We start from the raw sequence: 57,671 nt of genomic DNA on the forward strand, positions 1-57,671 counted from the left end.
GCGCTGACACCCGCGGACGTCTGGGCGCACCCGTCACCGGCGGAACTGGCCGGGTACATCGACGCGTCCCTGGTGACGCCGGTCGGCAACGGGTGAACGGCCGATGACCGCGTGGACGACGCTGGTGCGGAAGGTGGGCACGGTCACCACGTTCTCGGGTGAGCGGACGACGTGGCGTGCCGCGTTGGTGAAGGCGGTCGTGTTCGACCTCTCCCAGCACGCGCGCAACCGGCTCGCGCTGGCCCTGGTGGTGTTCTTCATCCCGGCGTGGATCGGCCTGGTCAAGGCCGTGCTGCCGGACCGGCAGGTCCGGTACCACTCGCAGGTGGCCGGGCGGGCGTTGCCGGTGGCGGCCGACGAACTGATCACCGTCTCGGGCGCGCTCAACGCCGTGACGCTGATCGTCGGCTTCATGATGTTCTCCGCCACCCGCCGATCGCGCGAGTTCGACCAGCGGCTCGTGCTCGCCGGCTACCCGCGTTCCGCGCTGCTGCTCGCGAAGCTGGCGGGGTTGCTGGTGATGTCGAGCTTGATCGCCGCGTACGCCGCCGTCGTCATGACGCTGCACTGGGAGCCCAGGCAGGTGTGGCTGGTCGGCTTCAGCCTGTTCGTCAGCGGCCTGACCTACGGCGGCATGGGTGTCGTGCTCGGGCTCGTGCTGTCGACCGAGCTGGCGGGCATGTTCGTGATCATCATGGTGAGCCTGGTCGAGGTGATGTTCCAGAACCCGGTCACCAACCCGTCGTCGGACCAGAGCGTCGTGCGCTTCCTGCCGACCTACGGCGCGATGCAGACCGGCACGGCCGCCGGTTTCACCGACCAGGCGTCGTGGGGCTACGCCCTGCTGGGGATGGTGTGGCTGGCGGCGTTCGGCTCCATCGCCACCACGGCCTTCCGCCGCCACACCAGGGACCACGCCCGACGTGACGACACCGCCACGACCACCCCGGCCGTCGTCACGGTGACCACCCGCGCCGACGGATCCCTCGAAGTGCGCTCGACCACCGGCCCGGTCCTGCTCTGCTCCCACCTCCAGCACGGCCCGGCCGAGTGCGGGACCGAAGTCGAGGTGCCGCCACAACCCCGGCGCGGATCGACCGGCCGGACCGGCACCCCGAAACCCCGTGCCAAACCCCGCACAACGGTCCTCGACGGCGTCAAGGCCGCACCACGCGACCCGTGACGACTCCGGACGACCGATCAGGCAAGCGGTCGCCCGACCCAGAGCCAAGCGTCACGGTGGGCACGCCGATGATGAAGAAGGTGGAGCCCTGGTCGTCCGCGGCCTTCACCATGCGGCCGTACGGTGTGTCGACCGGCTCGTCCGCGATCGTGCCGCCCAAGGCCTCGACCTTCTCGGCGGCCGCGTCGGCGTCGGCGACCTGGAAGTAGGTCTGCCAGCCGCCCGCGCCCGCGCCGATGCCGCCGACCGGCTGCTCGGCGCCGCGGACCTCGATGGCGAAGTAGTCGTCAGCGCCCTCGACCTCGCTGTACGTGCAGCCGAACACCTTGGCGTAGAAGTCCTTCGCGGTGGTGACGTCGCCGCTCAGGTGCTCGTTCCAGACCAGGCTGCCGGGCTCGTCGGCCAGGTCCACGCCGGTGTTGGTGCCGGACTGCCACAGGCCGAACAGCACGCCGACCGGGTCGACGGCGATGGCCATCGTGCCCTTGTCGCCGACGACCATCGGGCCGAAGGCGACCTGGCCACCCGCGTCGGTGACCGCCTGGACGGACGCCGCGACATCCTCGGTGGCGAGGTAGGTCGTCCACTCCGACGGCTGGTCCGGGTCCTGCTTGGGCCCGATGCCGGCCACCGGGTGGTCGTTCTTCAGCGCCACGCCGTAGCCGCCGTACTCGGGACCGGCGATGTCGAACACCCAGCCGAACAGCCCGCCGTAGAAGGCGACGGCGCGGTCGACGTCGGTGCTGATGTCGACCCAGCAGGGCGTGCCAACGGGCCACGAACTCGTGCGAACCACCATGATCGAACCCTTCGCGTGCGGGATTGTCGGCAACCGGGCCCACGCTCAACCCGGCCATCGACAACCGCGCGTCGTGAAACGATCTTCGGTTTCCGCACGAAGCTGCCGGTGAAAGAGCGTCATGTAACCCATCTAGGGGGTGATTTACTCACCGAGATCGCGATACTGGTGGTCCTGAAACCTCTTCCCTGCGGAGGCGTCATGACCGTTCGAACCCGAGCCGCGGCGACCATCGCCGCGGTGCTGTCCACCGCGATCGCCGGGACACCCGCGACCGCCGCACCCGCACCCGCACCAGACCTCACCTCCGCGGTGGTGGCCGAGGTCCGCCACCGCGCCGCCGCGATGGTCACGGCGGACCGCTCCACCGTGGTGACACCGGCACGGCAGCACGGTGACTGGGCGTTCGGCACCGCCGTGCTCACCACCCCCGCCGGCTCGCCGCGGTTGCCCGACGGCTGGCTGTTCGTCGCCCACCGCGCCGACGGCGCGTGGACGGTGGCGCTGGAGGGCGAACCGAGGTTCGCCGAGCTGACCGGACGCGCGCCGGTCGTCGGTGCGGCGGAACGCCCCCTGCTCGTCGACCAGGACGGCGGGCTCGGCACGGCCGCGGGCGGCGACCTGCGCACCGGCATGGCCCTGCCGTTCGCGGTGGGGCAGACCTGGGCGATGCCGGGCGGGCCGCACGGGTGGTCCGGTGCCGCCGCGCCGTGGAGTTCCCTCGACCTCGCGGGCGGCGACCAGCGCGTGCTCGCCACCCGCGCCGGCACCGCCTACACGATGTGCACCGGGTGGGTCCGCGTCATCCACGACCGCGGCTACGCCACCGACTACTACCACCTGTGGAACAACATCAACGTCAACGGTGCCGCCGTCAGCCAGGGCACGTTCCTCGGCCACACCGGCACGGACGTCACGTGCGGCGGTGCCGCGTCCGGCAGGCACGTGCACTTCGGGTTGCGGCAGAACAGCGCCTACGTCGGCATCGCCGACCACAACCTCGGCAAGTGGGTGCCGCAGAACGGCGCGTCGGCCTACCAGGGCTCGGCACTGCACGGCAGCACCCGCGTGTACGCCGGTGGTTCCGTCTACAACTACGGCGCGCTCGGCTTCACGCAGGGCGTGATCGACGCCAACGGCGGCGGCACCGTCAACAAGCGCACCGGCCCCGGCACCGGTCACGCCCTCGCCGGCAGCGTCAACGACGGCGCCACGGTCAGCGTCTCCTGTTCCGCCAACGGCACCACGCACACCGGGCGGTGGGGCACCACCAGCCTCTGGAACAGGCTGTCGGACGGTACCTGGGTCACCGACGCGTTCATGTGGACCGGCGTCAACGGCCCGGTCAACGGCTACTGCTGACCCGGTGCCCGCAACCCTCCGCGGCCGGACCCCACCGGCCGCGGAGGTGCGGGCGCTACTCGAAGAACTTCAGGCTCCAGCCGGTGTCCGCGGTCGGGCCCGGGACGTTGGCGCGGCGGTAGGTCGTGTTGCCCCACCAGACGAACGTGCCGGTGTACCAGTAGCGGTTGTCCCAGTGGTACGGCGTGCCCTTGGCCACCGCGTGGTACATCATCGGGAACTTGGGGCCCGCCGGGGGACTGGTGGCGATGTCGCCGTCGAGCAGCACGAACGTGTGGTGGCCCGGACCGTTGACGTACAGCGTGGGGTCCCACCCGGTCATCATGGTCGCCCGGTTCGAGCCGAACAGGCAGCCGTTGGACTTGTACCAGTCCCACACGTAGGTGGGATCGCCACCGGCGCGCAGCCGGAGGTCCGCGATGCAGTACTGCTCGCTCCAACTGCCGTTGGCCGAGTAGGTGACGTGCAACTGGCCGTTGGGGTCTTTGATGACCTCGGGCGCCTCGTTGATGTACGGGTTGCCGACCACCCGTTCCCACGGCTCGCGGGGCTGCGAGATGACGTAGCGGTTGCCGACCGGCGTGAGGGGGTCGGACATGCGGGCGATGTAGAGGTTCTGCTCGACGTTGGTGGTGCACTCCCAGCCGGACCAGATGAAGTAGCGCTGGCCGTTGAACGTCACCGGAACGCCGTCGATGGCCCACCGGTCACCGGGCAGGGCCAGTTCGACCTCGCGGGTGTAGCCGGTGTCCGGGAAGCTGGAGCTGATCGCGTACATGCGGTGCGCCGCGTCGTTGCCCGCCGTGAAGTAGATGTAGTAGCGGCCGTTGTCGCGGACGATTTCCGGCGCCCACACCGAGCCGAGCTTGGCGGTGTTCGGCCAGGCCAGGCGTGGGGTGGCGGCGGCCAGGCCGTCCGGGGACGACGCCTGGCGCACCTGGATGCCGCCACCGCCGACCTGCGCCGAGATGTAGGTGCCGCCGACGCGGATCACGCTCGGGTCGGCGGCGCGCAGGCCGGTTCGACCCAGTGCCGAGAACTCGCAGGCGTCGGTCGCGGTCGGCTCGTCGCCGAAGGCCGGTGGTGCGGGGAGGGCGAGCGCGGCGACGGCCGCGATCGCGGTGAGGCGTTTGATCGTTCGGGCGATGCCGGAGGGGAAGCTCATGGGACTCCTCAGCGGTGCAGGGGACCACTCGCGTGACCGCACGCCCTCCGGCGGCTGTGGATCGTGGACGGCTCACGCCCAGCGAACGTAACACGGCTCGACCGGCGCCCGAGTGGGCCGACCGGTGGTGTGCCGCGCGGGGTCGGTCGCCCTGACCCGCCGGCGACGAGCCCGCCGGCGACGAGCCCGCCGGGGTGGACGCACGCCGGGTGGCCGCGGCCGCCACCCGACGTGGCCACCCCCCCAGAGGCCGCCACGCCCCTGTGCCATCGGGCGGCCGCGCTGGTCGTGGGTGGTCAGCCGGCGGCCAGGCCGGTCAGCGCGACGCCCACGTTGAAGTTCTGGCGGGTGGGGAACGACGTCCTGATCTCGCGCAGGTCGTGGTACGGGTCCGGTGGCGGCGGCGGTGGCAGGGGGAACGGGCGGCGCAGCCACCACCAGATCAGCCAGAACCAGCGGTCGAGGCCGCACCAGCCGACGTAGAGGTAGTCGTTGCCGCCGTAGACCAGGGCCAGCGGGTTGCCGGGGGCGTGCACCGCCGGACCGGTGATGGTCCACGGGTCCGGCACGCCGCCGTACGCGTCGGTGGCCGCCCTGATCGCACCGTCCGCCCCGGCGTAGGTGACGACGAACTGACCGGTCGGGGCCATGGTCGCGGCCAGGTGCGCACCGATCGGCACGGCGCCGGTTCCGGACAGCGCCACCCTTGGCTGCGGCGTCAAGCCCGCGAACGGTATCCGCCACAGCCGTCCGTCGGTGCCGGTGAAGAAGGTCGTGACGCCGTTCGCGCCCGAGGCGGCCGCCACGGGTGAACCCTGCGCGGCCACGTTCGCCGGGGTGGCCGCGGTGGTGGTCCAGACGGCGATCGGGCCGGCGGACCCCGTGCCCATCCGGCCCACCGAGGTGTGCACGCCCCCGTTGCCGCCGACGTAAGCGACCCCGAATCGGTCAGCCACCCCGAACGCGGCCAGCGGAGTGGACGGCGACACGGTGCCGGGCTGGACCAAGGGCGCCGGCCCGACGGTGACGTTTCCCGACCGCGAGTACAGGGCGTGGTGGATCGCACCGTTGGCGCCGGTGAAGTGGACGTGGGTGCCCGCCTGCCCCTCGACCGCCGCGATCCGGCCGCCCGGCGCGGCCAAGCCGCCCTGGGGATGCCGGACGAAGCTCATGCCGGAGCCGGTGGCGCTGGTGAACCCGGCGACCAGGCCGCCGTGGTGGCCGATGGTGAACACGGCGACGCCGCCGTCCGCCCGCCGGACCGCGCTGAGGTGGCCGCCGGGCGGGCCGATCACGGTGGAGCTGACGGCGGTGGTGGAGTCGGCGCCGGTCGTGTGGAGCCGGCCGTCGGCACCGATGTGGAAGCCGGCGAGCGAGGGGTCGGCGGCCGCCGCGTCGGCCACCGCCGGTGCGGCCAAGCCGACCGGCAGAGCGGTGATCGCGCCGCACGCGACCAGCGCCCGGAGCAGGTCGCGCCGGGAGGTGCCGGCCGGCGCGCTGTTCGTGGGGATCATGGGGCCAACGCTAGGAAAGCCGCCAACTGTCCGGCGCCTTCCGGAACGCGGACGGCTACCGTGAGGCAGGACCGCGTGACGGTCGGCTACCCGGGTGGGGGATCATGGCGCACGGTTCCAGACAGGTGTTGGACGCGTTCGTCGGCGAGCTCGACCGGTTGCGGCAGTGCGCGGGTGCGCCGTCGTTGACCCAGATCGCGTCCTCGGCGACCGCGATCGGCCACCCCCTCGCCCGGTCGACGGTGAGCGACAAGCTGAACGCGAAGTCGTTGCCCGAGTGGGACTTCGTCGTCGCCTTCGTCCGCGCCTGCCTGGCCCACGCCGAGCGGACCGGCCTGCGGGTGCCGGACGACCTCGCCGACCTCGCGCGGTGGGACGCCGCCCACTGGGAGCTGCTCCGCGCGATCGACGGTGACCGCGCCACCGATCGGCTCGCCGTCGCCGCGCAGGGCGAGGTGCGTCGTCGCCAGGCGCGCACCCGGTCACCGGAACACGACGCGTGGGTGGTGCCGCGACAGCTGCCCGCGCCGGTACCCCACTTCGCCGGTCGGGACGAGCCGCTGGCCCGGTTGGCGGACCTGCTCGACGACCCCGAACCCGCGTCCACGATGGTGATCACGGCGATCGGCGGAACCGCGGGGGTGGGCAAGACAACGCTTGCGGTGTTCTGGGCCAACCGGGTGGCCGATCGCTTCCCCGACGGCCAGCTGTACGTGAACCTGCGCGGTTTCGACGCGGTGCCGTCGCAGGTCGACCCCGCCGTCGTGCTCAGGGGTTTCCTGGCGGCGCTGGGCGCACCCGTCGAGCGCGTCCCCGCCGACCTCGACGCCCAGACCGGGTTGTACCGGAGCCTGCTGATCGGCCGACGGGTGCTGGTCCTGCTGGACAACGCCCGTGACGCCGAGCAGGTGCGCCCGCTGCTACCGGGATCGCCCGGCTGCCTCGTGCTGATCACCAGCCGGCGGCAGCTGACGGGGCTGGTCGCGGCGGAGGGCGCGCACCCGGTCACGTTGGACCTGCTGTCCGACGCCGAGGCGTGGGACGTGCTCGCCCTGCGCCTCGGCGCGCGACGGGTGGAGGCGGAGCCGGAGGCGGTGCGGCGCATCGTCACCGCCTCCGCCGGGCTGCCGCTCGCGCTGGCGGTCGTGGCGGCCCGCGCCCGCACGTTCCCCGACTTCGCCCTGTCCCGGCTGGCCGATGAGCTGGAGGAAGCCAGGTTGGACGGGTTCGCGGGTGCCGAGCCCGCGCTGGACCTGCGGTTCGTGTTCTCCTGGTCGTGCCGGCAACTGGAGGCGCCGACCGCCCGGTTGTTCCGCCTGCTCGGGCTGCACCCGGGCGGCGGGTTCGGCCCGCACGCGGCGGCGAGCCTGGCCGGGCAGCCCGTCGCGGAGACCCGTCGCCGGCTGGCCGCCCTCACCCACGCCAACCTGGTGTCCGAGCCGTCGCCGGGGCGGTACGGCATGCACGACCTGCTGCGGGCGTACGCCGCCGAACAGGCCGAGGCGGTCGAGGAGGGACACGGCGCCCTCGGTCGGCTGCTCGACCACTACCTGCACACCGCCCACGCCGCGGACGTGCTGCTGTACCCCCACCGTGACGCGATCACGTTGCCGCACCTGCCGGACGGGGTGGTCCTGCCGACGTTCGCGGGGCGCGAGCAGGCGTGGGCGTGGCTCACCGCCGAGCACCAGGTGCTGCTCAACGCGATCGCGCTCGCCGCCGTCGACGGCTTCGACACCCACGCGTGGCAGCTCGCGTGGTCGATGAGCACCTACCTCGACCGGATCGGGGCGTGGGCCGAGCAGAGCCGGGTCCAGGAGATCGCGGTGGCCGCGGGTGCCCGGCTGGGTGACCTCGACGCGCAGGCACGGGCGCGGCGCAACTGGGCGGTGGCGTGCCTGCGCGGCAAGCGGTACGCCGAGGCCGGCGAGCACCTGCGCCTGGCCCTGGACCTCTACGACGAGCTCGGCGATCACGTCGGCGCCGCCAGGACGGTGCTGAACCTGGGCATCCTCGCCGAGGAGCAGACCGACTTCCCGGCCGCGTTGGGGCACGCGCGGCGGGCGTTCGAGCGCTTCGCACTGGCCGGGCACGTGCACGGGCAGGCCAACGCGCTCAACAACATCGGCTGGTACCAGGTGCGGCTCGGCGACTACCAGAGCGCCCTCGACCACTGTCGGCGGGCACTGGCCCTGCAGCAGGAGACCGGCAACACCTACTGGCAGGCACACACCTGGGACAGCCTCGGCTCCGCACACCACCACCTCGGCGAGCACCACGAGGCGATCCGCTGCTTCGGCGAGGCGCTGACGTTGTGGCGCGACGCCGGTGAGCGCTTCTTCGAGGCGACCACGTTGACGCACCTCGGTGACTCGCAGCACGCCGTCGGCGATACCGGCGGCGCCCGGTCGACGTGGCTGCGCGCCGCCGCCATCCTGGACGACCTGGCGCACCCGGACGCGGGGCCGGTGCGCGCCAGGCTGCACGCGGCAATCCCGTGACGGCCAGGTGGCCGCGATGTCCGACTTCCCGGTCCCCTCGTGGTGAGCGGGCCCGACCGGACGGCACCGGATCGGTGACGACGACCCGGGATGGCGGCACTCGAAGCGGGCGCTCGGCCGACCGCGTGGTGCGGCGGGGCAACGATGCGGGGTGTTCGGGCGAGGCGCGGTTCCCACCGGTGCGGTGAGCGGAGATCCACGTCGATAGTGCAAGCGTCAGCGCTGGCCACTGTCCATCGTGGAGGAACTCCATGGTCCCGAATCCCGGCGGCACGACGGATGCGCACGACGGCGAGGCGTCCACCGGGCGGACGTTCCCGCTCGAACCCGTCGCGCTCGTGGGCATCGGGTGCCGGTTCCCCGGCGGTGTGGAGGACCCGCGGGGTTTCTGGGACCTGATCGCCTCCGGCACCGACGCCGTCGGGGACATCCCGCCGGACCGGTGGCGCGCCGACGCCTTCCACGACGCCGATCCCTCCACCCCCGGCCGGATGACCGTCCGCCAAGGCGGTTTCCTGCGCCACCCCGTCGACCGCTTCGACGCGGGTTTCTTCGGCCTGCCGCCGCGGGAGGCCGCCGCGCTCGACCCGCAGCAGCGGCTGCTGCTGGAGGTCGCCTGGGAGGCGTTCGAGGACGCCGGGATCCCGCTCGCCACGACCGCGGGGCGCGCGGTGGGCGCCTACATCGGCGGGTTCACCTTCGACGCGGCGACCCACCAGCTCTCCGACGCCAACCGGCACCTCGTCGGCACGGCCACGCCGACCGGCGTGAGCATGACCATGCTGGCCGCCCGGTTGTCCTACACGTTCGACTGGCACGGGCCGAGCCTGACCCTCGACACGGCGTGCTCGTCATCCCTGGTGGCGTTCCACCACGCCTGCGCGGCCCTGTCCCGGGGCGAGTGCGACGTCGCGGTGGCGGGCGGGGTGAACGTGATGGTCAACCCGGTCACCACGATCCTGATGTCGAAGGGCCAGTTCCTGTCGCCCGACGGGCGCTGCAAGTCGTTCGACCACCGCGCCAACGGGTACGCGCGGGCCGAGGGCGCGGCGGTCGTCGTGCTCAAGTCGCTCGCCGCCGCCGAGCGCGACGGAGACCGGGTGTACGCGGTGGTGCGCGGTACCGCGGTGAACCAGGACGGCCGCACCCCCGGCATCACCGTGCCCAGCGCACGGGCGCAGCGCGAGGTCATCCGGCAGGCGTGCCGGTCCGGCGGCGTCGAACCCGCCTCCGTCGGCTACTACGAGGCGCACGGCACGGGCACCGCGGTCGGTGACCCCATCGAGGCCACCGCCATCGGCGAGGTGCTGGGCGGGTCGGACCGGACGCACTGGATCGGCTCGGTGAAGTCGAACATCGGCCACAGCGAGGCCGCGGCGGGCGTCGCCGGTGTGATCAAGGCGGCCCTGTGCCTGGAGCGCGGTCTCATCCCGCCGAACCTCCACTTCGAGCGGCCCAACCCGCGCATCCCGTTCGACCGGCTGCCGCTGCGGGTGCCCACCGAGGTCGTCCCGTTCCCCGTGTTCCCGGGGCCGCGCCGGGCGGGCGTGAACTCGTTCGGCTTCGGCGGCACCAACGCGCACGCCATCCTGGAGCAGGCGCCACCGGCCCCGGCCGCCACCGACGAGGAGGGTGACGACGGCCGACCGCACGTGCTGCCGCTGTCCGCCCGCAGCCCGGAGGCCCTGCGCGCGCTCGCCGCGCGGTACGCGGAACTGCTGGCGCGACCGGACGCACCGGCGCTGCGGAGGATCAGCCGGGCCGCGTCACGGCAGCGGGACCACCACCCCGTGCGGGCCTCCGTCGTGGCGGTCGACGCGGCGGGCGCGGTGGAGCGACTGCGGGAGCTGGAACCCGCCCCGCGCCGGGCGCCGCGCGGTGGCGTGGCCTTCGTCTACACCGGCATGGGCCCGCAGTGGTGGGGCATGGGGCGTGAGCTGCTGACCACCGAGCCGCGGTTCGCCGAGGTGGTCGCCGAGTGCGACGCGGTGCTGGCCCGCTTCGGCCTGTCGATCGGCGAGGAGCTGTTGCGCGACGAAGAAGACTCCCGGTTGGCCGAGACCCTGTACGCGCAGGTGGCCAACTTCGTGGTGCAGGCGGGTCTCACCGCGCTCTGGCGCGCCTGGGGCATCGAGCCGTCGGTGGTCGTTGGCCACAGCGTCGGGGAAGTGGCGGCGGCGTACGCGGCGGGCGTGTACTCGCTCCAGGACGCGTTGACGGTCGCCTTCCACCGGGCGCACCTGCAGTCCGGCCTGGCGGGTCGCGGCGCGATGGTGGCGGTCGACCTCACCGCGGACGACGTGCGGCCGCACCTGGTCGACGGGGTGGAGGTGGCCGCCGTCAACAGCGCGACCGCGACGACCCTGGCCGGTGACCAGGACGCGGTCGAGGAGGTCACGCGGCGGCTGCGCGCGGCCGGGGCGTCGGTCAAGCCGCTGCGGGTCGAGGTGGCCTACCACAGCCGGCACATGGACGTGGTCCGCGAGCCGTTGCTCGCGGCGCTGCACGGCATCGAGCCGCGCGAGGCACGCGTGCCGCTCGTGTCGACCGTGACGGGCGACCGGGTGACCGGTGCTGAGCTGGACGCCGTGTACTGGTGGGAGAACGTGCGCAGGCCGGTCGAGTTCGCCGCGGCCCTGCGTCGGGTGCTGTCGTCCGCGCCGGGCGCCGTCGTCGAGATCGGACCGCACCCGGTGCTGGCCGCGGCGATCGACGAAGGGCTGTCCGGGCACGGTGACGACGTGGTGCGGTTGGCGTCGCTGCGCCGGGACCGCCCCCAGCGGCAGCAGGTGCTGGAGGCGCTGGGAGCCCTCTACGCGGCGGGGGTCGACCCGGACTGGGAGGGCGTGCACTCCGGACCGCGCGAGCACTTGGACCTGCCGCGGTACCCGTGGCAGCGGGAACGGCACTGGGTCGAGTCGTCGGCGGCGCGGGAGGCCAGGCTCGGTGGCGACGGCCCGCGGCTGGCCGGGCGCGCCGTGTCCGCCGCCACGCCCACCCGGGACGTGGAGCTGTCCGAGAGCGAGTTCCCCTACCTCGCCGACCACCGGATCGGCGACACCGTCATCTTCCCCGGCTCCGGCTACCTGGAGGCGGCGCTGGCGCTGTTCCCCGACGACGAGTTCTGCTTCTTCGAGGACGTCGTCTTCCAACGCCCCCTCGCGCTCGGAGCGCGTTCCGTCACCACGCTGCGCGTCTCCCACGACCCCGTGCACCACCTGGTGACGCTGCACAGCCGCGCGCAGGGCGACGACGCCGGGTGGACACCGCACGCGCGGATGCGCCGACCGGACGTCGTCCGCCCGAGGGCTCCGCGGCGCTGGTCCGAGACGCTGGAGCAGTCGACGCGATCACTGCCGGAGGTCGGCCGGGACGAGGTGTACGCGCTGCTGGACCGCAGCGACCTCACCTACGGCCCGGCGTTCCGCGGTGTCGAGCGGCTGTGGTGGCGGGAGGCGACCGGCGAGGTGTTCGCCGAGATCCGGGTCGACGCGGTCGACGCGACGGGTCACCGCCTGCACCCGGCGCTGCTCGACGCGGCCCTGCAAGCGGTGATCGCCGGGTCGTTGCGGCTGTCCGGCGAGGAGGGCACCACCTACGTGCCCGCGCGCATCGCCGAGTTCCGCTTCCACCGCTCGCCCGGCCGGACGCTGTGGCTGCACGGCCGCGACCGCGGTGCCACCGCACCCGGCCGGCTGGAGTGCGACCTGACCCTGATCACCGACGACGGCGAGGTGGTCGCCGAGGTGATCGGGCTGCGCGCCCAGCGGCTCGTCCAGGACGGTGGGCCGACCCGCCCCGAGGGCCTGCACTACGAGCACACGTGGCGAGCGGAACCGCTGGAGCGCACCGGCGGGGCGGAGGGCCGCTGGGTCGTCATCGGCTCCTCACCGGTGTGCGCCGAGCTGGCGGCCGAGCTGACCGCGCGGGGAGGCGACGTCGTGCGCACCTCGCCGGAGGACGAGACCTGGCTCGACGTGGTCCGGGACGCCACCGGCGGGCCGTGCCGGGGCGTGGTCCACGTCAACGGCCCCGACCGCGACGACCCGGCCGCGTGCGCTTCGGTCGCCGCACCGCTGCGCCTGGTGCAGACCTTGGCGGACGCCGTGCCGCTGTTCCTGGTGACCTCCGGCGCGCAGAGCGCCACCGCGGACGACCACACCGTCGACCCCTTCGCGGCGGCCCTGTGGGGTTTCGGCCGGGTGGTCGGCGCGGAGCGGCCGGACCTGCGCTGCCGGCTGGTCGACGTCACCCCGGAGACGGGCGCCGGTGCGCTGGTGGACGAGCTGACCCACGCCGGGCTGGACGAGGTGGTGCTGCGCGGTGCCGCCCGCTACGTCCGCCGGCTCGAACGGGCGGGTGACCGGTCGCCGCTGCACCACGTGACCACCCGCGCCGGCGCGACCCCGGTGCGGCTGCGCGCGAACGGCTCGGGCGTGGACGGCCTGGGGTTCGCCGCCACCGGACGCCGTGCACCCGGACCCACCGAGGTCGAGGTCGAGGTGTCGTTCGTGGGCCTCAACTTCAAGGACGTGCTGAAGGTGACGGGCCTGCTGACCCCGGAGGCGGTGGAGGGCAGCCTGTCCCGCGACGCGCTCGGGCTGGAGTGCTCGGGCACCGTCGTGCGGGTCGGCGAGGCCGTGGCGGACCTGCGTCCCGGCGACGAGGTCTTCGTCCACGGCGCCGACCTGTTCGCCTCGCACGTGACGGTCGACGCGGTGCGCGCGGTGCGCAAGCCCTCGACCCTGTCCCTGGCCCGAGCCGCTTCGCTGCTGCCCGTCGTCACCGCCCACCAGGCGCTGGTGCGCCTGGCCCGGGTGCGGCCGGGTGAGCGGGTGCTGGTCCACTCCGCCGCCGGTGGCGTCGGCCTGGCCGCGGTCCGCATCGCGTCCCGGCTCGGCGCCGAGGTGTACGCGACGGCGAGCAGCGACGAGCGGCGGGAGTTCCTGCGTGGCGAGGGCGTGGCGGGCGTGTCCGACTCGCGGTCCACGGCCTTCGCGGACGACGTGCTGCGCTGGACCGGCGGTGAGGGCGTCGACGTCGTGGTCAACTCGCTGTCCGGGGAACTGCTGCGCAAGAGCCTCGGCCTGTTGCGGCCCTTCGGCCGGTTCGTGGAGCTGGGCAAGGTCGACATCGCGGCCGACCACGCCCTCGGCCTGGCGCCGTTCCACCGCGCGCTGTCGTTCCACGCGTTCGACTACGACCGGATGATGCTGCTGGACCCGGAACTGGTCCGCGCGTCGATGCTCGACGTGGTGGCGCTGCACGAGGACGGCGCGATCGACCCGCTGCCCGTCACCGAGGTGCCCGCCGGGCGGGTCGACGCGGCGTTCCGCGCGATGACGCGCGCGGACCACGTCGGCAAGGTCGTGGTGCGCGTCGCGGGTGAGCCGGTGGCCGTGCCGGCGGCCTCCGTGCCCGGTTCGCCGATCCGGTCCGACGGCACCTACCTGGTGACCGGCGGCCTGGGCGGGCTCGGGCTCGCGGTGGCCGGGTGGCTGGCCGACCAGGGCGCCCGCCACCTGGTGCTGGTCGGCAGGCGCGGCATCGTCACGGCCGACGCCGAACGGTCGGTGGCCGAGCTGACCGGCCGGGGCGTCGAGGTCCGCGTCGAACGGGTCGACGTGGCCGACCGGGCGGCGGTCGAGCGGACCTTCGCGCTGCTGCGCGAACAACTGCCGCCGGTCCGCGGTGTCGTCCACGCCGCGGCCGACTTCGACGACGTGGTGCTGGCCGACACCGACGCGGACCGCCTGATCACCGCCACCCGGCCGAAGGCGGACGGCGCCTGGCACCTGCACCTGGCGACGCAGGCGGACGAGCTGGACTTCTTCGTGCTCTTCTCGTCGGTCGCCGCCCAGCTCGGCGCCGCCGCGGCGGGCGCGTACGCCACCGCCAACGAGTTCCTCAACGCCCTGGCCCGGCACCGGCGGCTCAAGGGCCTGCCCGCCACCGCCGTGGGCTGGGGCATGGTCGACTCGGTCGGCGTCGCGGTCCGCCGTGACGGCGCGGTCGGTGACGCGCTGCGCCGCAACGGCCACGTCGGCATGTCGCCCGCCCGGCTGGTGGCCGAGCTGGAAGCGCTGCTGCGCACCCGGCCCGTCGAGCTGTCGGTGGCCGACGTCGACTGGACGCGCTGGGCGCGGGCCAACCCCCAACTGGCCCGGTTGCCGCGCTACGAGTCGCTGGTCCCCGCTGAGGCGGCGGACGGCACCGGACACGCGTCGGTGACGCAGCGCCTGCGCGACGCGTCCCCCGCGGAACGCCTCACCCTGCTGTCCGAGCTCGTCACCCCGCTCCTCCAACGCACCACCGGCCTCACCGAGGAACAGTTGGCGGACGGGCAGGCGGTCGACATCGACTCCCTGGTGGCGGTCGAGCTGCGGGTCGGGCTGCAGAACGCGCTCGGCGTGTCGGTGCCCGCGGTGAAGCTCCAGCGGAACCTGACCGTGAGCGGCCTGGCCGGTCTGCTGGCCGAGGAGCTGGACCGGGCGCCGGGCACACCGTCCCGGCCCGCCGAGGCGATCACCGCCCACGAGTTCACCTCCGCGGACGGCCTGGTCGTCCACGGCCACCTCAGCGTGCCGGACGGTCCCGGCCCGCATCCGGCGGTGGTCGTGTGCACGGCGGGCGAGGGCGGTGCTCTGGACGACCAGGGCCGTTACGCCCGGATCAGCGAACACGCACCGCTGCTCGCGGCGGGGTTCGCGGTGTTCACCGTCGACCAGCGCGGCGCGCCCGGCCACGGCGCGGAGTACCGCGCGTCGGCCGACATGGGCGGCCGGGACATCGACGACGTGGTGGCCGCCGCCCGCCACCTGGCCGGGCTGCCCGGGATCGACCCGGCGCGGGTGAGCGTCCTCGGGACGAGCCGAGGGGCGTACTCCGCACTGCTGGCGCTGGCCGACGAGCCGTCGCTGTGGCACCGGGCCGTGCTGCTCATGGGCCTCTACGACCCGACCGCGCTGGTCGACGCGGAACGCTCCCGGCCCGGCACCCTGTTGCCGCGGCGCGTCGGCGCGGACGAGGTGGCGGCGTACTTCGCCGACCCCGCGAGGCAGCCGCCGGCCAGGCTCGGCGACGTCGGGACACCGCTCCTGCTGGTGCACGGCGACGCCGACGACGTGGTGCCCGTGACGCAGGCCGTCGACCTGGTGGAACGGGCGCGGCGACTGGACCTGCCCGCGCGCCTGGTCACCGTGCCCGGCCTGGGCCACGACCACGACCACGCCGACGAGGCGTGGACCACCCTCTGGCCGCGGGTCGCGGACTTCCTCGGCGAGGCGTCCCGATGACCGCCACCGAGGTGCTCGTCGTGGGTGCCGGCCTGTCCGGGCTGCGCCAGGCCGCCGACCTGGCCGCGGCCGGGATCGACTTCCTCGTCCTGGAGAAGGCGGCCGACCTCGGCGGCACGTGGCGGGACAACACCTATCCCGATGCCGCGTGCGACGTGGAATCCGACCTCTACTCCTACGCCCGCGACCGCAACCCGGGGTGGAGCTCCGCCTACGCCACCCAGCCCGAGATCCTCGCCTACCTGCGGGACGTGGCCCGGCGACGCGGCCTGCTGCCCTCGATCCGCTTCGGCACCGAGGTCACCGGGGCGCGGTGGCAGGTCGAGACCGGGACGTGGGTGGTCTCGACATCGACGGGTGTCACCTACACCAGCCGGTTCCTCGTCCTCGGCGTCGGTGGCCTGCACACGCCGCGAGTGCCGGACCTGCCGGGCTCCTTCTCCGGGCATTCCTGGCACTCCGCGCGCTGGAACCACGACGTGGAGCTCACCGGCAAGCGGGTCGCCCTCGTCGGCGTGGGCGCCTCCGGCGTCCAGCTCGTGCCGCACCTGGCCGAACGCGCCGCGAAGCTGACCGTCTTCCAGCGCACACCGGCGTGGGTCCTGCCGAAGGCCGACGCGCCGGTGCCCGCGTGGCGCAAGCGGCTGTACCGCCTGCTGCCGTGGACGCAGTCGTTGCACCGGCTGAGGATCTACCTGCGCCGCGAGAAGCGGGGCCTCGGCTTCCACCACCGCCCGGACGCGCTCGCCGCCGCGGAACCGGTGGTGCTCGGCCGGATCGCCGCGCAGGTCGACTCACCGCGACTGCGGGACGAGCTCACGCCCGACTACCGGCTCGGCTGCAAGCGGGTGCTGTTCTCCAACGACTACTACCCGGCGCTCAACCGGGCCAACGTCCACGTCGTCACCGGCGAACCGACGGCACTGCGCCCGCGTGCCGTCGTCGACGAGGAGGGGCAGGAGCACGAGGCCGACGTGGTCGTGTACGCGACCGGGTTCGACGTCACCGGGTCGTTCCACCACATCGCGATCGAGGGCGCGGACGGGCGTCGGCTGGCGGATGTCTGGCGCACGGGTGCGTCCACGTACAACGGTGTGGCGGTGTCCGGCTTCCCCAACATGTTCCTGCTGCTCGGTCCCCACAGCGCGGTGCCGTACACGGGGGCGGTGGTCACCATCGAGGCCCAGTCCCGGTACGTCGTCCGCGCGATCCGGGCGGTGCGCGCGGCCGGTGCCACGGCGTTGGTCGTCCGGCCGGAGGCGGAGCGGCGCTTCCAGGAACGGCTGCGGCGCAGGTTCACCCGCACGATCTGGCACGTGGGCGGCTGCCGGACCTGGTACCACGACGACTCCACGGCCGGGACGGTGCTCTACCCGGGTTCCACCTTGGAGTACCGCATGCTGCTGCGCTCGGTGCGTCTGCGCGACTACGCGCTGATCCGGTGAGGCCGGCCGGTCACTTGCCGCGCGGATAGGTCTTCTGCACCTCGCCCTTCAGGTTCGCCTGCAGGTAGGCACCGCCGTAGTCGTCGGCCAGGTACACCCGCACCGACGGCACGTCGCTGATGATGTCGGGGCTCACGATCACGTACCGCATGGTCGGCTGCGGCAGGCCCAGCTCCTGGTTCGCCCGCTCGAACAGCGCGGGCAGCGCGTCCCAGTTGACCTCGTTCAGGTCGAGCACGGCGCGGTCGGCGTCCACCCCGTCCGCGCCCTGCCTGGTCGCCTTGCCGCCCCGGTACTCGAAGTCGTCGAAGCCGTGCGCCACCGTCGCGGTCGGGGCGACCGCCGACGCGCGCTCCGACCACAGCACCAGTTCGGACACCTTGGTGCCGCCCATCGCCTCGCTGAGCACGCCGACCGCCTTGCGCGCCCCGGCGGGCGTGAGCAGGTCCTCCTGCTCTGGGGCGGCGACCGTGTTCGTCGGACCGGCGGTCAGGCCGACGTCCGGCTGGGTGATCGTCGGGGTGGCCGTCGAGCCGCCGCTGCCGGAGTTCGCCGAGACGTTCGCGTCGGTCAGGTGCACGACCAGCAGGGTGACCGCGACGACGAGCGCCACCCCGACCAGCGAGAGCACCACGGCACCTGTCCGGTTGCGCGTCCTCGGCAGCGGGGTCGGGTAGGACGGCGGATAACCGCGGGCGGGCGGCCCGCCGACCGGTGCGGGCGTCGGACCGGACGGCCACTGGGGGTACCGCGGCTGCGGACCGCTCGGCGGCCCCACCACCGGGAACCCCGCCGGGGTGGGAGGTCCCAGCGGCGGCGCCTGGTCACCGCGCTCGGCCGCGGCGAACATCCGGTCCAGCACCTCGCCGGTCGGTCTTTCGGCCGGGTCGTTGCGCAGCGCGGCGTTCAGCGCCGGTGCCAGGGCGCCCGCGCGCCGCGGCGGCGGCACCGGCTCGGTCATCACCGCGGCGAGCGTCGCCATCGTCGTCGCGCGGCGCATCGGGTGGTGGCCCTCGACGGCCACGTACAGCAGCATCGCCAGCGACCAGAAGTCCGACGCGGCGTGCGTCTCGTCGCCGCGCAGCCGTTCCGGGGCGATGTACTCGGGGGAGCCGATGACGTCGCCGGTCGCGGTGAGCTGGGTCGAGCCCTGCAGGGCGGCGATGCCGAAGTCGGTGAGCACGGCGCTGCCGTCCGTTCGGAGCAGCACGTTGCCCGGCTTGACGTCGCGGTGCATCACGCCCGCGGAGTGCGCCGAGCGCAGTGCCGCGAGCACGTCACGCCCCACTCGCGCCGCCTCGGCCGGGGCGAGCACGCCGTCGTTCAGCCGCGCGTCCAGCGACGTGCCGCGGACCAGTTCCATGACGATCCACGGGTACGGCGAGTCCGGCGAGTCGATGATCTGGTAGATCGACACGACGTTCGGGTGCTGCAACCGGGCGAGCGCGCGGGACTCGCGCAACACGCGTTCCCGGAGCTGGGCGGCCATCGCCGGGTTGCCCTCGAGCTGGTCGGCGTCGGCGGGTCGGACCTCCTTGATGGCCACCTCGCGGTGCAGCCCCAGGTCCAGGGCACGCCAGACCGTGCCCATCCCACCGCTGCCCAACCTCTCCAGCAGCTCGAACCGGCCGTCGATGATCCGGCCGCTGTGCTCTCGCTCAGACACCGCGTCACGCTAGCAACCGCCCTGGGACCGGAGAACCGGCGGCACTTCCGCACGGTCGAAGGGCGCTGCCCTGGGAGTAGGCAGCGCCCTTCGGGTCGGTGGGCCGGGCGTCAGCAGTTCGGCGCGCTCCAGGTGCGGGTGGAGTCGTTCGCGACGTGCGTGTGGTCGTTGTGCCCCGGGTAGCCCGGGCCGAGAATCTCCTCGAAACCGGACGTCTTGGCCGCGTGGTACATCTGGCACAGCGTCGGGCCGCTGCGGGTGCTGAAGTCGGTGGCCTGGCCGTACATGTGCCTGCTGTTCGACGCGCCGCCGACCGAGGCGTTGCACGACACGCTGCGGAACGAGATGCTGACGACCATCGGGCGGTCGCCCAGCTTGCGCCGCATCGCCTCCAGCTGCCACATCATCCGCAGCGTGTTCCGCTTCGCGGTGGTGGCGTCGACCTTGCCGCCGCTGAAGTTGTTCGCGCCGCAGTTGTCGTCCATCTCGGCGTACGAGAAGTGGATCGGCGTGCAGTCGGCGTCCTGGAGGGCGTAGATCTTGCTGTACACCCCGTTGCCCGCGATGCCGTCGGCGGCCAGGCCGTACGCGGACTGGAACCGCTTGAGCGCGCGGGCCGTGGCGGGGCCGAAGGAGCCGTCGATGGCCAGGTTCTCACCCGAGGCGACCCAGCCCGCGAGCCGGACCTGCAGTTCGGCGACGTCGCTGCCGCTCGTGCCCTCCCGGAGGGTGCGGTTCCACGTGTAGCAGGCGTCCGCGGCGGCCGGGCTCGGCGCAACCATGTCCGCCGTGACCGCGCCCGTGACGGCGATCCCCAGGGCGGCTAACAGGTGCAACAGTCTTTTGCGCATACGCGTGCCCTCCACGTTTACCGGTCGTTGACCGAACGGAGACCTGGTGGAAAGGTGAACCGAGGTCGTGATCCGTATAGTTCGCGCTCGCGACGAAGATCGCCATGCGCGCAACCGTCGGTTCACCGTCAACTCGTCCGCAGGTGACTGGATGCATGACGACGACCAGGTGCCGCCACCGCCGGCGGGACCCGGGGAGCTGTCGAGCCTGCTCCGCTCGTTCCGCACCCGCGCCCTGCTCACGCAGGAGGAACTGGCCGAACGCGCCGGGCTGGGCGTGACCAGCATCCGCGGTGCGGAGTCCGGCCGGGTCCGCCGCCCGCGCGCCGCCTCCGTCCGGCAGCTCGCGGACGCGCTGAACCTGCCCGCGTCGGACCGTGACCGCCTGATCCAGGCCGCCCTCGGTGCACCGCCACCCGGGCCGACCGGATCCGCACCGCCCGGACCCGCGTCGCCCGGAGCCGTGCCACCCGAATCTGCGTCGCCCGAACCCGTGTCGCCCGAACCCGCACCGACCGGACCCGCGACGGCGGAACGCCCGGACAGGGCCGACAACTACCCCGCCGTCCCGGCGCAGTTGCCGCCGACCGCACCGGGGTTCGCGGGCCGCGCCACCGCGCTCGGTGCCCTGGACGCGTTGCTGGCCGCCTGCGACGAACCGGGCGGCACGATCGCGGCGATCTCCGGCATGGCCGGTGTGGGCAAGACCGCCTTGGCCCTGTACTGGGCACATCGGGTCGCCGACCGCTTCCCGGACGGGCAGCTCTACGTCAACCTGCGCGCGTTCGACCCGACCGGGGAGCCGGTCCCGCCCGCCGAGGCCCTCCGCGACCTGCTCGACGCGCTCCAAGTGCCGCCGCACCGCGTCCCGTCCACCCTGAGCGCCCAGACCGGCCTCTACCGCAGCCTGCTCGGCGACCGCCGCATGCTCGTCCTGCTCGACAACGCTCGCGACACCGAGCAGGTCCGCCCGCTGCTGCCCGGAGCCGACGGCTGCCTGGTGATCGTGACCAGCCGGGACCGCCTGACGAGCCTGGTCGCCATCGAGGGCGCTCAACCGCTGCCGCTGGACGTGCTCGGCGTCGGCGAAGCCCGTGACCTGCTGGCGCTGCGCATCGGGACCGCCCGTGCCGAGGCGGAACCGGAGGCGGTCGACGAGATCATCGACCGCTGCGGTCGGCTGCCGCTGGCCCTCGCCGTCGTCGCCGCCCGTGCCGGCACCCAGCCGAAGGTGCCGCTCACCGTTCTCGCCCAAGGCATGCGGCGGGCCGGCGACGTCCTCGACTCGCTGGACGAGCCCGGTGACCCGGCGGACCTGCGGACGTTGTTCTCCTGGTCCTACCGGGACCTGGACGCCGACGCCGCGCGGTTGTTCCGGCTGCTGGGCCTGCACCCCGGCCCCGAGGTGTCGACCGCCGCCGCCGGGCTGCCGCTGCACACCTGGCGGCTCGCCTGGGGACTGCGGGACTTCCTGCACCGGCAGGGCCACTGGCACCACATGGTGGCGATCCACCGGTCGGCCCTGAACGCCGCCCGCGAGCTGGGTGACCGAGCGCTGGCGGCGTACGCGCTGCGCAACCTCGGCACGGCGTCGACCCGGTTGGGTCGGTTCGAGGAAGCCGCGGAGCATCACGCGGAGGCGCTCGACCTGTCGACCGCGCTCGGGGACCACGTCGGGATGGCCAACGCCGAGCTGTGCCTGATCGAACTGGCCGAGGCGCGGCGCCAGTACGACATCGCGCTCGTGCACGCCCGCCGCGCCTTGGACCACTACCGGGCCGCGGGGGACCGGCCGGGGGAGGCCCACGCGCTCAACGGGCTCGCCTGGGCCTGCCTGCACCTCGGTGAGCACGACGCCGCGATCCGCTACGGCCGCCAGGCGTTGACGTTCTGGGAGACGACCGAGAACCCGCTCGGCGCCGCCCACGTCATCGCCAACCTCGGTCACGCGCACCGCGGGCTCGGCAAGCTCCCGGAAGCCACCGCCCTCCTCCAACGGGCCCTCCCGCTCTCGGTGGAGGTCGGTGATCGCTACCTGGAAGCCGAGGTCCTCACCGCGATCGGGGACGTCCACCACGCCGCGGGCGCTGCCGACCTGGCCAGGCAGGCGTGGGGCCGGGCCCAGGCAATCCTCCGCAACCTCGGCCACGCCAAGGCGAACGAGCTCCGAACCAGGTTGAACGACGACCGCTAACCGTTGCGGGACACGACGTTTCGCGGAACGGGCGATGCCGGTGGAACCGAAGTGCCTCGACGGGCGGCTGTCGCCGCGCTCTGCCTGCCCGCCGCACTCGGCGTCGTGAAGGGAATCCCGGCGGGGCGGGTGGGGGAACGGGCGACCGGCGGACCGACCTTGCGAGCGGAACTCGCCCAGCTCACGCGTCCCCGGTTGGTGCTGGTCATGGCGGTCGGCGCGCTGGTGAACTCGGCGACGTTCGCGAGCTTCACCTTCCTCGCCCCGGTCGTGACCGGCACCGCCGGGCTGGGGGAGCTGTGGGTCCCGGTCGCCCTGGTGCTCTTCGGTGCCGGTTCGTTCGTCGGCGTCACCGTCGCCGGACGGCTGTCGGACCGGCGTCCCACCCTGGTCCTGGCGGTCGGTGGTCCGCTGCTGCTCCTCGGCTGGCCGGTCCTGGCCGTGCCCGCCAGGCTTGCACCTTGATCGGGAACAACCGCCCCCGGGAGCATCGATGCCCAACCCGACGCTGGTGTTCGTCCACGGCTTCTGGCACGGCTCGTGGTGCTGGAGCGAAGTCATCCCGCACGTGGTGGCCGCCGGTCGCCCGGCTGTCGCGGTGGACCTGGCGGGGCACGGGCTGTACGCCCGCCGCCCCCGGTGGTCCACCGCGCAGCCGTACGAGCCCGTGGCGGTCGACACGGAGGTCTCGCCCCTGGCGGACCTGGTCCTGGACGACGCGGCCGGGTCGCTCACCTCGCAGCTCAAGCGGATCGGGCGGGGGGAGCCGGTCGTCACGACCCTCGGCTGACCCGGTGCCGGTCGGCCCGCACGCCACCTCGTCCAGTGGCGCGCGGGCAGTGCGCCCGCGTCAGCGCCAGCCGAGCGCGGGTGCGACGTGGGTGAGGATGCTGTCGAGCACGTGGGCGTTGTAGTCGACGCCGAGCTGGTTGGGCACGGTCAGCAGCAGCGTGTCCGCCTCGGCGATGGCCTCGTCCCCGGCCAGCTGCTCGACCAGCACGTCGGGTTCGGCGGCGTAGGTGCGGCCGAAGATGGCCTTGGTGTCGGCGTCGATGTAGCCGATCTTGTCCGTGCTCTCGCCGTCGGCACCGAAGTAGGCGCGGTCGAGGTCGGAGGTGAGCGCGAAGATGCTGCGCGAGACCGAGACGCGCGGCTCGCGCTGCCACCCGGCTTCCGACCACGCCTTGCGGAACGCCGGATCTGCTCGGCCTGCTGGACGTGGAACGGCGCACCGCCCTCGTCGTTCTTCAGCGTCGAGCTCATCAGGTTCATGCCGTGCTCGGCCGCCCAGACGGCGGTGGCGTTGGAGCCCGCACCCCACCAGATCCGCTCCCGCAGCCCCGGCGAGTGTGGTTCGACGCGCAGCAGCCCCGGCGGGTTGGGGAACATCGGACGCGGGTTGGGCTGGGCGAAGCCCTTGCCCTCCAACACCGTCAGCAGCACCTCGGCGTGCGTGCGGGCCATCTCGGCGTCCGTCTCGCCCTCGCCGGGCTGGTAGCCGAAGTACCGCCAGCCGTCGATCACCTGCTCCGGCGATCCCCGGGAGATGCCGAGCTGCAGCCTGCCGCCCGCGATGAGGTCGGCGGCACCGGCGTCCTCGGCCATGTACATCGGGTTCTCGTACCGCATGTCGATCACGCCGGTGCCGATCTCGATGCGCTCGGTCTTGGCGCCGATCGCGGCCAGCAGCGGGAACGGCGCGGTCAGCTGCCGGGCGAAGTGGTGCACCCGGAAGTAGGCACCGTCCGCACCCAGCTCCTCCGCGGCCACGGCCAGGTCGACGGCCTGCAACACCGCGTCCGAGGCGGTCCTCGTCTCGGAGTGCGGGCTGTCGGACCAGTGCCCGAAGGACAGGAATCCGATTTTCTTCACGCCGGTGGAACGCATCGCCTCATCGATTGATTCCTCAACTACCCTGCCCGCGCCACCGCCTGTCACCTCGCTCACCGACCCGGCCGTACGAATCCTCGCGGCGCCGCACGACGCATATCCGGGCGGTGCCGGGGCCGTGCGGCGGTCAGGCGCCGAAGTGGTTGTGCTGGACGTTGTGGTTGCCGACCTGCACGCCCTTGTTGTCCCGCAACTCCATCCGGAACTTGGTCAGCGCCGGGTCCTCCGGGTTGACCAGGTCCAGCAGCCTGCGGGCGGCGGCGAGCAGTTCCGCCCGTTCGTCGGGGTCGGCCTCGGTCAAGGCGGCTTCGAGTTCGTCGCGATGGGTCCGCGGGTCGGCGAGCCGCTCCTCGACCACGGCCTCCACCTCGGTCCCCTCCGCCGTCACCTTGCGGCGCAGCACCCGGCCGGTCGCGGTCTTGAGGCCCCGGTAGGCGTCCTGGACCGCGCTCGAAGCGGTCTCACCCGCACCCACCGCCGCGCCCGCGGCCAACGCCAACAACACCGGCTCCACGAATTCCATCACCACTGCGCCACCCCTTCGTCCTCACCGCACCTCCCCGTCAGTATCTCCAGTCCGCGCCCAGGATCAGGTGTTCTCGACGCGGGTCGTGTCGTCGAGCAGCGCGGACGGCAGGTAGTCGGAGACCACGGTGATCGTGATGCCCGCGTCCTGCGCGATCCGGGACAGCGCCAGCGGGCCCAGGGCGAGGTAGCCGAGGGGCGATGCGCGGCGTTCCTCGGTGCGCGACCAGTACGTCCCGTGTGCTTGCAATGCCTCGGCCAGCGCGTTGTCGAACTCGGCCCCGGCATCCGGCTTGAGCACGTAGTGGAACAGGGTGAGCTGGGGGAAGCGGAGCAGGTCCGCGGTCTCGCGTTCTTCGCCGCCCGTCAGCGCTTCCGGCTTGCTGTTGGTCAGGGCCGCGCCCAGCGACTGGCCCACGCCGTCCTCGCGGCGGAAGAACCGTTGGAACACCTCGACCATGTCGAACAGGTACTCCGGCTGTGGACCGGACGCGCGCAGCACGTCGAGCGGGAACGCGGTCAGCCGGTCCAGCACGTCCTGCTCCCTCGCCACGATCGCGAGCCAGAGCGTGGTCAGCCAGTTCTCCGCCGTGGAGTAGTAGACCGGCCCGGTCCCGGAGGTGTTGACCACCTCGTCACCCAGGCGGACAGGGACCAGCGCGCCCTTCTCCGCCGCCGCGACGGTGAACACGGCCGCGCCGGTGTCCAGGGCGGCACGCAGCGCCAGCCACGTTTCCCGCTCCGCGCCGGCCGGGTCGAGCACCGTCCGGTGGCCCAGCAGCGACAGGGCAGCGAGGAGTTGCAGGTTGAGCGCGTCGGGATAGCGCTGGATCTTCTCCACGCCCTCCGCGACATCCTCGGCGAGCTGCCGGACGGCCCGCTTCGAGGCGTTCGGATAGGTCTTGTGCCGCTCGACTTCGACCATGATGCGGTGCTGCGCCTTTCCGGATCAGGAGGCGGGGGTGATGTCGCGCTGCCAGCCCATCAGGAATTGCTGGGCGACATATCCGTCGTACACTTCCCGACCGTTCTCCATTTTCACCTTCGCGGTCACCAGGGTGTACTCGACCATACCATGCGTGCGGGTGCGCTCCAGTTGCTCGGCAAGGTCGCGGTCGGCTTTGTTGTCGCTCTTCGCGAGTTCGTCGATGTGATTCTTGAAGAACTCGTTGTAGCCTTCCGTGCGCTTGAAATTCTGGAATTCCTCGGGCGACATGCCCGCCACGTCGTCACCGTGCCGGTTGCGCAGGAAGTCGTCGATGTCGTGCTCCGACACCCCGGCCCGCCCGCGCAGGTGGTCGGCGAGCACCTGCGGGTCACGGGCGCGTTCGAGGATCTTGGCCAGTTCGCGGTCGCTGTCCAGTTTTACGAGGTGGTCGTCCACGGCCCGGTCGATGTCGTCGGGTGACATGCCCTGGTCCGCGAGCCGTTGGCGCATCTTCTCCTCGGCCTCGCCGGACAGCGTGGCCGTCTTCATGTCGTGGATCTTCTTGTCCCAGTACTTGTCGTGGCCCTGTTCGACGTACGTGCCGTCGAGCGCCTTGGCTTCGCTGACGGACGCGGACGGACCCTTGGCCTCGACGACCGCGTGCCGCTCGTCCGGCAACTCCGCCACGATGTCGAACCGGCCGTTGCCGGCCAGTTGGGCGTCCACCCGGTCGACGTCGCCGTACACGTCGTCCAGGTAGTGCCGACCGGAGGTCTCGCCCAGCTCCTCGCCGAGCTTGGTCGCCTGGTGCTGGGCGGGCGCGTACTCGGGGGTGCCTTCAGTGGCCTTGGCCTCGTCGATCGCGCGACGGCGGTCGTCGATCAGGTCCTGGTGGCTGTCGATCGTGTCCTGGTCGAGCGTGCCGCGGACGTCCCGGACGGTGTCGTGGTACGTGGCGGCCTCGGCCGGTGGGCGGTCGTCCTTGAACTTGATCTCGACCTCGTCGAGGTCCAACTGGGAGAGGTCGCGGTCCTTGGGCGGGGTCCAGCCTTCCGGCACTTCGATGTCGAGCGCTTTGACGTTGGTGGGCGGGTCCCACTTGTCGGTGCCGGGGGAGCGGGTGACCAGCTCCCAGTCACCGTCCCGCTTCCGCAGGTAGTAGTGCTCTTTGAGGTAGTCGTTGCTGGCGATCTTGTCGAGCGGCGTCTTCTTGCTCTCCTTGCCCGGCTCGGTCTTCCAGCTGTCGTCCTTGCCCCGGTCCCGCGCGCCGTCGGCGTCGGTGTGGTCGGTGCGGTGGCTGTCGGGGGTGTTGGGTGCGTAGCCGTCGTCGCCGGTGCGGGTGGTGGTGCCGTCGGGGCGGTGGGTGTGCCATTCGCCGTTGGGTGGGATTTTGGGTTGGCGGTTGCCGTCGGGGCCGATTTCGGCGTCGCTGGTGTAGACGCGGCCGTTGGTGTCGGTCCAGGCGGGTTTGGTGGGGGCGAGGACGTCGGCTCCGGTGTGGCGGGAGAGTCGGTTGGCGAAGTCGTTGCTGCCGGCGTCGCAGCCGATCAGCCGGACCGGGGTCTTGCCGTCCCAGCCGTTGCGGCGCAACAGGTCGCCGTATTCCTCGGGGCTGTAGGTGTGGTTGCCGATGCGGGCACGCCCGTCGGGGGTGACGTGCACGTCGGCGGTGAAGTAGCGGGGGTCGGGCGGCACCCGGTGCGGCAGGTCACCCATGTCCGGGTCGCCCCGGTGGTGCGAGATGCCGGCGGGGGTGGTCTCGCCGTGCCGGGCGTGGGCCTCGTCGATGTCCGGCCGGTCACCGTCGGGGTTGGTGGGGTTGTCCTGGTCGGACCGGTCGGTGTCGTGGCGGTCGGGGTGCGGGGCGTCCGAGTCGGGCGCGTCGTTGGCCGGCCGGTCCGGGTCGGGCCGGTGGGTGTCGGGGTCCGGGTCGCGGTGGGGTGGGGTCCAGGCGTCGGGGTCGCGGCGTTGCGCGGGGACGCTGTCGGGGTCGCGGCGCGGGGGGAGTTGTGTGTCGGGATCGCGGCGGGGTGTGGGGGTGTGGGTGTCGGGGTGTCGTTGGGGTGGTGGGCCGTCGAAGGGCCGGTTGGGGGTGTGCGGGGTGGGGCCGGCGCCGCCGCGGGGGCGGGTGAAGTCGGGGCTGCCGTCGCGCTGGTGCGGTGCGCCCGCGGGGCCCCGGTTCGGAGGGCTGTTGTGCGGGGTGTGCTGGGACGGGCTCGTGTGTGACGGCCCGTTCGGCGAGTGCGGCGCGTTCGGGGAGTGCGGCGCGTGCGGGGAGTGCGGGCTGTTCGGGGAGTGTGGCGTGTAGGGGTGTGCCGGCCCGTTCTGCGGCGGACCTTGAGGGGACGGCGACGGGCCGCCTTGGGGACGGATGTGGGCCGGGCCGGAATTGCCGGGACCGCCGTGGGACGGGTTCGGGCCCGCGTGCGGTGGGCCGCTGTGCGGGGTGGCCGGCCCGTGATGGGGCATGCCGGGACCGTTGTGAGGCGTGCCGGGGCCCGGGTGGGATGGGCCGGCGTGGGGCGGCGCCGCGTGGGACGGACCGGTGTGCGTCGGAGCGGTGTGGGGCGGGGCGGTGTGGGGCGGGGTGGTGTGCGTCGGACCGGCGTGGGGTGGACCGGCGTGCGCCGGACCGGTGTGGGGCGGACCGGCGTGGGCGGGGCTGGTGCTCGATGGCCGGTGTGAGGAGGGGCCGAAGTTTTCGGGGCCGCGGGTGGCCGGGATGCCGGAGCCGAGGTCACCCCGGCTACCGGGGGTTCCGGTCCAACCTCCGCCGGCGCCGGGGCGTGCGCCGCCACCGGGGGCGCCACCGCCTCCCGGCGTGCCGCCTCCCGGCGTGCCGCCTCCCGGTGCGCCCGCCGGCGGGGTACCGGGGCCGGGCTGGTTGGTGTGCGGGCCGGTGGTGGGATTGCCCGTGGTGGGGCCGCCGGTGTGGGGCTGGTCCGGGCGTGCGGGGGCCTCGGGAGTGGCGGCGGTCGAGACGGAAGTCTGGTCGAACCGGTGCGGCGGGGCAGTCGGGTTCGGTGCGCCGCCGGTATTGGGTGAACCGCCGCCCGGTGAACCGCCGCCGCCGGGACCGCCACTGCTGCCGCCCGCGCTCGGGCTGCCGCCGCTGTAACCACCGCCACCGGAGCTGCCCGCGCCGGGACCCCCGCTGCTGGTGCTGTAACCACTGCCGCCGGGGCTGCCGCTGCCGGGGCCACCGCTGCCGCCGCCGTATGAACCGCCGCCGCCGGGGTTGCCGCTGCCGGGGCCGCCGCCACTGCCGCCACTGCCGCCACTGCCGGGTGCGGGTTGTCCGCTGGGGCCGCCGCGGTGTTCGCCGATGGGGGAGTTGCCGGTGGGGCGGTGTTGGCCGGGTGTGGGGTTGGTGCCGGGGGTGGGGTTGCCCGGGGTGGGGGTGTTGCCGAGTGTCGGGGTGTTGTCGGGGTCGCCGCGGCCGGGGCGGTTGGTGGGTGGGGGGATGTCGGTGGGGTCGCCGCCGCGCGGTCGTGAGGTCGGGTCGGCGGTGGTGGTGCTCGAGGTGGAGGTGGTGTCGGCCGGGCGGTTGGACGGTGTGCCGGTGCCGGTGCCGGTGCTGGTGCTGGTGCTGGTGTCGGGTGAGCCGTCCGGGCTGCTGCTGGGGGTGTTGCCGGTGCCGGAGGGGGTGTCGAGGTCGGCGCGGCCGGTCTGCAGGAAGCCGCCCGGCTTGATGTTGCTCGGGCTGAGCACGTCCAGGCCGGTGACCTTGCCGGCGAGTTTGCCGACCACCTTCATGATCTTCTCGAAGACCTCGACCAGACGCTTGAGCATCGGCGAGACCTTTTTGATCGTGTTCAGCAGGTCCTGGATGATCTTGGCGATCTTCGCGGCCCACTTCGAGATCGCGGTCACCGCCTGCGCCACGATCACCGGCGTGCCGAACCCCAGCGAGAACACCGCTTCCAGCACCCAGGCGATGAGCTTGCCGACCAGGTCGGCGATCAGGTCGCGCACCATCTCGCGCACGAACCCCACCACCATGCCCATCAGGCCCACGACCGTGCCCACCGTGCCCGCCGCCGACGCCGCACCGGTCAGCGCGTCACCGTGGACCTTGGAGTTGGCGTGATAGGCCTCCGCCGCCGACCCGGTCCACCCCTCCGTGCCGCGCTGCACCCCCGAGGAGTACTCCTCGGCGATCCTGCCCAGCTCCTCGGCGACGTTGTTCCACGTCGTGGAGTAGGACTCGATCACCGGCGGGTCGCCGGCCAGCCAGTCCAGCATGTCCTTGAGCGGCTGCACGTGTTCCATCAGGAACGACGCCGCCGAGGACAACAACGTCCCGAACGGGTCGATCGCCATCGCCGCCGCGTCCGCCGCCAACCCGACCATGCCCAGGCCGGCCTCGACCCAGTTGCCGTCCTTGATCCCGTTGAACGTGTCCATCGCCGACTCCGCGATGGAAATCCCCGTCGCCCAACCGTTGTCACCGGTACCGGCGTTGAAGAACGAACCCGACTCCGCCGGCGGCGCAGCCACCAGCGGGTTCTCGCCTGCCATCGAACATCCCCCATCACCGAACCGGCCGAGCGGTGGCCGAGGTTACCTCGGTTGCGCGCCCCGCCCTCTTCGGATGATGACGCGGGCGAGCGGCGCGAGGTTCCGGTTCGGTGATGGGGGATCGGCAGGACTGAACGGGCCGGTGGTGTCAGGTGGTCAGGTGCTCGACGGCGCGCGGCAGGAGTTCGTGCAGCTTGTCGAGGGAGGCTTCGAGCGGTGCGGTGCGCTGGATCACGTACAGGCTGGAGACGACGTTGCGGTGGGCGAGGAAGGCCACGCAGCGTCGCGCCGGGCCGGTCTCCTCGATGGTGTCCACGCAGAACCCGTGGAAGGCGTCCAGCCCGTCGGGCTGCCGCGGTGTCACGGCGGGGACCACGTCGTAGCGCTGGCCGTTGTCGTACTCCCACGTCGTGCAGTCGGCCGTCGCCGCCTTCAACTGGTCGATGAACTCCGCCCCGGTGTACTTCTCGAACGCCATCACGCTGTGCCGCAGGTCGAGCCGGTCATCGATCCACTTGCGCTGCAGTGACGCCGTGCGGGCCTCCTCGGCCGGCACCACGACCAGGCACGGCTTGAGCATCCACCACGACCGGTACTCCTGCTCCGTCGGCTCGGGGAAGCCGCGGTCGATCATGCCGTGCCGCGGGATGGCCGCCTCCTCCACGTGCCGCGGCAGCATCTCGGCCACCGACTTGGTCGTGGTCGTCGTGGCGGTCGCGCTCGAAGACGAGGACGACGACGTCGGTCCGGCCGCCTGGGTCTCGTTCGTACAAGCCGTCAACACCACCGCGGCGATCAGCGCCACGGCCCCCTGTGCACCCCTCATACCGGGATCATCGTCGCGCGGGCGGAAGTGTTCCGGCGTTTCGCGAAATCCGTTGGCGGGCCCCGTGATCACTGCTACCTTGGCCGCGGCCGTGCGAGAGAGACCGAGGAGGTGGTACCCGTGCACGTTTCGACATGGGTGCTCCCCTCAGGGGTCATGGTCGGGCGATAGGTCGTCCGGGAGCGCCGTTCACGAGCACTCCCGAAAGGCACGACCGTGCGATTCACCTCCGAACAGCGCCTCGACAACGGTGTCCTCGAACGCGGGTTCGCCCTCGGCGACATCCCCGGCCTCCTGTGGACGCCCGACGCACCGGCACCGCTGATCCTCCTGGGTCACCCCGGCGGACTGGACAAGATGTACCCCCGACTGGTGGCCCGGGCCCGGCACGCCGTGGCGGAGGGCTTCGCCGCGGCCACCATCGAGCTGCCCGGCGCCGGTGCACGGCCCCGTTCCGCCGCCGCCGAACAAGCCCGCGCCGACCTGCTGCGGGCACTGGAGGCAGGCGGACCGGTGGACGACGAGATCGTCGACCGGCTCGTCCTCCCGCTGGTCGACCAGGCGGTCCCGGAATGGCGGGCCGCCCTGGACGCCCTGCTCGCGGTGCCCGGGATCAGCGGTCCGGTCGGGTTCGCGGGCGGGGTGATCTCCATCGGCATCCGGCTGGCGGTGGTCGAGCCGCGCATCTCGGCCGCCCTGCTGTTCGCCGGGAGTTTCGTGCCCCGCGCCCTGTTCGAGGAGGCCCGGCAGGTCACCGTTCCGCTGCTCGTCCTGCTGCAGTGGGACGACGAGGGCAACGACCGCCGGATGGCACTGGACCTGTTCGACGCCTTCGGCTCCGAGGAGAAGACGTTGCACGCCAACATGGGCGGGCACACCGGCGTCCCGACGTTCGAGGGGGACGACGGCAACCGGTTCTTCGTCCGGCACCTGAAGTGAGACCGGGCCCTCGGGCCGGCCGACGACAGGAATTGTCGGCCCGAGGTCCAGACCGCCACGGGTTTGTCCCCCGTGCGAGCTACGCGCAGGTGTCCACCGCGCGGTGACGATTTCGGCGCGTCCGATCCCTAGCGTTCCGGGCAACCGCGGCACATCGGCCGCGAACGGCTCACGAAGGATTGGTCATGCGACTGTTGTTCCAGTTCGTGGCGGTTGCCGTCGTCGCTTTCGGCGGCAATGCGATCGTCGGCGCGGCGCAGTGGAACGTGCCCCTCACCCTGCTGGGCGGTGTCGCGACGGCGGTGCTCGCGCTGTACGTCTACGTGTGGGTGGTGCGGCGGACCGAGCGCCGCGAGCCGGTCGAGGTGATCGGGGGTGGAGCCGGCCCCCGGTTCGGGCGAGGGCTGCTGATCGGCGTCGGCATGTTCGGCGCTGTCATCGCGAACATCGCCTTCCTCGGCGGTTACCGGATCGTGGGTTGGGGCTCGCCGGCGGGCGCGGTGGCGCTGCTCGGGTTCACGGCGGCCGCCGTCGTGGTGGAGGAGCTGCTGTTCCGGGGCATCCTCTTCCGCATCGTCGAACAGCGCATCGGCACGTGGGCGTCGCTCGCGCTCACCGGGTCGCTGTTCGGCGCGGCCCACCTGTTCAACCCGCACGCCACGTTGTGGACCGCGTTCGCCATCGCGGTCGAGGCGGGGTTCATGCTGGCCGCCGCCTACGCCGCCACGCGCAACCTGTGGGTGCCCATCGGCGTGCACTTTGGCTGGAACTTCGCCCAGGGCGGCATCTTCAGCACCAGCGTCTCCGGTTCGAACGCCCCGCAGGGGCTGCTGGACGGCGTGACGTCCGGACCGTACCTGCTCAGCGGCGGTGAGTTCGGCCCGGAGGCGAGCGCGTACTCGGTGCTGGCGGGCGTGGTGGTGACGGTCGGGTTCCTGTGGCTGGCCCGGCGGCGCGGCAACCTCGTGCCCCCGCGTCGCCGCTCCGCCCCGGCGCTCGCCGGGTGATCGGCCGCCGACGGGTCCCGGGCCGGTGGCGGCGGTGGGACGTCACGACGGTCCTGGCACTGGCCGTCGCGTGGGCGGTGCTGCGGCCGGCCCGGGTCGTGGAGGCGGAGCGCCGCCGGCTCGTGGCCGAGGTCAAGCGGTCCGCGGAACGCTCCCGCACCGCCCGTGAACTGCACGACGCGGTGACCCACCTGGTGACGGCGATGGTCGTGCAAGCCGAGGCGGCGCGGTACCTGAGCGGGTCTCCCGAGCGTCTCGACCAGGGGCTGACCGCCATCACCGACACCGGCCGCAGGTCCATCGCGGACCTGCGGCACCTGCTCGACCTGATGAAGCCGGAGCACGACGGCGATCCGCGCACACCGCCCGTCGGCGATCGTTCGCGCTGGTCAACGGCACCGGGCATAGATGGCCGGTCGGTGGCCTGGTGATGGCCGCCCCCGTGGTTCGAGCATCGACCCGGCACAGCTGGGACGGATCAGGCGACGGTGTCGCGGCATCGAGCACGGGGAGGGAACCACGGTGAGTGCGGAGCAGTGGCTGGCCGACTACCAGCGGGAGCTGGCCGGTGCGGTGGACGGCGCGGTCCGGGCGAGTGCCCGGCTGCGGCAGGTCGGCGGGCACGCCGTCGCCCCGCGCGGTGAGGTCGAGGCGTGGGTCGGCGTGAGCGGCGCGCTGGAGCGGCTCCGGCTGACCGCGCACGCACGTGCCCTCGAACCGGACGTGCTGGCCGGGCTGATCGTGGCGACGGCCAAGGCGGCACAGCGGTCGGCGGCCGGGCAGCTCACCGAGATCATGACCGACTTCGTCGGCCCGAGCGCGGCGCTCGACCTGGTCAAGGCGCACCTGCCGGCCGAAGTGGACGACCGCGCGCGCCGGCCCGGTGCGGATGAGGACGACTACTTCGAGAACCCGGGGGTGCGACGGGGATGAGCGGTTTCGACATCGACGCCGAGCAGTTGCGCCGGTACGCCACCGCGGTCGCCGGCATCGCCGACCAGCTCTCCGGGGTGTCCGACCGGGCACCGGACCGCATGGCCGACGGCGCGCTCGGCACGTTCCCCCGGTTCCTCACCACCGAGCTGTCCGTCGCGCTCGGCCAGGCCAACGCCGCGATCAGCGACGTGTCGGCCGCGGTGGACGCGGTGAGCGTCGCCCTCCGCCGCTCCGCCGACGGGTACCAGCGGACCGACGAGCACTCCGCCGACCACCTCGTCCGGGAGTACCGACGATGAGCACCGACCAGACCACCGCCCAGCTGTTGGCGGAACTCTCCACGGTGTCCGGTGCGGTGCTGGACGCGGAGTGGTCCACCGGAGGGCTGGCGAGCCTGCCGGCACCGGCCGACCTCGGCGTGCTCATCTCATCGGCCGACCCGTTGGCCGCGCTGGACCGCGCGGGTGTCGGCATGCTGACCCCGCACGTGGCGTTCCTGGCGAAACCGCTCGACCAGTTCCGCGGCGACCCGGCCGCGGTGAGCACGCCGGCGCAGGGCATGGCGACCGCGGCGGCGGACATCCACGCGCTCGCCGACACCCTCCGCGAGGCCTCCACCACCGGGACCAGCGGGTGGACCGGTGAGGCCGCGGACGGGCACCGGGCCACCAGTGCCCAGTTCGCCGAAGGCCTCACCGCGATCTCCGAGGCGGCGAGGACGATCTCCGGCGCGGTCGTCGGCGCGGGCGAGGAGGTGGTGAAGGCGCTCACCCGGATCATCGCGTTGATCGAAGAGGCGGTCGGCAAGATGATCCCGGTGATGGCGGACGGCATCGCCCGCGCCCCGTTGACGGGCGGTGCGAGCATCGTCGAGGCGATCAAGGTCTGCGTCGACATCGCCACCGCGTGCGGCGCGGAGATCGCCGAGGTCATGGCGAACCTGTTGGCCAACGCCGCGAACCTGATGAAGCTGGTCGACCTGGTGCTGACCGTCGTGGACGCGGTCACCCAGCTCCTGCAGAAGCTGGCCGAGGTCGCCGAGGGCAGCGGCGGCGACGTGCCGGCAGCCGAGGGGGCATCGACCCCTGTCCTTGAGAGCGGCTTGGGGACAGCGACCGGGCAAAGCCACCCCATCGGCTCCGGCGCCCCGGCCACCGAGGGCACCGCCACGTCCACCGGCACCGGTCAGGCGACGTCCGGTGTGGCCGACCCGACCGACGACACGGACGTGGCCGCTTCACGTCCGGCCAGTGCGACGGCGTCCCCGCTGAGCACTCCGGGTTCGACCGTCGGCACATCGTCGGGAACCAGCCCGTCGACCGGCACGGTTCCGCTCGGCGGCATCGCACCGACGGCCGGTGCGGTGTCGACCACCGGCTCCTCGGGCACCCGGCCGCCGAACCGGTTGGCCCCGGGCGGGCCCACGTCCGTCGTCGGGCCGAAGGAGATGACCGCGGGCCGACCGACCGACACCGTCACCGCGGCCACCACGCCGACCGGTGGACGGACCATGTCGGCCGCGATGCCGATGGCCATGCCCGCCGCCACCAGGGGCCAGGGTGCCGACGACACCGAGCACCAGCGCCGCTACGAGGTCAACGCCGACGACGACACGTTCGCGGCCGGTGATCAGGACGCCATCGCCGCCACCGGCGTCATCGGCGCGCCCGCCACCCCGGAGGACGAGTGGCCCGGCCACGCGACACGCACCAACTCGCTGTTCGTGTTCCCGGCCCCGCCCGAGGTCGACTCGCTGGACGAGCAGGGGAACAACCTGCCCACCCTCGAAACCGAGTTCACCACGACCCGGTAGCCGCCGGCAGCCGCGCGTAAGAGATATATTTCGTCTATACCCATTACCGCGAAGGGGTGCCGTGGAGATTCCGCTGACCGACTACCCGTCCGGGGCCGCCGTGGCGACGGACCTGGTCAACACGTCCCCGACGGTGACGGAGGCCGGGGACGGCCTGTCCACCCCCGAGTCGCTCGTGGAGTTCCTGGCCGAGCACGACGTGCGGCTCGACGCCGTCGCGGACCGGGCGCCGACCGGCGAGGACCTGTTCCAGGTCCAGCTCTTGCGCCGCGAGGTGCGCGGGATCTTGGAGACCGAGACGGAGGACCAGGCCGTCGCGGGTGCGCACGTGCTGACCCGCCGCGCCGCGCTCGGTCCGGTGCTGCGCCAGGACGTCGACGGTCGGTGGCAGTGGCACGTGCCCACCGCTCCCGGCGCGCCGCCGGCGGACGAACTGGCGGCGTTCATCGGCGTCGGCCTGCTCGGCGTGGTGCGGGCGCTCGGCCACGACCGCTTCCGCGCCTGTGAAGCGGCGGGCTGCCGCGGGGTGTTCGCGGACACGAGCCGGGCCGGGCGTCGCCGCTACTGCCGGCCGGAACTGTGCGGCAACCGCGTCAACGTCGCCAACCACCGTGCCCGCCTGCGCGTGGGCGGTGTGGTCCGATGAGCGACGCACCCCTGGCCGGCGGCATCCGGTTGCCGGACGGTTCCCGGGTCCGGGGACGCGGCCTGCGCCATCCGGTACCGGTGGGTCCCGTGCCCGACTTCGGCCTGTACCTCGGTTCGCCCCGCCTTCGCCGTGACCACGACGCCGGCCTGTCCTGGCCGCACACCTGGCTGGAGTGGCCGGACTTCCGGCTGCCCCGCGACCGTGACGCCGCCATCCGGGAGATCCGCGCCCTCCACGCCCGGGCACGCGCCGGCGAGGCGGTCGAGGTCGCCTGCGGTGGCGGCGTCGGCCGAACCGGAACCGTCCTCGCCTGCCTCGCCGTCCTGGCCGGTATCGACCCCGCGCACGCCGTCGCCTGGACCCGCCGGCACCACCACCCGCGTGCCGTCGAGACCCCTTGGCAACGCAGGTGGGTGACCCGGTTCCCGTCCGGGTGACACGACACCGGAACGGCGACCGGTCAGGGGAGGTTCTTCTCCAGGGCGGCCACGTAAGCCTTCATGAGGTGGTCGCGCACCCCGTCGGAGGCGGGGGCGAACGGGTCGGCGGTCATGCCCTTGCCGCGGTCGAGCAGGGTGGACACCACGGGCATGGAGTCGCGGACCTTGCCGCTGGAGTCGATGTAGCGCAGGTCCTCGACGTGGCGGAACACCGGCTCGGGCGGGACTTGCGCGACCACGTCGTTGTTGTTGACCACCCGGAACGTGCGTCCCTTCAAGGCCTGGTCGTAGGCCTTGGCGAGGGCGTCGTCGCACGTGCGAGGCTGGCCGAAGGTGTAGACGCCCTGCGCGGAGAGCCCGGGGTCCTCGAAGTGCAGCCAGGCCGCGGCCAGCATCGCCAGGGCTCCGCCGAGGCTGTGCCCGGTGAACCAGATCGTCTGCTCGGCGTCGCGCAGTTCCTCCACGGCCGCGAGCACCGAGGGGAACACCGCGCGCAACGCCTCGGCGAAGCCGTAGTGGACCAGACCCGTGCCCGCGGGACCGGGCCACGGTGGGGTGGTGGTGTCCGACAACCAGTCCCGCAGCTGGATCGGCTCCGTGCCGCGGAAGGCCGTCACGATCATCGTGGGACCGGCCATGGTGTAGGCCTGCGTGTCACTGAGCGCGAACGGCGGCTTGAACGTCGAGTGGTGGTGGCGGACCCGGTCGAAACCCCACTCGGCGGCGGTGGCCTCGATCCGCTCCCGGTCCTTGTAGGCCAGCTCGGCGGCCTTGGCCAGGCAGTACGCCTGGCGGGCGTCGTAGCCGGTGGCCTGGTGGTTCAGCGTCGGCGCAGACATCGTTCATCCTCACAGGGGGCGGCACATCGACGGCGGCACCTTCCTGCCGCACACCACTGTGCCTACCTCCGCCCGCGCCGCCCGCGCCACCGCTCGGACCCTCGCTCACCCCACCGGGTTGCCGTATCACTCGTCCTCGCGGACCGATCAGCCGGTGAAGGGCTCGGGCCGAAACGCCCCCGGGCCACGAAGGCACCACCGCCGGCGGTCGGCAGCCCGGCACGCCCCTCGATGTGCCGGGCTGCCGGACTTCAGGTGCGCGCACCCGGCGCCGTCAAGGTCAGGTCCGCCACCGCCAGGCCACCGCAGCAACCGCCCGACGCCACCGGCTGCACGACGACCTGCGCCGGGCCGCGGCAACTCGCCGACGACTCTTGCTCGACGACCTGCGCCGGGCCGCAGCACCCACCGGAGCTCGCGGGCTGCTCGACGTCGAACACCCCGGACCCGCCGCACACGCCGGTCTTCGGCAGCACCAGCTCGACCTCGGCCGCGGACTCGTGGTCGCCCGCGATCTCGGCGACCACGCTGCGGACCTGTTCGTAGCCGGTCAGCGCGAGGAACGTGGGCGCGCGGCCGTAGCTCTTCATGCCGGCCAGGTAGACACCGGGCTCGGGCTGGCGCAGCACGTTCGCGCCGTGCGGTTCGACCGAGCCGCACGAGTGCACGTTCGGGTCGATCAACGGCGCGAGCTTCGCCGGCGCCTCCAGCACCGGGTCCAGGTCCAGCCGGACCTCCGACAGCCACGAGTGGTCCGGTCGGAACCCGGTCAGCACCACGACCTCGGTCACCGGCGGCAACCGGTGCCCGTCCTGCGACACCAGCACCAGCTGTTCGCCGGCACGCTCGACCGCGGCGGTGCGGAACCCGGTCACGACCTCCACGTGCCCGGCTTGTGCCGCCTCCTTGGCCTGGAGCCCGAGCGCTCCCCGCGCCGGCAGCTGGTCGGCCTCGCCACCGCCGAACGCGTTGCCGACCAAGCCCCGGCGCAGCAGCCACGTCACGTGCGTGCCGGGGTGCCGTTCGGCCAGGCCCGCCAGCGCGACCAGCGCGGTGAGCGCCGAGTGCCCGCTGCCGGCGACCGCGATCCGCTTGCCCGCGTACCGCTCGACCTCGGCGACCACGTCCGGGACGCGGTAGGCGATCCGGTCGGCCGCCGCGCGTTCGCCGATCGCCGGCAGGCCGTCGCCGCCGAGCGGGTTGGGCGAGCCCCACGTGCCCGACGCGTCCACCACGGCACGGGCGGTGATCCGCTCCTCGCCCGCGGCGGTCTCGACGTGCACGGTCAGCGGTTCGCTGTCCCGGCCCGCGTCCACGACCCGGTCCCGGCCCTGCCGGGCCACCCCGACCACGCGGGCGTTCACCCGCACGTGGTCGCCCAGCGCCTCGGCCAGCGGCGCCAGGTACCGCGACACCCACTCGGCGCCGGTCGGGTAAGCCTCGTCCGAGGGCGCCGTCCACCTGGAGCCCTCCAGCAGCCGCCGCGCGGCCGGGTCGACCAGCTCCGACCACCGCGAGAACAGCCGCACGTGGTTCCACTGCGCCACCGCCGCACCGGCCCGCGGACCCGCTTCCAGCACCAACGGCCGCAGGCCCCGCTCCAGCACCTGCGCCGCCGCGGCCAACCCGACCGGCCCCGCACCCACCACGACCACCGGGAGCTCGCTCACGAGCCACCCCTTTCATCGGTTCTCTTCGATCGAACGAGCGAGAATGTATCGAGCATCCTCGATGGATGCAACCATCGGTGTTCATCGATTAGTCTGGGGTCATGACGACGACGCAGCCCGCCGTTGGCCTCGCGCCCGAGGACGCCTCCACCTACGCCGAGTGGTTCGCCTGCCTGGCCGACCCGACCCGGGTGCGCCTGCTGCACACCGTCGCCACCCACCCCGGCGAGATCACCGTGGGCGCGCTGACCGAGGCCGTCGGCGTCAGCCAGTCGACCTGCTCGCACCACCTGCGCAAGCTCGCCGACGTGGGCTTCGTCCGGCTGCGCAAGGAGGGCACCGCGACGCTGGTGTCGGTCAACCAGGCGTGCTGCACGGGCCTGCCGCACGCCGCCGACGCGGTCATGGGCACCATCGTCACACGCTCGTGCTGCCCGACCGACCTGCCCGCCGACGTCACCGTCCGCCCCCTGGCCGATGACGACTGGCCCGACGTCCGCCGCGTCTACGCCGAGGGCATCGCCACCCGCAACGCCACCTTCGAGACCGAGACACCCAGCCGCCGCACGCTCGAAGCCAAGTGGCTGCCCGACCACCGCTGGGTCGCCGTCGTCGACGGCCGGGTCGCCGGTTGGGCCGCCGCCACGCCCGTCTCCGCCCGCGAGTGCTACTCCGGCGTCGCCGAAACCTCCGTTTACGTGGGCGACGGCTTCCGCGGCCGGGGCGTCGGCAAGGCCCTGCTCCACCGTCAGGTCACCGCCGCCGACGCGGGCGGCCTGTGGACCCTGCAGACCGCGATCTTCCCCGAGAACCGGGCCAGCATCGCCCTGCACCACTCGGCCGGCTTCCGCACCGTCGGCGTCCGCGAACGCATCGCCCAGCACCACGGCGTCTGGCGCGACACCGTCATGCTCGAACGCCGCGCCACCACCGGTACCACCTGCTGACCGCGCACCGCCGGACTGCGTTGCGGGGCTGGGCCGGTCCGGGCGAGTGCGTATGCTGTGCCGACCTCAGGAGATTTTCGTCGGCGAGAGGATCGGGCGGGTGCGGGCAGCGGCGAGGGTGGGCCGGTTCGGGCTCCCGTTCGTGTTGCTGCTGGTGCTGCTCGGGTTGACCGTGGTCCCGGCGCCGGGTGCCGGGTACGGGTACGCGGGCCTGGACCGCGTCGTCGGCGAGTCGGTGTCGGCCGTGCCCTCGATGCACGACGACCTCCACGAACGCCCGCGACTGGCGGTCACGGCGGGACATGCGCCCGCCGCGGCGCTGTACGAGGCCTGGTGGGCCTCGTGCTCGCGCGAGACCGACGGGTCCGGCCGGTACGGGCGTGCACCGCTCGGCGAGACCGCCGACTCCGCGGTGGCCGTCGCGGCGCCGACACCGCGGTCGACCAGGGCACCTCCGTCGGCGTGAACAGGATGATCCGAGTCTGAGCACTCGACGACACGCTGGTCGCGCACACCGCGCATCGGCGTGCCGCAGCGGCCTGTCCGCAGGCCGTCGATTCGTACTCTCTGTTCCTGTGTCAGGCGTGTCCGCGCTTCGCCGCGCTGTGGTGACGACGGGCGCTTGACGCTGTCGCGTCTTCCGGAAGGCCCGTTGCATGTCGGTTTACTCTGTTGTCCTGCTGGCGCTGATGATCGGCGCGGCTGCCGCCGCGGTCGGTCTGATGGTGGCGATGTACGCCAAGGACAAGCCGTTCTACGGTGTGATCGCGCTCGGTCTGCTGACCGGTCCCGGATCCGTGCTGTCGTTCGCCTACCTGGGCGCCGGCTAGGTCCGGCGAACCCGCGCCGTGTTGTCCAACTGTCCGTGCTCGGCGAGCGGGTCCCGCACCGGATCGGCGTGGGACCCCGCGGTCGTCCCGACCGCACCGAGACCGATTTGTCCGAATGTAAGGTGGCCGTCGTGAACGTCGAGGTGACCCCACTGCCCGGAATCGGGACCCGTCAGGACTTCGCCATCCGCGCCGGCCGCAGGATCGGTGTCATCACTTACCGGGACGGGAAGTTCGAGCTGATCGTCTCCAAACAGGACGATCCCGACGCGACCGCCGCGTCGATTCCGCTCGCACCCGAGGAGGCGAGCACGCTGGCGGGCCTGCTGGGCGCGCCGCAGCTGGTCGCGCAGCTTCGCGAACAGCACCGCGAGGTCGGCGGGATCACCACCCGTCAACTGCCGGTCACGGCGTTCGCGAGCCGTGCCCTGGGCGACACGGCGCTGCGCACGCGCACCGGTGCGTCGATCGTCGCCGTCGTCCGCGCCGGGGTGGCGCACCCGTCGCCCGGCCCGGAGTTCCTGTTCGACAACGGTGACCTGGCCGTCGTCGTCGGTACCGCGGCCGGGCTCGACGCCGCCGCCGAGATCCTGACCGGCGGCGGAGGCTGACGTGCACACCGCTGTCGCGCTGATCCAACTGGGCGCGGTCTTCTTCGGCCTCGGGCTGCTCGGCCGCGTCGCGCGCAGGGTCGGCATCTCGCCGATCCCGCTGTACCTGCTCGGCGGCCTCGCGTTCGGCTCCGGCGGGCTGGTGCCGCTGCACGGCATCGAGGAGTTCACCCACCTCGCCAGTGAGATCGGGGTGGTGTTGCTGCTGCTGTTGCTCGGCTTGGAGTACTCGGCGTCCGAGCTCACCACCGGGTTGAAGAAGTCCTGGATGGCCGGGGTGCTCGACCTCGTCCTCAACGCCGCGCCCGGCGCGATCGCCGCCTACCTGCTGGGCTGGGGCCCGGTGGGCGCGCTGGCGATGGCGGGCGTCACCTACATCTCCTCCTCGGGCATCGTGGCGAAGGTGCTCGGCGACCTCGGCAGGCTCGGCAACCGGGAAACCCCGGTGGTCCTGTCGGTGCTGGTGTTCGAGGACCTGGCGATGGCGGTGTACCTGCCGGTGCTGACGGCCGTGCTCGCCGGGGTGAGCCTGCTCGGCGGGCTCACCGCGGTCGGCATCTCCCTGCTGGCCATCACCGTCGTGCTGGTGGTGGCGTTGAAGTACGGGCGTTTCGTGTCGGCGTTGGTGGACAGCCCGGACCACGAGGTGTTCCTGCTGAAGCTGCTCGGCTCGGCGCTGCTGGTCGCGGGCATCGCCTCGCAGTTGCAGGTGTCCGCGGCGGTCGGCGCGTTCCTGCTCGGCATCGCGATCTCCGGCTCGACGGCGGAGAACGCGACCCGGCTGCTGGAGCCGCTGCGCGACCTGTTCGCGGCGATGTTCTTCGTCGTGTTCGGGCTCAACACCGATCCCGCCACGATCCCGCCGGTGCTGGGCATCGCCGTCGCGCTCGCCGTCGTCACCACGCTCACGAAGGTCGGCACCGGCTGGTGGGCGGCCAAGCGCCAGGGCGTCGGGCCGATGGGTCGTGCCCGCGCCGGGGCGGCACTGGTGGCCCGAGGCGAGTTCTCCATCGTCATCGCGGGCCTTGCGGTCGCCTCGGGCCGGGTGGACGCGGAACTCGCCGCCCTCGCCACGGCCTACGTGCTGCTGATGGCCGTGCTCGGCCCGATCGCGGCGAAGTACGTCGAGCCGATCGGTGAGGTGTTCAAGCGCAGGCGCAGGCGCAGGGCGGCGGCCTGACCGACGGCGCATGCCGTCACCTCAGGCCGCCGCCTCGGAGGAGTTCGGCTACGGGCTGGTGCAGGACAAGACCGGAGTGGACGGTGCACCGCCGGCGATGAAGCCGAACGTGGTGGAGGTGCCGGGTCGCAGCGAGCCGTTGTAGGAGGCGTTGCGCACCGACACGGCCGAGCCGGTGGCGCTGAGCGTGCCGTTCCAGACCTGGCTGATGGTCTGGCCGCTGTCCAGCGTCCACCGGACGGTCCAGCCGTTGACCGCCGAGTCGCCAGCCGCCACCGTGACCTCGCCCTGGTACCCGCCGGACCACGCGTTGGTGGTGCGGTAGGTCGCGCTGCACGCGCCGACCGGCACCGAAGTCGTGGTCGTCGTCGTGGTCGAGGTGGTCGTGGTGCTCGTGCTGGAGGTGGTGGACGTGGTCGTCGGCACGGGGGAGGGGACCAGCGGGCACGTGTTCTGGTAGGTCCTGATGCCGTTGCTGTCCGACAACGGGCACAGGAACTGGGTGTAGCGGGTGTCGCTGTCCACGAAGATCTTCAGCCACGGGATGACGTTGCGCATCATCGTGGAGTTGTTCGAGGTGGGGAAGCCGTGACCGGCGCCGGTGAGCTCCAGGTAGGCCTTCTCGACGCTGCTCGGGATCCCGTTGTAGAGGTTGACGATGCTGGCCGGCGTGGTGGTCGTGTCGTTCTGGCCGGACAGGAGCATGGTCGGCACTCGGGTGGTCGTCAGGTTCTGCGACGGGCTGAACGGCGCGAGCCCGACGGCGGTCTTCAACGAAGGTCGCTGCAGCGCCGCGTACATGGCACCGCCGCCGCCCATGGAGTGGCCCATCACCGCGGTCCGGCTCGGGTCGACCCGGTCCCGGACGGAACTGCGCTGGGTCAGGTAGTCGAGCGCGGCCAGCAGCTGGGTGCCGCGGGCGGTGTCCCAGTCGTTGCGGTTGTTGGTGTCGATCCCGATCACGACGAACCCGAACGACGCCAGCCAGTGGCCCATCCACGCGCCCTCGGCGGCCCAGGTGGCGGTGTAGCCGGGCACGATGGCGACCGCGCCGAACGTGCCCTGGCTGGTGTCGGTGGGGTGGTAGATCACGCCGCCGCCGAAGCCGTTCCCGGCGGGCACGCCGACCTGGGCGGTGGCGAAGGTGCCCCGGCTCGCCGAGACGCTGGACTGCGTCGGGTCCGGTCCGCGCTGGTAGGGGTTGTCTGCGCCGGACGCGGGCTGGACCGCGACCGCGACCGTCAGCGCCCCGAGCACGACCGCGCCCACGGCCGCCGCCGTGCCACGCCTCCACAGCCGTAAAGCGCTTTCACACCGTGTCACCGCTGGTACCTCCTCGTCGAAGTACGCCGTCGAAGTACGCCGACACCGGCCATCGAGCCCGCTGTCAAGATGTGACACATAGACTGGCTTGGGTCGGAAAAAGTGTCAACGATTGGGTCTTGATAGGAGCGCGCTGCCGGGAACCGGCCGTCCGCTGTCCGCCGTCCGCGTGACGTACCTCATCGTTTGCCGGCGCCGGCCGCCGGCAACCAACGAAGTGCGTTCGTCACCAGGAGGACACACATGCACGAGATCGACACCGGGCGCGCGGTCGCCAATCCCCGCCGGACGCGGCTCGGTTCGGACTGGACGCCGGGGTCCAGCGGCCGAACCGACCCGTCGCAGCCGGACCGGACGTCGTCCGACCCCGGCCTGTCCACGTCCCGGACGCCGCTGTCGCAGTGACTACCGGTGCGAGATCGCCTCGCGGACGGCCGGGACGATGTCGCCCGCCCACCGGGCGAGGGACACGGCGTCCGGGGTGCCGCCTTCGGGCGAGAAGAGGGTGAACCCCGAGGCGCCGTGCTCCAGCACCGCCGACGCCAGCTCCTCGACCCACTGCGCGGCGGCACCGCCGAGCCAACGGCCGTCGTCGTCCCGGGTGGCGGGCAGTGGACGGTCGGTGACGCGGCCGGGGAGGTTGAAGATCGTGCGGACCTCCCGGGGATCGCGGCCCGCGTCGACCGCGGCCTCGTCCACGACCGGCCGGGACTCGCGGTAGCGGTCGCTGAGCCAGTCCGCCGCGTGGCCCGGGATCCAGCCGTCGGCCACCCGGCCGGTGGCGGCCAGGGACTTCGGGCCGACCGAGCCCGTCCACACCGGCGGCGCGGGCACCGGCGCGGGCCGGATCCGGTCGACCCGGTAGTGGCGGCCGTGGTGCGTGACCGGTGGCCCGCCCCCGGACAGCTTCCGGACCAGCACGATCGCCTCCTCGAACGCGTCCACGGCCTGGCTCGGGGACAGCCGGGGCACGCCCATGTCGGCGATCCGGTCCCACAGCCCGCCCGCGCCCATGCCGAGCACGACGCGGCCACCGGAGAGCGCGGCCAGCGACGTAACCGTCCGCGCGAGCATGGGCGCCGGCCGGGTCGGCAGGTTGGTGACGTTCGCCAGGCCCGCGATCCGCTCGGTGCGGCCGAGCACGAACCCGATGGTGGCGTACGCGTCCAGGCGTTCGCCGAGGTAGGGGTGGTCCGACAGGGAGAAGTGGTCGAGCCCTTCCCGGTCGGCCCGCTGGACCAGGCTCAGCAGCTCCGGCCCCTCGCCGATGCCGCTGTGCGCGCCGAAGCCGAAGACGACATCGTGTTCGGACATTGTCCTGCCTTTCCGAGTGGTGACAAGGCGTTCGCCTCGGGTGACTGCCCTCAGACCGCGGTGGCGCCGAACCGCGCCGCGGTGGGGCCGAACTGCTCGGTGAACCGGCTGGTGAACAGGTCCGCGCCCTTGTACGCGGTGACCGTCGCGGCCAGCTCCAGCCCGACCGGACCGGCGCCCAGGGTGAGCACCCGGTCGGCGCCCGCGAGTTCCTCGTGGGTGCGGCGGAAGTCGTCCAGGGCGTCGCCGACGGAGTCCGCGACCGGCTTGGCCGGGTAGGCGTAGCTGGACCCGGTGGCCAGGACCAGGTAGTCCGCCTCGACGTGCCGCCCGGACCCGAGGGCCACCCCGCCCGGGTCCACCGAGACCGCGCGGTCACGGATCACCGTGCCCCTGGTGAGCAGCGTGTCGAACGGGAAGAACATGTGGCCCGCCCACTCGGGCCTGGTCACCGTCCGCAGCGAGCCTGCCGCGTTGACGAACGCGTCGCGCGCGGCCGCTCCTCCGTAGCCCTCACCGATGATGGCGACGGTACGATTCATGGTTCCACTCTCCAGCGATTGAAGTTCGTACTACGAACCATATTGGTTCGTAGTACGAACTTCAACGGGCTGTCCGCTGGATCACACCTTCTTGCCGGAGTCCTCCTCCGAGGCCAGGAAGACCTCCGGTACCTCGTTGGCCAGCACGACCCGGCCGAGCAGGTCGGCGAGCACCTCGCGGTCCTCCGGGCCGAGCGCCGCCGGCAGGTCCTCGATCCGCCGGCACGTCTCGGCGTAGAACTCCTCGACCAGTTCGCTGCCGTGCGGTGTCAACGCCACCCGCACCGCGCGCAGGTCATCGGGGTCCGACTCGCGCCGGACCAGGCCGTTGCGCTCGGTGCGGTCCACCAGGCCGGTCAGGCTCGACTTCGCCAGTCGCAGCATCGCGCCGAGCTCGGTCATACCTCGCGGCCCGGCCATCAATACGCACAGCAACTGCCCCTGCTGCGAGGTGATGCCGTACTTCCGCGCCGATTCCGCGTACACCGCGTCCACCAGGAACGTCGACCGCACCAGAGCGGCCACGATCCCCATCCGGCCGTCACCCTGCTTGCTCACGCACCGAGAGTAACATCGGACAATTCGCAGCACGAACTACTGCGGTGGCCGACCCGGTGGAGGGCCGCGTGCGCCGGGACGCGGGTGATCCGCATCCCGGCGCACGACCTCACCGCGGTTGGCGCACGACCACCGGTCAGGCGGCGGAGGCGGTGGTCAGCTGGACGACGTTCCAGCGCTGGTTGGTCTGACCGCTGCTGTCGTGCAGCTCGATCACCGAGCCGTTGGCGGTCCGGCGGCCCGCCACGTCGACGAACTTCTGGGTGAGCGCGCTGGCCAGGCCGAGCGTGCCGTTGTCACCCTGGGTGAAGATCCACTGCTGGCTGCCGCCGTGGTGGCAGGAGTACTGCACCGCGGGCGTGCCGTTGGCCGGGTCGCCGTAGCGGACGTCGAGGCACTTGCCGGACACCTTGTTCTTCAACGCGTACTTCTTGTCCCCCAACGGGACCAGGTCCCAGGCCATCTTGTCCCCGCCGACGCAGTCCCACACCTCCATCAGCGCGAAGTCGGCGAGCGCACCCTGGTTCGGCTGGTCCCAGTACCCCGCGACCTGCAGGCAGCGGCCCGACTCGACGCCCTTGATCTGGATCGTGCCGACGGTCATCTCGACGGTCCACGACACGTGGTTCGGGTCGATGATGCGCCAGCGCTGGTCGATCGAGTTCGTGTTGGTGTACTGCACGATCAGGGTCGCGTTGCCGGTGCCCGAGTCCGCCGCGGTGGCGAACTTGCCGGAGCCGATGTTCTTGAGCTGGAAGGTGCCGTCCGCGTTCTCCAGGAACTGCCACCGCTGGTTCGGGTGGTCGGCGCACGTGTTCTGGACGACGATGTCACCGCTGATGTCCAGGCACTTCTTGGACCCCAGGTTCAGCAACCGGTACTGGCCCTCGGCGGCCCACTTGAGCTCCCACACCTGCTTCGGGCCGCGCACGCAGTCCCACAGCTCACCCGCGGCGCCGTCGGCGTTCGCGCCCTGGTTCGGCTGGTCCCACAGCCCGGCGATCTGCAGGCAGCGGCCCGACTGGATGCCCTGCAGCTCGATCACGCGGTTGTGCGCCGGCTTGATCAGGTCGAGCTTCGCGGCGACGTGCTGGCCGGTGTTGAGGAACTCGTTGCGCTGCGCCGTCGTGCCCGCGAGCGCGGCCCGCGCGGCGGCGACGAGGTTCGGCATGTAGCCGTCGCGCTCCGCCGCGTCGAGGATCAGGCGCACCCGCCGCTCGGTCTCGATGGCGTCGAGGCGGTCCTGCTCGTCGATGTCCTCCTGGTGCGCGACGTGGACGCCGGTGTAGATGAAGGCCTCCCACGCCGCCGGGTCGCGGTTGTCGTAGGCGGCCTGCGCGGCGGCCTTGACCCTGGCACCCGTGGTGCGCCTGATGATCTCGTAGATGAACTCGCGGTCGGGCAGGTTCAGCAGGTCCTCGGTGGCCGTCGACTGCGTCGCCGCCGTCCAGGCGGTCGCCTTGGCCGCGCGGTCCTGCTCGCGCTTGAGGCGCTCGCGCTCGGCCTGCTCGGCCTCGTCGATCTTGCGCCGCTTGTCGGCGTCGGAGGCGGTGAAGATGCCGGAGACGACGAACTCCTGGCGCTGCTCGTCCGTGGACGTCGTGGTGAGGACCGCGGCGGCGGCCCGTTTGACCTCGCTGCCCGCTTCCGCGCGCTGCCACAGCTGGAAGACGAAGTTCTCCAGCGACGTGTCGAGCATCGCCTGTGGCACGTCGGTCCACAGGATCTCGGCCGCCGCGCGCAGGCGCTCCGTGTCGCGCTGCGCCTTGCGCCCCAACTCGATCTGGTCCTCCAGGCTGGCCTCGAAGATGCCGGTCCTGATGAACAGCAGGCACGCCTGCGGGTCGGTCGTGTTGGTGAACGCGGCCAGCGCGGCGGCCTTGACCTTGCTGCCCTCGCGCGCCTTCTGCCACAACGTGATCACGAAGTTCTTGTCCGTCATCACGGCCATCTCGGGCGTGAGGAGGAGGTTGAGCTCACGAGCCGCCGCGGCCTTCTCGTCCGTGGTCGCCTCGGGCACGGCCTGCGTGGTGTCCGCGGAGTTCGTCGCGGGCGGCGCGGGCGTGGTCGGCTCGGCCTGCGCAGGCGCCGCGATCAGACCGCTCGCCAACGTGGCCGAGACGGCGAGCGCGGCGATTCCGCGCAGGGCTCTGCCGACCAGACTGGATCTGGACAACGTGGGTTCCCCCGTAAAGGTGAGTTGAGGCATTACCGAAATAGTCGGTCCGACCCCCCTGGTCGAATGCCGGTGGCAGCGTCGCACGAACCCGCGAGAACCTCAAGTTCCTTGTCCCGCCGACGTTCGAGCCGTCGCCCACCCGCCCGTCGAACGCTCGCTCGAATCGGTGGCGGCGTGCTAAGAAAGTGCGGGCAAATCGCCCTGCCACATCATTCCGGGGGGAAATACATGGGGCGTCATGCGCTCACGCGCGCAATACTCCGCGCCGCGCTCGCGGCCGCGGTCATGGTTTCGGCGGTGGTCGCGCCGAATGCCGCCGCGGCGGTGGCGGACACCGCGGTCACGGCGGCGGGCCAAGTGGACCTGGCCACCGTGCTGCGCGATCGGGTCAGGAAGATGGCGCTGAGCGACCCGCTGCCGGAGGTGCGGGCCGAGGCGTGGAACGCGGTGCTCAGCACCCGCGGCGACGAGGCGATCAGGGAGTTCGTCACCGGCGGGTACGCCGCCGCCAAGACCAGGGCGGCGGACCGGATCAAGCGCGACCGCGACTACATCGGGCTGGTCAACAGGTATTCACTGCCCGACAGCGCGGTGCGCGTCACCTCGGGCCGCGCGCTCGTCAGCACCGAGAACGCCCAGGCCGAGTACGTCCGAACCGGACACGCGAAGGCCCAGGAGCTCGACCGGGTCAACGGCAACCGGTACGAGGAGCGGCTCGCCCGGCTCGGCCAGGCCGACCGCGACTACGTGGCCGACCTCGCCGCGCACGACCCGGGCACGCAGGTCCGCGCCGCCGCCCAGCGGGCGCTGAGCGGCGACGACACGTCGATCGGCCTGTTCTTCAAGTACTACTGGGGCATTGCGGCCGACCTGGACGACGAGGCGTTCCGCCGCAACACCACCGACCAGAACGAGATCTGGCACAGCCGGATCGCGTTGCTGATCGAGGCGGCGTCGGCGGCGGAGCGGGCGGAACGCGAGTCGAGCGGGGAGTTCGCCCGCAAGGCCCGTGCCGAGGCCATCGCCGCGTGGCAGCAGGTCGAGCAGCAGGCCGGGCAGTCCGCCACGGACTGGACGGCGGAGAAGGCCAGGGCGGACGCGCAGGCGGCGGCGTGGGCGGCGGTCGTCGCACACGCCCGCGGTGCGCAGACCGAGCAGGACTGGGCGGCCGTGCTCGCCCGCGCCGAGCAGGGCAACACCTCGTGGGCCGACGAAGCCGCGTGGGCGCTCGGGCAGGCCAGCACGTGGCAGAACATCGCCGCACAAGCACGAGCGAACGCGCTCGCGGCGCTCGAACGGGACCGGGGGGACCGGTAACACCATGAACACAAGCACGAGTCACGCCGCCACGACGCGGCGCAGATCACTGGTGGCCGTGGTCATCGCGGTGCTGCTGGCGTTGCTGGGCGGCCACGTCCAGGCGCTGGCCGCGCCGGTGATCGGGCCGGCGCCCGTCCTCGCGACGACCTCCACCGGCAGCACACCGGAGGAGGACGAGGAGTACGCGTTCTACCGCCTGCTCGTCGGGGACATCGCCCAGTACGCGCCGGACGTCGAGGTGCGCGACGCGGCACAGGCGGCGCTCGACGTGGGCGACCTGGCGGCGTTGCTGTGGTTCCTCGACCACGGCGAGGCCGAGGCGAAGGCCCGTGCCGACGAGCGCAAGCGCGCGGAGGCGGTCACCAACCGCGAGCTGGTGCAGGGCTGGGCGCGCGACGGCGGTCCGCACGTCCGCGCCGGGGCGCAGGCCGCGCTCGACTCCGGCGACGACCAGGTCATCGCCGACTTCGTGGCCTACGGCAAGGAGATCGCGGAGAAGCAGGACCAGCGGGACGCCGAGGACTCCGCCGCCGAGCGGGAACGCGTCATCGGCCGGGTCCGCGACATGGTCGCCCACGGTGGTCCGCAGGTGAAGGTCGAGGGCGAAGCGATCCTGCTGAGCAACGACTACGCGCGGATCAGGGAGTTCTACCTCACCGGCTACGCCGAGGCGAACCGGCGCGACCACGACTTCCAGCAGGTGATCGAGCAGGCGCTGGCGGACCGGAACAGGGCGATCACCGAGCTGAACGACCTGGCCCGCCGGGGTGAGCGGGCGGCGGACGCGCGCGCGGAGATCCTGCGGGCCAACGTCCTGGCGGTCGAGTCGCTCGACAAGGCCACGTTCGCCATGCAGATGGCCGCGAAGGCGGCGCACCGCGCGGACCAGATCCTCCAGGAGGACAAGCCGGGTCGGGCCAACGGTCAGCGCGGCCGCGACCAGGAACTCGACGCGCTGCGCGCCGACGCCACCGGTTACGCCGAACAGGGCAGCCGGGCCGCGACGACCGCGGCCGGCACGACCGCGCAGGTGCAGAACGCCGCCGTGCGGTTGATCGAGACCGGCATGACCGACGGCCTCGACTGGGCCAAGGTCACGATCGCGGTGGGCGCGGCGACCGAGGCGGCGGCCCGCGCCGCCGAGACCGCGCAGCACGCCACCGAGGCGACGCTCGCCGACAGCCGCGCGCTCGACGCCGACGCGAACGCCCAGGAGCACGCGGACAACGCGCGCAAGTACCGGGAGGAAGCGGAGCGCCAGGCGCAGACCGCGGCCGGTCTCGCCGAGGCGGCGAAGAAGCAGCACGACATCGCGATCGGGTCGCGTGATCGTGCCGCGCAGCAGAAGAACCTCGCCGACCAGGCCGCCCGCGGCGCCGCCACGCACGCCGGCAACGCCCGCAACGCACGGCTGACCGCCCAGTCGGCGGCGTCGAACGCGGTCACCCGCAGCCAGGCGGCGGTGGCGGCGCACGGTGACGCGGTCAAGGCGGGCGTCCGCGAGCAGGCCGCCGTGGACGCGGTGCAGCGGACCGCCTCGGAGCTGCGCACCGCGACCACCGTCTGCCTGGGCAAGACGACCTTCGCCCAGCAGGTCGAGGACGGGCTGAAGGCGGCGCGGGACGAGGCCATCCGGGCGGGCAAGGACGCCGACGAGGCGACCAGGGACATAGCCGAGGCGGCCGGCCGTGCCCGTTCGGAGGCCAACGCGGCGGCGGCGTGGGCCGGTCGCGCGCAGACCGCGGCGGCCACCGCGCAGTCCGAGGCCGCGAAGGCGGCGCAGGCGGCCCAGCAGGCGCGGCAGGCGGCGGCCCTGGCCGATCAGGAGGCCGTGACCGCACGCCGGGCCGCCGACGAGGCGAACCGCCTGGCGGTGGCCGCGACCAACGCCGCGGTCGAGTCCCGGGTGTCGGCGGACAAGACCCGCTTCGAAGCCGAGGCCGCGGTCTCCGAGGCCAACCACGCGGTGTTCCAGTCCGTGATCGCCGACCGCGCGGCTTCGGCGGCGGGCGCGTCCGCGGCGCTGATCGTCGACCCGGCGGCGGCAGCCGACGCGATCGCCCGGCCGTACGCGGCGATCAACGCCGACGCGCGCAAGGCGATGGAGGTGGCGGCCGCCGCGCTGACGATCGGCGAGGAACAGGCCCGTTCCGCGCGGGAGAAGGCGGAAGAGGCGGCCCGCGCGGCGACCAGTGCCCGTGAGGCAGCCGATCGGGCGGTCGCGGACAACAAGCCCGCCTACGAGGCAGCCGCCGCGGCGGCCGAGTCGGCGAACCAGGCCGCGCAGTACGCGATGGGCGCGAACGACGCGGCCAACGCGGCGGCACAGCACGCACAGGGCGCGCACGACGCGGCCACGAACGCGGCGAGGTCCGCTTCCTCGGCCCGTGCCGACGCGGTCGGGGCGGGCAACGCCGCCTCGGTGGCCTCCAGCGCCGCCCAGTCCGCGGGCCAGGCGGCCGCTGCCGCCGAGAAGATCCACGAGTGGGCGAAGCAGGCCACGTCGGCGATCCACGGGTTCACCAACGAGGCCGGCCTCGCACTCGACCAGTTCCAGGACGCCAAGAGGCGTGCCGAGGAGGCGCAGAAGAAGGCGCGCGACGACGCCCAGCACAAGCAGGACGAGCTCAACCGCCAGTTCTCCGCCGGCGCCCAAGCCGTGCTGGCGTGCGTCATCGACCAGCTCTCGCCGCAGTGCCTCGAGCTGACCGCCAAGACGGGCCAGGCCATCTCCCGCGGCCTGTCCAACGCGGGCAACTACGTCGAGAACGGCATCAAGTGCATGGGCGGCGACGAAGCCGCGTGCCGGGCGTACGAGCAGGCCACGCAGGACATCCAGGGCTTCGCCGAGCGGGCCGCGGCCGGCTTCGCCGAAGGTGCGGAGAACGCCTGGAACGGCATCGTGAAGCTCGGCGAGTGCGCCCTGCTGAAGTACAGCCAGCAGGGGATCGCGGCGTGCGACCAGATCGCCGCCGGCCTGACCGACCTGGTGCAGAACCCGTACAAGCTGATTCACCTGGACGTGTGGCAGGACGACCCGGCCAAGGCGTTCGGCTTGATCACGTTCGACGTGCTGGCGGCGGCGGTCACCACGCCGCTCGGCGGTAGCGGCAGCGCGCTGTCCAAGATGCTCGGCGTCGTGTCGAGCGCGGTCAGCAGCGCCACCACGAAGATCGTGGGCGGGCTGGGCCGGATCGGCAGCGTCACCGTGAAGCTCGCCGACTCGGTGACGGGCAAGCTGCCCGGTGCCGTCGGCGAGGTCATCGGCCTGACCGTGCGCATCGAGAACGGCGTGGCCAAGGTCGACGGCGCGATCGCCATCGTCGACGGCGTGCTGTACCGGGTGGAGAGCCTCTCGATCCGGCTCGACGGCGACCTGGCGCAGCTGGAAGGCGCGATCGCCCGCATCGAGAACGTCACGATGCGGATCGAGAACGGGGTGGCCAAGCTCGACGACGCCCAGTTCCGGTGGGAGCCCAAGCCGTGCACGTCGGGAGCGCTGTCCGTCTCGGCAGCCTGCGGCGACGGCAACGAGGCCGACATCCCAGGCCGCACTCTGGACGATGGCTCCTACTACGCCCGCGAGAGCGGCACGGAGATCAGGCTCACCCCCGAGGCCAACCGCAAGGCGGACGACCTGCTCGCCCTGGCCCGCCAGACCGAGCCGACGATCTCGACGAAGTTCCAGCAGGTGATCGACGCCGTCCCGGGCGCGGGCAAGGAGGGCTTCCCCCAGCGCTTCAAGGGCGAGGAGTCGCTCAAGCGCAAGCTGTTCAGCGAACTGGGCGAGACCGGGGCGACACTGGACTCGGCGGCGGCCAAGGTCAACGACTCCCTGCGCTACACGATGACGTTCCCCGAAGCCGGCTACGCCCACGGTGTCGAGACCGCGATTCGAATGCTCCAGGCGCGTGGCCTCGAACTCACCGTGCTGAAGAACTTCTGGTGGCGCAACAGGGACAAGGTCGGTGGTTACCCCGGTATCAACATGACGTGGCGGGACAAGGCGACCGGCCAGGTCTTCGAGATCCAGTTCCACACGCCGGACAGCTACACCGCCAAGACGGTCGAGCACCTGATCTACGAGCAGAAGCGCCTGCCCAACGTGAAGGACGAGGAGTTGCTCGAACTCGACCGGCAGTCCGACGCGATTTTCGGCAACGTCCGCACGCCGCAGGGCGCGATCGACTTCAGGGAGATCAAGTAGCACCGCGGCACTACCATCCACCAGGACGAACCTCGGCCCGCAGCGGGCCGAGGTTCGTCCCGCTGACGGGACAACGGGGGTTCAGATGAGGCAGTACCGCTACTTCGCAATCCTGAGCAAGTATTCGCCGAACGTGGACGACCCCGCCCTGGTGGCTCGCAAATGGACCGATGAGGCGGGCGAGACCCGCGAAGAGGTCTACACCAAGGACTTGGAGTGGGCGCCTGGGAACACCACGTGGCGGATCCGGACCGGCAAGCAGGACGGCGAGGTGGTGCCGATTACGGAGGAGGCTGCCCGGCGGTTCGAGGAGATCCAGGCGGAACGGGTCCGTAGCTACCTTCCCGCGGATGGAAAATACGACTACTACGCCATCCTGGATACCGGGTTCTCGGTGGAGTCGCCCCGCAAGTTGGTTCGCAGGTGGCGCAGCCCGCAGGGTTTGGAGCTGGAGCAGCGGTACACCCACGGGTCAGGTTGGAAGCGCAGTGATGTGCTGTACCGCATCAGCACGGACCGTGAGGACGGCGAGCCGGTCTTGATCACCGAGGAAGCCGCCGACCGCGTGAAGGAGGTACTGGCCGAACGCGTCCGCCGTGCGCGTGCCGAAGAGTGAGCCCTGCGCGGCTGCGGTGGACGCTGCACGTCGAGTGCCAACCACACCGGTGCCGGCGGTCAGCCTGAGCCGACCGCCGGCACCGGTGGTCAGCGGAGGCGCTTGATCTCACCCCTCGTGCGGTAGAACGAGCCGTTGGCCGAGGTGACCACTTCGGTGACCAGGTAACGGGCGCCGGGCACGCGGATGTTCTTGGGGAACTGCACGCCCCACGAGCGGTTGTACCCGTCCGAGACGACGTGCACCCTGACCCGACCGCCCTCCTGCACGCACTCCACGACGACGCCCTCGCCCGGCGCGACGTGCGAGACGACCTCGACCTCGGCCGTCGCCTCGACGCGGGCGATGCTGCCCGCCTTGATGTCCTGGCGCTGCGGGAGCTGACCCTGCTCGGCGTCGCGCACGGCGGCCAGGCTCGCATCGACGCACGAGAGCGAGCCGTCCGTCGTCACCAGGTAGAGCCGTTCGTCGTGGTACTGCATGGAGTACGCCGAACCGCACCCCGTGGCGAGCTTCCACAGCCTCGTCCCGTCCGCGGCGAAGCAGTACACAGAGGACTGGTTGTCGCCCGCGAACACGAACTCCCCGCCGGGCGACGTCGCGCACGAGAACACCGGCGCGTCACAGCGGTAGTCGGCGATCTTGGCGCCGTCGGACTTGCGGATGCGCTGCACCCGGCCGAGGCTGGTGCCGGCGAACACCTCGGTGCGCTCCTGCCAGCCGAACAGCACCTGACCCGTGGTCTCGGAGTGCCACACCTCCTCACCCCGGTCCGTGTAGTGCGTGACGCCCCGGGAATGGCCGTGGAACACGCCTTCCGGCGAGCAGCGGACCATCCAGGCGTGGTCGCCGGTGGCCGGGCGCGACCACTGGAACTCGTCCTCGTGGTCCACCACCGTCACCCGGCCCTGCCGGTCGGACACGCCCAGCACGCCGTCGTGGATGTCGAGCCAGTAGATGTCGACGTCGTCGGCGATCTCGTAGGCCACCCGGGGCACCTTGGCGCCCAGGTCGTACACTCGGCCGTCATCGCACCCGGCGTAGATCCAGAAGTCGTCGGCCACGATGCACTTCACCGCGTCCGGCAGGCCGAACCGGCCGGTCACCTGGCCGTCGTGGGTGAGGGTGAAGACGTCGCCGTTCTCGTTGCCGACCCACGCCTGGTCGTCGCCGATGTGGATGCCGAACGCCGGCGCGCCGGACGCGAACCGCCACAGCACCGGCGCCTGGCGCGCGGTCGACCGGGTGCTGACGATCTGCCGCCTGCTCACCGCCCGGCGCTGCCGAGCGCCCTTCACGGCGGGCGCGTAGCCCTTGCGCACCTTCTCGCCGATCTTCTTCTCGGCCGCCTTGAGCGCCTTGGCGTGGTCGGCGAAGGTCGCGGTCCTGACCTGCCCCGCTTCCCCGATGCGCCCGTAGGTGATGGTGACCTCGGTGTCCTCGACCCGCACCTCGTAGAACTTGTGCGCGCCACCGTTCGCTTCGGACAGCTCCAGGTACGTCGTGGCAGACATGCGTTCCTTCCCCCTCACGTGATCTACGCGCGCACGCTATCGACCACCACCGACAATTCCGGCGTCCAGGGGCGCTGCCAGGTCACGACGTGACGGGTCGTCCCTCGTCGAGCGCGCCACTGCGCCGCCACAACACGCCGACGCCCAGCGCGGCGAGAACGCCGAGCACACCGCCCGCGGCGAGCACGTGATGGGGCGACGCGTGCTCAGCGGCGATCCCGGCAGCGGCCACGCCCAAGCCCTGGGCGATCTTGAGGGCGGTGACGGCCAATCCGTACACCTGGCCACGGGCGTGATCAGGGGTCCACAGGGCGAACGTGGGCGAGGCGATGGCGTGGTACGCACTGGCCGCGCCGGAAGCCACGAACAGCAGCACGAGCACGGGCAGGTCGGGGTTCAGCACGCAGGCGATCAACGGCGCGCTGGTGGCGACGGCCAGCACGGGCAGCGCGCGCAGTTGCGTGCGCTCCGGCCGGGTGGCGACGAACAGGGACGCGAGCGCACAACCGGCCGGGTAAGCGGCGAACAGCAAGCCTGCCGCGACCGGTCCGCCGCCGAGCTGGTCGGCCAGCGGCACGGCCAACGCCTCACCGCAGATGTAGAAAGCCGACAGGGACGCGAAGCAGATCAGCGCCAGCAACCGCCGGTCCCGCCACACCAGCACCGCGCCGGACGTCACCGCCCGCCACCAACCCGGCCGGTCACCGGCGGGGTCGCCGGGCGCGGGACGTGGGACGACCCACCAGGCGACGGCGGCGGCGGATGCGGCGAACGAAGCGGCGTCGATCAGCAGCACCCCGCCGGTGCCCACGGCGACGACCAGCACACCACCGGCGGCGAAGCCGGCGACCTGGGCCGCCTGGCTCACGGTGGACAAGGCGGCGGCGCCGGCGCGGAACGTCGGTCCGGGCAGGATGTGCGGCAACAGCGCGGTCCGAGCCGGGACCGCGGGCGCTCCCGCCAACTGCACCAGCACCAGCAGCCCGCACACCACCGGCCACGGCAGGGCGGGCACCGCCATCAGCGCGACCAGCGCCGCGCGCAGCAGGTCGGAGCAGATCATCACCGCGCGCCGCGGGTACCGGTCGGCCAGACCGGACAGCAGCGGTCCGCCGATCAGGTCCGGCAGGAACGTCAGGGCGTAGGTGATCGCCGCCCATGCCGGGGAACCGGTGTCGCGGAACACCAGCACGGTCAGCGCGACCCGGGCGAACTGGTCACCGACGGTGGAGATGGTGTGCGCCGCGAACAGCGCCCGGAACTCGGCGGAGGCGAACACCTCGCGGTACCGCGTCCGCCCGTCAGGGGATCCGACCATCCGCGGTCAGGCCCCGGCGGCGGGCGCGGTCTCGACCCGGTCGCGGCCGTTGTCCTTCGCGCGGTACAGGGCGGTGTCGGCGGCCAGCACCAACTGGTCGACCGTGTCACCGTGGGCCGGGAACACCGCCACGCCCAACGACGCGGTGATCCGCAACGTGCCACCGGTGCCCGGGTTCGTGGTGGGCACGTCGGTCAACGGTCCCCGGACCGCTTCGCGGATCCGTTCGGCGACCCGCCGCGCGGTGGCCAGGT

44 protein-coding genes and 2 pseudogenes (2 of these 46 cut by a window edge) are annotated in these 57,671 nt (G+C 72.5%); 26 read left to right on the plus strand and 20 right to left on the minus strand.

The window, feature by feature from the left end; translation table 11 throughout:
- Nucleotides 1–96 carry the 3' portion of an acyl carrier protein gene (locus tag A6A25_RS46605; protein ID WP_241828566.1) on the plus strand. It extends 150 nt beyond the left edge of the window, so the window shows 96 of its 246 coding nt (coding positions 151–246); the start codon falls outside the window, past its left edge; it ends in the stop codon at nucleotides 94–96.
- Between the two features lie 7 nt (nucleotides 97–103).
- Nucleotides 104–1,183 carry a hypothetical protein gene (locus tag A6A25_RS09100; RefSeq protein ID WP_073887636.1) on the plus strand — a complete coding sequence of 360 codons (1,080 nt, stop codon included), beginning with the start codon at nucleotides 104–106 and terminating at the stop codon, nucleotides 1,181–1,183.
- On the opposite strand, the gene A6A25_RS09105 is transcribed toward A6A25_RS09100, so the two are convergent.
- Nucleotides 1,158–1,982: a VOC family protein gene (locus A6A25_RS09105; RefSeq protein WP_073887639.1), complete on the minus strand. Its 825-nt coding sequence runs from the start codon at nucleotides 1,980–1,982 to the stop codon at nucleotides 1,158–1,160. The two genes, A6A25_RS09100 and A6A25_RS09105, sit on opposite strands and share 26 nt — an antisense overlap.
- 201 nt (nucleotides 1,983–2,183) lie before the next feature.
- Between A6A25_RS09105 and A6A25_RS09110 the strand changes: the two genes are divergently transcribed.
- Nucleotides 2,184–3,344, plus strand: coding sequence for a M23 family metallopeptidase (locus A6A25_RS09110; RefSeq protein ID WP_073887642.1), 1,161 nt, complete (start codon nucleotides 2,184–2,186; stop codon nucleotides 3,342–3,344).
- Nucleotides 3,345–3,399: 55 nt separating this feature from the next.
- Here A6A25_RS09110 and A6A25_RS09115 read toward each other — a convergent pair whose 3' ends face one another.
- Nucleotides 3,400–4,509 (minus strand): glycoside hydrolase family 43 protein, encoded by a 1,110-nt coding sequence (locus tag A6A25_RS09115; RefSeq protein ID WP_073887646.1) that lies wholly within the window; start codon nucleotides 4,507–4,509, stop codon nucleotides 3,400–3,402.
- A 296-nt stretch (nucleotides 4,510–4,805) separates the two neighbouring features.
- Nucleotides 4,806–6,023 carry a hypothetical protein gene (locus A6A25_RS09120; protein WP_073887649.1) on the minus strand — a complete coding sequence of 406 codons (1,218 nt, stop codon included), beginning with the start codon at nucleotides 6,021–6,023 and terminating at the stop codon, nucleotides 4,806–4,808.
- Between the two features lie 104 nt (nucleotides 6,024–6,127).
- On the opposite strand from A6A25_RS09120, the gene A6A25_RS09125 reads away from it, so the two are divergent.
- From A6A25_RS09125 to A6A25_RS09135, 3 genes are all read left to right on the plus strand, one after another.
- Entirely contained in the window at nucleotides 6,128–8,524 is a 2,397-nt protein-coding gene (locus A6A25_RS09125) for an ATP-binding protein (protein ID WP_073887652.1), read from the plus strand.
- Nucleotides 8,525–8,775: 251 nt separating this feature from the next.
- Nucleotides 8,776–15,819 carry a type I polyketide synthase gene (locus tag A6A25_RS09130; RefSeq protein ID WP_073887654.1) on the plus strand — a complete coding sequence of 2,348 codons (7,044 nt, stop codon included), beginning with the start codon at nucleotides 8,776–8,778 and terminating at the stop codon, nucleotides 15,817–15,819.
- Nucleotides 15,816–17,264, plus strand: coding sequence for a flavin-containing monooxygenase (locus tag A6A25_RS09135; RefSeq protein ID WP_073887655.1), 1,449 nt, complete (start codon nucleotides 15,816–15,818; stop codon nucleotides 17,262–17,264). Before A6A25_RS09130 ends, A6A25_RS09135 begins: the two co-directional genes overlap by 4 nt.
- Nucleotides 17,265–17,274: 10 nt before the next feature.
- Here A6A25_RS09135 and A6A25_RS09140 read toward each other — a convergent pair whose 3' ends face one another.
- Nucleotides 17,275–18,930: a serine/threonine-protein kinase gene (locus A6A25_RS09140; RefSeq protein ID WP_073887656.1), complete on the minus strand. Its 1,656-nt coding sequence runs from the start codon at nucleotides 18,928–18,930 to the stop codon at nucleotides 17,275–17,277.
- 110 nt (nucleotides 18,931–19,040) lie between these two features.
- Entirely contained in the window at nucleotides 19,041–19,781 is a 741-nt protein-coding gene (locus A6A25_RS09145; RefSeq protein ID WP_073887657.1) for a M15 family metallopeptidase, read from the minus strand.
- 151 nt (nucleotides 19,782–19,932) lie between these two features.
- Here A6A25_RS09145 and A6A25_RS09150 point away from each other — a divergent pair, with 151 nt between their 5' ends.
- From A6A25_RS09150 to A6A25_RS09160, 3 genes and pseudogenes are all read left to right on the plus strand, one after another.
- Nucleotides 19,933–21,975: an XRE family transcriptional regulator gene (locus A6A25_RS09150; protein ID WP_073887658.1), complete on the plus strand. Its 2,043-nt coding sequence runs from the start codon at nucleotides 19,933–19,935 to the stop codon at nucleotides 21,973–21,975.
- A 66-nt stretch (nucleotides 21,976–22,041) separates the two neighbouring features.
- Nucleotides 22,042–22,425: pseudogene (locus A6A25_RS09155) on the plus strand (Cmx/CmrA family chloramphenicol efflux MFS transporter); the annotation flags it as partial.
- Between the two features lie 43 nt (nucleotides 22,426–22,468).
- Nucleotides 22,469–22,765: an alpha/beta fold hydrolase gene (locus A6A25_RS09160; protein ID WP_073887659.1), complete on the plus strand. Its 297-nt coding sequence runs from the start codon at nucleotides 22,469–22,471 to the stop codon at nucleotides 22,763–22,765.
- Between the two features lie 60 nt (nucleotides 22,766–22,825).
- Here the strand turns inward: A6A25_RS09160 and A6A25_RS09165 are convergent.
- The 5 genes and pseudogenes from A6A25_RS09165 to A6A25_RS09185 form a co-directional block, all read right to left on the minus strand.
- A pseudogene (locus A6A25_RS09165) lies at nucleotides 22,826–23,847 on the minus strand (LLM class flavin-dependent oxidoreductase).
- 145 nt (nucleotides 23,848–23,992) lie between these two features.
- Nucleotides 23,993–24,388, minus strand: coding sequence for a hypothetical protein (locus A6A25_RS09170; RefSeq protein ID WP_241828562.1), 396 nt, complete (start codon nucleotides 24,386–24,388; stop codon nucleotides 23,993–23,995).
- Between the two features lie 66 nt (nucleotides 24,389–24,454).
- Complete coding sequence (locus tag A6A25_RS09175) at nucleotides 24,455–25,315, minus strand: immunity 49 family protein (RefSeq protein ID WP_073887660.1); 861 nt, start codon at nucleotides 25,313–25,315, stop codon at nucleotides 24,455–24,457.
- Nucleotides 25,316–25,339: 24 nt separating this feature from the next.
- Nucleotides 25,340–29,839, minus strand: a complete 4,500-nt coding sequence (locus A6A25_RS43905) for a hypothetical protein (RefSeq protein ID WP_073887661.1) — start codon at nucleotides 29,837–29,839, stop codon at nucleotides 25,340–25,342.
- Between the two features lie 148 nt (nucleotides 29,840–29,987).
- Nucleotides 29,988–30,665, minus strand: coding sequence for a hypothetical protein (locus tag A6A25_RS09185; RefSeq protein ID WP_143193044.1), 678 nt, complete (start codon nucleotides 30,663–30,665; stop codon nucleotides 29,988–29,990).
- A 216-nt stretch (nucleotides 30,666–30,881) separates the two neighbouring features.
- Here A6A25_RS09185 and A6A25_RS09190 point away from each other — a divergent pair, with 216 nt between their 5' ends.
- From A6A25_RS09190 to A6A25_RS09225, 8 genes are all read left to right on the plus strand, one after another.
- Nucleotides 30,882–31,604: a dienelactone hydrolase family protein gene (locus tag A6A25_RS09190; RefSeq protein ID WP_073887663.1), complete on the plus strand. Its 723-nt coding sequence runs from the start codon at nucleotides 30,882–30,884 to the stop codon at nucleotides 31,602–31,604.
- 185 nt (nucleotides 31,605–31,789) lie between these two features.
- Nucleotides 31,790–32,611, plus strand: a complete 822-nt coding sequence (locus A6A25_RS09195) for a CPBP family intramembrane glutamic endopeptidase (protein ID WP_073887664.1) — start codon at nucleotides 31,790–31,792, stop codon at nucleotides 32,609–32,611.
- Nucleotides 32,608–33,042 carry a histidine kinase gene (locus tag A6A25_RS46775; protein WP_380733347.1) on the plus strand — a complete coding sequence of 145 codons (435 nt, stop codon included), beginning with the start codon at nucleotides 32,608–32,610 and terminating at the stop codon, nucleotides 33,040–33,042. The genes A6A25_RS09195 and A6A25_RS46775 overlap by 4 nt, the downstream gene beginning before the upstream one ends.
- Before the next feature lie 91 nt (nucleotides 33,043–33,133).
- Complete coding sequence (locus tag A6A25_RS09205) at nucleotides 33,134–33,544, plus strand: YbaB/EbfC family nucleoid-associated protein (protein WP_073887665.1); 411 nt, start codon at nucleotides 33,134–33,136, stop codon at nucleotides 33,542–33,544.
- Nucleotides 33,541–33,846, plus strand: a complete 306-nt coding sequence (locus A6A25_RS09210) for a type VII secretion target (protein ID WP_073887666.1) — start codon at nucleotides 33,541–33,543, stop codon at nucleotides 33,844–33,846. Before A6A25_RS09205 ends, A6A25_RS09210 begins: the two co-directional genes overlap by 4 nt.
- Complete coding sequence (locus A6A25_RS09215) at nucleotides 33,843–35,360, plus strand: hypothetical protein (RefSeq protein WP_073887667.1); 1,518 nt, start codon at nucleotides 33,843–33,845, stop codon at nucleotides 35,358–35,360. The genes A6A25_RS09210 and A6A25_RS09215 overlap by 4 nt, the downstream gene beginning before the upstream one ends.
- A gap of 61 nt (nucleotides 35,361–35,421) precedes the next feature.
- Complete coding sequence (locus A6A25_RS09220) at nucleotides 35,422–36,006, plus strand: CGNR zinc finger domain-containing protein (protein WP_073887668.1); 585 nt, start codon at nucleotides 35,422–35,424, stop codon at nucleotides 36,004–36,006.
- Nucleotides 36,003–36,446 (plus strand): protein-tyrosine phosphatase family protein, encoded by a 444-nt coding sequence (locus tag A6A25_RS09225; protein WP_073887669.1) that lies wholly within the window; start codon nucleotides 36,003–36,005, stop codon nucleotides 36,444–36,446. The genes A6A25_RS09220 and A6A25_RS09225 overlap by 4 nt, the downstream gene beginning before the upstream one ends.
- Before the next feature lie 23 nt (nucleotides 36,447–36,469).
- Here the strand turns inward: A6A25_RS09225 and A6A25_RS09230 are convergent, their stop codons facing one another.
- Nucleotides 36,470–37,288 carry a lipase family protein gene (locus tag A6A25_RS09230; RefSeq protein WP_073887670.1) on the minus strand — a complete coding sequence of 273 codons (819 nt, stop codon included), beginning with the start codon at nucleotides 37,286–37,288 and terminating at the stop codon, nucleotides 36,470–36,472.
- Nucleotides 37,289–37,539: 251 nt separating this feature from the next.
- A complete protein-coding gene (locus A6A25_RS09235) occupies nucleotides 37,540–38,958 on the minus strand; it encodes an NAD(P)-binding domain-containing protein (RefSeq protein WP_083668192.1) in 1,419 nt (472 codons plus the stop codon).
- Between the two features lie 101 nt (nucleotides 38,959–39,059).
- Between A6A25_RS09235 and A6A25_RS09240 the strand changes: the two genes are divergently transcribed.
- From A6A25_RS09240 to A6A25_RS09255, 5 genes are all read left to right on the plus strand, one after another.
- A complete protein-coding gene (locus A6A25_RS09240) occupies nucleotides 39,060–39,905 on the plus strand; it encodes a helix-turn-helix domain-containing GNAT family N-acetyltransferase (protein WP_073887671.1) in 846 nt (281 codons plus the stop codon).
- 100 nt (nucleotides 39,906–40,005) lie between these two features.
- Complete coding sequence (locus tag A6A25_RS09245) at nucleotides 40,006–40,371, plus strand: hypothetical protein (protein WP_143193045.1); 366 nt, start codon at nucleotides 40,006–40,008, stop codon at nucleotides 40,369–40,371.
- Nucleotides 40,372–40,561: 190 nt separating this feature from the next.
- Entirely contained in the window at nucleotides 40,562–40,735 is a 174-nt protein-coding gene (locus A6A25_RS43910) for a hypothetical protein (protein ID WP_158073704.1), read from the plus strand.
- A gap of 131 nt (nucleotides 40,736–40,866) precedes the next feature.
- Nucleotides 40,867–41,346, plus strand: a complete 480-nt coding sequence (locus A6A25_RS09250) for a cation:proton antiporter regulatory subunit (protein WP_073887758.1) — start codon at nucleotides 40,867–40,869, stop codon at nucleotides 41,344–41,346.
- 1 nt (nucleotide 41,347) lies between these two features.
- A complete protein-coding gene (locus A6A25_RS09255) occupies nucleotides 41,348–42,526 on the plus strand; it encodes a cation:proton antiporter (protein ID WP_073887673.1) in 1,179 nt (392 codons plus the stop codon).
- A 48-nt stretch (nucleotides 42,527–42,574) separates the two neighbouring features.
- Here the strand turns inward: A6A25_RS09255 and A6A25_RS09260 are convergent, their stop codons facing one another.
- A complete protein-coding gene (locus A6A25_RS09260) occupies nucleotides 42,575–43,795 on the minus strand; it encodes a poly(ethylene terephthalate) hydrolase family protein (protein WP_241828563.1) in 1,221 nt (406 codons plus the stop codon).
- Nucleotides 43,796–44,092: 297 nt separating this feature from the next.
- On the opposite strand from A6A25_RS09260, the gene A6A25_RS43915 reads away from it, so the two are divergent.
- Nucleotides 44,093–44,254, plus strand: coding sequence for a hypothetical protein (locus A6A25_RS43915; protein WP_158073705.1), 162 nt, complete (start codon nucleotides 44,093–44,095; stop codon nucleotides 44,252–44,254).
- Here A6A25_RS43915 and A6A25_RS09265 read toward each other — a convergent pair whose 3' ends face one another.
- The 4 genes from A6A25_RS09265 to A6A25_RS09280 form a co-directional block, all read right to left on the minus strand.
- Entirely contained in the window at nucleotides 44,255–45,163 is a 909-nt protein-coding gene (locus A6A25_RS09265; protein ID WP_073887674.1) for an LLM class flavin-dependent oxidoreductase, read from the minus strand.
- A 50-nt stretch (nucleotides 45,164–45,213) separates the two neighbouring features.
- On the minus strand, nucleotides 45,214–45,705 hold the full coding sequence (locus tag A6A25_RS09270) for an FAD-dependent oxidoreductase (protein ID WP_083668193.1): 492 nt from the start codon (nucleotides 45,703–45,705) through the stop codon (nucleotides 45,214–45,216).
- 81 nt (nucleotides 45,706–45,786) lie between these two features.
- Nucleotides 45,787–46,239: a MarR family winged helix-turn-helix transcriptional regulator gene (locus A6A25_RS09275; protein WP_073887760.1), complete on the minus strand. Its 453-nt coding sequence runs from the start codon at nucleotides 46,237–46,239 to the stop codon at nucleotides 45,787–45,789.
- Nucleotides 46,240–46,399: 160 nt separating this feature from the next.
- On the minus strand, nucleotides 46,400–48,439 hold the full coding sequence (locus A6A25_RS09280; protein WP_143193046.1) for an RICIN domain-containing protein: 2,040 nt from the start codon (nucleotides 48,437–48,439) through the stop codon (nucleotides 46,400–46,402).
- Between the two features lie 300 nt (nucleotides 48,440–48,739).
- Between A6A25_RS09280 and A6A25_RS09285 the strand changes: the two genes are divergently transcribed.
- The 3 genes from A6A25_RS09285 (at nucleotide 48,740) to A6A25_RS09295 (ending at nucleotide 54,585) form a co-directional block, all read left to right on the plus strand.
- A complete protein-coding gene (locus A6A25_RS09285) occupies nucleotides 48,740–49,759 on the plus strand; it encodes a hypothetical protein (protein WP_073887676.1) in 1,020 nt (339 codons plus the stop codon).
- 4 nt (nucleotides 49,760–49,763) lie between these two features.
- The gene (locus A6A25_RS09290) at nucleotides 49,764–53,969 is read left to right on the plus strand and encodes an ALF repeat-containing protein (protein ID WP_143193048.1); all 4,206 of its coding nucleotides are present in this window, start codon (nucleotides 49,764–49,766) and stop codon (nucleotides 53,967–53,969) included.
- Between the two features lie 85 nt (nucleotides 53,970–54,054).
- Nucleotides 54,055–54,585 (plus strand): hypothetical protein, encoded by a 531-nt coding sequence (locus tag A6A25_RS09295; protein ID WP_073887678.1) that lies wholly within the window; start codon nucleotides 54,055–54,057, stop codon nucleotides 54,583–54,585.
- Between the two features lie 89 nt (nucleotides 54,586–54,674).
- Here the strand turns inward: A6A25_RS09295 and A6A25_RS09300 are convergent, their stop codons facing one another.
- The 3 genes from A6A25_RS09300 to A6A25_RS09310 all read right to left on the minus strand — a co-directional run.
- A complete protein-coding gene (locus tag A6A25_RS09300) occupies nucleotides 54,675–56,099 on the minus strand; it encodes a WGR domain-containing protein (protein ID WP_073887681.1) in 1,425 nt (474 codons plus the stop codon).
- 82 nt (nucleotides 56,100–56,181) lie between these two features.
- Nucleotides 56,182–57,417 (minus strand): MFS transporter, encoded by a 1,236-nt coding sequence (locus A6A25_RS09305; protein WP_073887683.1) that lies wholly within the window; start codon nucleotides 57,415–57,417, stop codon nucleotides 56,182–56,184.
- A 6-nt stretch (nucleotides 57,418–57,423) separates the two neighbouring features.
- Nucleotides 57,424–57,671, minus strand: the final stretch of a protein-coding gene (locus A6A25_RS09310) for a GGDEF domain-containing protein (protein WP_241828564.1). It continues 973 nt past the right edge of the window; only the last 248 of its 1,221 coding nucleotides appear in the window; the start codon falls outside the window, past its right edge — the gene reads right to left on this strand; it ends in the stop codon at nucleotides 57,424–57,426.

Origin of the sequence: Saccharothrix sp. CB00851, assembly GCF_001905065.1 — a bacterium.
Classification (GTDB): domain Bacteria; phylum Actinomycetota; class Actinomycetes; order Mycobacteriales; family Pseudonocardiaceae; genus Actinosynnema.

Bases quoted from the DNA above. Each gene is read 5' to 3' on its own strand.
- A6A25_RS09290 (WP_143193048.1), top strand. From the start codon at position 49,764: ATGAACACAAGCACGAGTCACGCCGCCACGACGCGGCGCAGATCACTG.
- A6A25_RS09175 (WP_073887660.1), bottom strand. From the start codon at position 25,315: ATGGTCGAAGTCGAGCGGCACAAGACCTATCCGAACGCCTCGAAGCGG.
- A6A25_RS09210 (WP_073887666.1), top strand. From the start codon at position 33,541: ATGAGCGGTTTCGACATCGACGCCGAGCAGTTGCGCCGGTACGCCACC.
- A6A25_RS09100 (WP_073887636.1), top strand. From the start codon at position 104: ATGACCGCGTGGACGACGCTGGTGCGGAAGGTGGGCACGGTCACCACG.
- A6A25_RS43915 (WP_158073705.1), top strand. From the start codon at position 44,093: ATGCACGAGATCGACACCGGGCGCGCGGTCGCCAATCCCCGCCGGACG.
- A6A25_RS09170 (WP_241828562.1), bottom strand. From the start codon at position 24,388: ATGGAATTCGTGGAGCCGGTGTTGTTGGCGTTGGCCGCGGGCGCGGCG.
- A6A25_RS09230 (WP_073887670.1), bottom strand. From the start codon at position 37,288: ATGTCTGCGCCGACGCTGAACCACCAGGCCACCGGCTACGACGCCCGC.
- A6A25_RS09305 (WP_073887683.1), bottom strand. From the start codon at position 57,417: ATGGTCGGATCCCCTGACGGGCGGACGCGGTACCGCGAGGTGTTCGCC.
- A6A25_RS09270 (WP_083668193.1), bottom strand. From the start codon at position 45,705: ATGAATCGTACCGTCGCCATCATCGGTGAGGGCTACGGAGGAGCGGCC.
- A6A25_RS43905 (WP_073887661.1), bottom strand. From the start codon at position 29,839: ATGGCAGGCGAGAACCCGCTGGTGGCTGCGCCGCCGGCGGAGTCGGGT.
- A6A25_RS09195 (WP_073887664.1), top strand. From the start codon at position 31,790: ATGCGACTGTTGTTCCAGTTCGTGGCGGTTGCCGTCGTCGCTTTCGGC.
- A6A25_RS09240 (WP_073887671.1), top strand. From the start codon at position 39,060: ATGACGACGACGCAGCCCGCCGTTGGCCTCGCGCCCGAGGACGCCTCC.
- A6A25_RS09125 (WP_073887652.1), top strand. From the start codon at position 6,128: ATGGCGCACGGTTCCAGACAGGTGTTGGACGCGTTCGTCGGCGAGCTC.
- A6A25_RS09275 (WP_073887760.1), bottom strand. From the start codon at position 46,239: ATGGGGATCGTGGCCGCTCTGGTGCGGTCGACGTTCCTGGTGGACGCG.
- A6A25_RS09115 (WP_073887646.1), bottom strand. From the start codon at position 4,509: ATGAGCTTCCCCTCCGGCATCGCCCGAACGATCAAACGCCTCACCGCG.
- A6A25_RS09110 (WP_073887642.1), top strand. From the start codon at position 2,184: ATGACCGTTCGAACCCGAGCCGCGGCGACCATCGCCGCGGTGCTGTCC.
- A6A25_RS09215 (WP_073887667.1), top strand. From the start codon at position 33,843: ATGAGCACCGACCAGACCACCGCCCAGCTGTTGGCGGAACTCTCCACG.
- A6A25_RS09225 (WP_073887669.1), top strand. From the start codon at position 36,003: ATGAGCGACGCACCCCTGGCCGGCGGCATCCGGTTGCCGGACGGTTCC.
- A6A25_RS09150 (WP_073887658.1), top strand. From the start codon at position 19,933: ATGCATGACGACGACCAGGTGCCGCCACCGCCGGCGGGACCCGGGGAG.
- A6A25_RS09145 (WP_073887657.1), bottom strand. From the start codon at position 19,781: ATGCGCAAAAGACTGTTGCACCTGTTAGCCGCCCTGGGGATCGCCGTC.
- A6A25_RS09160 (WP_073887659.1), top strand. From the start codon at position 22,469: ATGCCCAACCCGACGCTGGTGTTCGTCCACGGCTTCTGGCACGGCTCG.
- A6A25_RS09185 (WP_143193044.1), bottom strand. From the start codon at position 30,665: ATGAGGGGTGCACAGGGGGCCGTGGCGCTGATCGCCGCGGTGGTGTTG.
- A6A25_RS09130 (WP_073887654.1), top strand. From the start codon at position 8,776: ATGGTCCCGAATCCCGGCGGCACGACGGATGCGCACGACGGCGAGGCG.
- A6A25_RS09120 (WP_073887649.1), bottom strand. From the start codon at position 6,023: ATGATCCCCACGAACAGCGCGCCGGCCGGCACCTCCCGGCGCGACCTG.
- A6A25_RS09135 (WP_073887655.1), top strand. From the start codon at position 15,816: ATGACCGCCACCGAGGTGCTCGTCGTGGGTGCCGGCCTGTCCGGGCTG.
- A6A25_RS09300 (WP_073887681.1), bottom strand. From the start codon at position 56,099: ATGTCTGCCACGACGTACCTGGAGCTGTCCGAAGCGAACGGTGGCGCG.
- A6A25_RS09295 (WP_073887678.1), top strand. From the start codon at position 54,055: ATGAGGCAGTACCGCTACTTCGCAATCCTGAGCAAGTATTCGCCGAAC.
- A6A25_RS43910 (WP_158073704.1), top strand. From the start codon at position 40,562: ATGTCGGTTTACTCTGTTGTCCTGCTGGCGCTGATGATCGGCGCGGCT.
- A6A25_RS09265 (WP_073887674.1), bottom strand. From the start codon at position 45,163: ATGTCCGAACACGATGTCGTCTTCGGCTTCGGCGCGCACAGCGGCATC.
- A6A25_RS09105 (WP_073887639.1), bottom strand. From the start codon at position 1,982: ATGGTGGTTCGCACGAGTTCGTGGCCCGTTGGCACGCCCTGCTGGGTC.